This is a genomic window from Streptomyces sp. NPDC051315 (assembly GCF_044455165.1).
Lineage (GTDB): Bacteria > Actinomycetota > Actinomycetes > Streptomycetales > Streptomycetaceae > Streptomyces.
In genome coordinates, this window is sequence record NZ_JBITEN010000034.1 from 1 (window position 1) to 43738 (window position 43738).

General features: G+C 71.9%; 41 protein-coding genes. 16 read left to right on the forward strand and 25 right to left on the reverse strand.

Translation table 11 applies throughout. From position 1 onward, the window contains the following. Positions 1–273: 273 nt before the first annotated feature. Positions 274–825, forward strand: coding sequence for a VanZ family protein (locus tag ACIBBD_RS38035; protein WP_399424482.1), 552 nt, complete (start codon positions 274–276; stop codon positions 823–825). A 95-nt stretch (positions 826–920) separates the two neighbouring features. Continuing rightward, the gene (locus tag ACIBBD_RS38040; RefSeq protein ID WP_399424484.1) at positions 921–1124 is read left to right on the forward strand and encodes a PspC domain-containing protein; all 204 of its coding nucleotides are present in this window, start codon (positions 921–923) and stop codon (positions 1122–1124) included. Positions 1125–1313: 189 nt separating this feature from the next. Here ACIBBD_RS38040 and ACIBBD_RS38045 read toward each other — a convergent pair whose 3' ends face one another. Both ACIBBD_RS38045 and ACIBBD_RS38050 read right to left on the reverse strand, forming a co-directional pair. After that, the gene (locus tag ACIBBD_RS38045; RefSeq protein ID WP_399424486.1) at positions 1314–1670 is read right to left on the reverse strand and encodes an ATP-binding protein; all 357 of its coding nucleotides are present in this window, start codon (positions 1668–1670) and stop codon (positions 1314–1316) included. A 172-nt stretch (positions 1671–1842) separates the two neighbouring features. Beyond that, positions 1843–2967: an adenosine deaminase gene (locus ACIBBD_RS38050; RefSeq protein ID WP_399424488.1), complete on the reverse strand. Its 1125-nt coding sequence runs from the start codon at positions 2965–2967 to the stop codon at positions 1843–1845. A gap of 113 nt (positions 2968–3080) precedes the next feature. Here ACIBBD_RS38050 and ACIBBD_RS38055 point away from each other — a divergent pair, with 113 nt between their 5' ends. Continuing rightward, positions 3081–3842, forward strand: a complete 762-nt coding sequence (locus ACIBBD_RS38055) for an alpha/beta hydrolase (RefSeq protein WP_399424489.1) — start codon at positions 3081–3083, stop codon at positions 3840–3842. Between the two features lie 130 nt (positions 3843–3972). Here the strand turns inward: ACIBBD_RS38055 and ACIBBD_RS38060 are convergent, their stop codons facing one another. Next, a complete protein-coding gene (locus tag ACIBBD_RS38060; RefSeq protein ID WP_399424491.1) occupies positions 3973–4923 on the reverse strand; it encodes a LysR substrate-binding domain-containing protein in 951 nt (316 codons plus the stop codon). A 63-nt stretch (positions 4924–4986) separates the two neighbouring features. On the opposite strand from ACIBBD_RS38060, the gene ACIBBD_RS38065 reads away from it, so the two are divergent. From ACIBBD_RS38065 to ACIBBD_RS38075, 3 genes are all read left to right on the forward strand, one after another. Then, a complete protein-coding gene (locus tag ACIBBD_RS38065; protein ID WP_399424493.1) occupies positions 4987–6273 on the forward strand; it encodes an MFS transporter in 1287 nt (428 codons plus the stop codon). Positions 6274–6364: 91 nt separating this feature from the next. After that, on the forward strand, positions 6365–7489 hold the full coding sequence (gene dnaN, locus ACIBBD_RS38070) for a DNA polymerase III subunit beta (RefSeq protein WP_399424495.1): 1125 nt from the start codon (positions 6365–6367) through the stop codon (positions 7487–7489). Between the two features lie 108 nt (positions 7490–7597). Continuing rightward, a complete protein-coding gene (locus tag ACIBBD_RS38075) occupies positions 7598–8614 on the forward strand; it encodes a sigma-70 family RNA polymerase sigma factor (RefSeq protein WP_399424497.1) in 1017 nt (338 codons plus the stop codon). Here the strand turns inward: ACIBBD_RS38075 and ACIBBD_RS38080 are convergent. Further along, the gene (locus ACIBBD_RS38080) at positions 8498–8884 is read right to left on the reverse strand and encodes an STAS domain-containing protein (RefSeq protein WP_399424499.1); all 387 of its coding nucleotides are present in this window, start codon (positions 8882–8884) and stop codon (positions 8498–8500) included. The two genes, ACIBBD_RS38075 and ACIBBD_RS38080, sit on opposite strands and share 117 nt — an antisense overlap. A gap of 98 nt (positions 8885–8982) precedes the next feature. On the opposite strand from ACIBBD_RS38080, the gene ACIBBD_RS38085 reads away from it, so the two are divergent. Both ACIBBD_RS38085 and ACIBBD_RS38090 read left to right on the forward strand, forming a co-directional pair. Then, positions 8983–9564, forward strand: coding sequence for a TetR/AcrR family transcriptional regulator (locus ACIBBD_RS38085; protein ID WP_399424501.1), 582 nt, complete (start codon positions 8983–8985; stop codon positions 9562–9564). 42 nt (positions 9565–9606) lie between these two features. Further along, positions 9607–10782: a GDSL-type esterase/lipase family protein gene (locus ACIBBD_RS38090; RefSeq protein ID WP_399424502.1), complete on the forward strand. Its 1176-nt coding sequence runs from the start codon at positions 9607–9609 to the stop codon at positions 10780–10782. Positions 10783–11008: 226 nt separating this feature from the next. Here the strand turns inward: ACIBBD_RS38090 and ACIBBD_RS38095 are convergent, their stop codons facing one another. From ACIBBD_RS38095 to ACIBBD_RS38135, 9 genes are all read right to left on the reverse strand, one after another. Continuing rightward, positions 11009–11296 (reverse strand): hypothetical protein, encoded by a 288-nt coding sequence (locus ACIBBD_RS38095; RefSeq protein ID WP_399424504.1) that lies wholly within the window; start codon positions 11294–11296, stop codon positions 11009–11011. Positions 11297–11592: 296 nt separating this feature from the next. Beyond that, the gene (locus tag ACIBBD_RS38100) at positions 11593–12876 is read right to left on the reverse strand and encodes a thymidine phosphorylase (protein ID WP_399424506.1); all 1284 of its coding nucleotides are present in this window, start codon (positions 12874–12876) and stop codon (positions 11593–11595) included. A gap of 86 nt (positions 12877–12962) precedes the next feature. Then, a complete protein-coding gene (locus tag ACIBBD_RS38105; RefSeq protein WP_399424508.1) occupies positions 12963–13352 on the reverse strand; it encodes a cytidine deaminase in 390 nt (129 codons plus the stop codon). Further along, positions 13349–14611: an ABC transporter permease gene (locus ACIBBD_RS38110; protein WP_399424510.1), complete on the reverse strand. Its 1263-nt coding sequence runs from the start codon at positions 14609–14611 to the stop codon at positions 13349–13351. The genes ACIBBD_RS38105 and ACIBBD_RS38110 overlap by 4 nt, the downstream gene beginning before the upstream one ends. Continuing rightward, positions 14611–15735, reverse strand: a complete 1125-nt coding sequence (locus tag ACIBBD_RS38115) for an ABC transporter permease (protein WP_399424512.1) — start codon at positions 15733–15735, stop codon at positions 14611–14613. Before ACIBBD_RS38115 ends, ACIBBD_RS38110 begins: the two co-directional genes overlap by 1 nt. Beyond that, positions 15732–17387 (reverse strand): ABC transporter ATP-binding protein, encoded by a 1656-nt coding sequence (locus tag ACIBBD_RS38120; protein WP_399424553.1) that lies wholly within the window; start codon positions 17385–17387, stop codon positions 15732–15734. Before ACIBBD_RS38120 ends, ACIBBD_RS38115 begins: the two co-directional genes overlap by 4 nt. A 391-nt stretch (positions 17388–17778) precedes the next feature. Further along, positions 17779–18825: a BMP family protein gene (locus ACIBBD_RS38125; protein WP_399424513.1), complete on the reverse strand. Its 1047-nt coding sequence runs from the start codon at positions 18823–18825 to the stop codon at positions 17779–17781. Positions 18826–19065: 240 nt separating this feature from the next. Next, positions 19066–20136, reverse strand: coding sequence for a BMP family protein (locus tag ACIBBD_RS38130; RefSeq protein ID WP_399424515.1), 1071 nt, complete (start codon positions 20134–20136; stop codon positions 19066–19068). Positions 20137–20406: 270 nt separating this feature from the next. Further along, positions 20407–21636: an amidohydrolase gene (locus ACIBBD_RS38135; protein WP_399424517.1), complete on the reverse strand. Its 1230-nt coding sequence runs from the start codon at positions 21634–21636 to the stop codon at positions 20407–20409. A gap of 334 nt (positions 21637–21970) precedes the next feature. Between ACIBBD_RS38135 and ACIBBD_RS38140 the strand changes: the two genes are divergently transcribed. Next, complete coding sequence (locus ACIBBD_RS38140; protein WP_399424519.1) at positions 21971–22444, forward strand: hypothetical protein; 474 nt, start codon at positions 21971–21973, stop codon at positions 22442–22444. A gap of 221 nt (positions 22445–22665) precedes the next feature. On the opposite strand, the gene ACIBBD_RS38145 is transcribed toward ACIBBD_RS38140, so the two are convergent. The 4 genes from ACIBBD_RS38145 to ACIBBD_RS38160 are packed head-to-tail and all read right to left on the reverse strand — an operon-like array spanning position 22666 to position 27401. Then, positions 22666–23754 (reverse strand): hypothetical protein, encoded by a 1089-nt coding sequence (locus ACIBBD_RS38145; protein ID WP_399424521.1) that lies wholly within the window; start codon positions 23752–23754, stop codon positions 22666–22668. 52 nt (positions 23755–23806) lie between these two features. Beyond that, positions 23807–24745 (reverse strand): N-acetylneuraminate synthase family protein, encoded by a 939-nt coding sequence (locus tag ACIBBD_RS38150; RefSeq protein ID WP_399424523.1) that lies wholly within the window; start codon positions 24743–24745, stop codon positions 23807–23809. Further along, the gene (locus ACIBBD_RS38155) at positions 24742–26007 is read right to left on the reverse strand and encodes a cytidylyltransferase domain-containing protein (protein ID WP_399424524.1); all 1266 of its coding nucleotides are present in this window, start codon (positions 26005–26007) and stop codon (positions 24742–24744) included. Before ACIBBD_RS38155 ends, ACIBBD_RS38150 begins: the two co-directional genes overlap by 4 nt. Positions 26008–26039: 32 nt before the next feature. Next, positions 26040–27401: a DUF6716 putative glycosyltransferase gene (locus ACIBBD_RS38160; protein ID WP_399424526.1), complete on the reverse strand. Its 1362-nt coding sequence runs from the start codon at positions 27399–27401 to the stop codon at positions 26040–26042. Between the two features lie 198 nt (positions 27402–27599). Here ACIBBD_RS38160 and ACIBBD_RS38165 point away from each other — a divergent pair, with 198 nt between their 5' ends. The 3 genes from ACIBBD_RS38165 (at position 27600) to ACIBBD_RS38175 (ending at position 31303) form a co-directional block, all read left to right on the forward strand. Beyond that, entirely contained in the window at positions 27600–28580 is a 981-nt protein-coding gene (locus ACIBBD_RS38165) for a glycosyltransferase family 2 protein (protein ID WP_399424528.1), read from the forward strand. Further along, positions 28580–29932 carry a polysialyltransferase family glycosyltransferase gene (locus ACIBBD_RS38170; protein ID WP_399424530.1) on the forward strand — a complete coding sequence of 451 codons (1353 nt, stop codon included), beginning with the start codon at positions 28580–28582 and terminating at the stop codon, positions 29930–29932. The genes ACIBBD_RS38165 and ACIBBD_RS38170 overlap by 1 nt, the downstream gene beginning before the upstream one ends. Before the next feature lie 225 nt (positions 29933–30157). After that, complete coding sequence (locus ACIBBD_RS38175; RefSeq protein ID WP_399424531.1) at positions 30158–31303, forward strand: acyltransferase family protein; 1146 nt, start codon at positions 30158–30160, stop codon at positions 31301–31303. A gap of 202 nt (positions 31304–31505) precedes the next feature. Here the strand turns inward: ACIBBD_RS38175 and ACIBBD_RS38180 are convergent, their stop codons facing one another. Both ACIBBD_RS38180 and ACIBBD_RS38185 read right to left on the reverse strand, forming a co-directional pair. Further along, entirely contained in the window at positions 31506–32837 is a 1332-nt protein-coding gene (locus tag ACIBBD_RS38180) for a polysialyltransferase family glycosyltransferase (protein ID WP_399424555.1), read from the reverse strand. Positions 32838–32842: 5 nt separating this feature from the next. Continuing rightward, positions 32843–33826 (reverse strand): glycosyltransferase family 2 protein, encoded by a 984-nt coding sequence (locus ACIBBD_RS38185; RefSeq protein ID WP_399424533.1) that lies wholly within the window; start codon positions 33824–33826, stop codon positions 32843–32845. Positions 33827–34037: 211 nt separating this feature from the next. Between ACIBBD_RS38185 and ACIBBD_RS38190 the strand changes: the two genes are divergently transcribed. Continuing rightward, positions 34038–35783: a hypothetical protein gene (locus ACIBBD_RS38190; protein ID WP_399424535.1), complete on the forward strand. Its 1746-nt coding sequence runs from the start codon at positions 34038–34040 to the stop codon at positions 35781–35783. Between the two features lie 67 nt (positions 35784–35850). Here the strand turns inward: ACIBBD_RS38190 and ACIBBD_RS38195 are convergent, their stop codons facing one another. The 4 genes from ACIBBD_RS38195 to ACIBBD_RS38210 all read right to left on the reverse strand — a co-directional run bounded on the left by ACIBBD_RS38195 (position 35851) and on the right by ACIBBD_RS38210 (position 39499). Further along, positions 35851–37119 (reverse strand): NAD(P)/FAD-dependent oxidoreductase, encoded by a 1269-nt coding sequence (locus tag ACIBBD_RS38195; protein ID WP_399424537.1) that lies wholly within the window; start codon positions 37117–37119, stop codon positions 35851–35853. Then, complete coding sequence (locus ACIBBD_RS38200; RefSeq protein WP_399424539.1) at positions 37116–37646, reverse strand: GtrA family protein; 531 nt, start codon at positions 37644–37646, stop codon at positions 37116–37118. Before ACIBBD_RS38200 ends, ACIBBD_RS38195 begins: the two co-directional genes overlap by 4 nt. After that, complete coding sequence (locus tag ACIBBD_RS38205) at positions 37636–38625, reverse strand: glycosyltransferase family 2 protein (RefSeq protein WP_399424541.1); 990 nt, start codon at positions 38623–38625, stop codon at positions 37636–37638. The genes ACIBBD_RS38200 and ACIBBD_RS38205 overlap by 11 nt, the downstream gene beginning before the upstream one ends. A gap of 223 nt (positions 38626–38848) precedes the next feature. Beyond that, positions 38849–39499: a TetR/AcrR family transcriptional regulator C-terminal domain-containing protein gene (locus ACIBBD_RS38210; protein ID WP_399424543.1), complete on the reverse strand. Its 651-nt coding sequence runs from the start codon at positions 39497–39499 to the stop codon at positions 38849–38851. Positions 39500–39572: 73 nt separating this feature from the next. Between ACIBBD_RS38210 and ACIBBD_RS38215 the strand changes: the two genes are divergently transcribed. Beyond that, positions 39573–40991 (forward strand): FAD-dependent oxidoreductase, encoded by a 1419-nt coding sequence (locus tag ACIBBD_RS38215; RefSeq protein ID WP_399424545.1) that lies wholly within the window; start codon positions 39573–39575, stop codon positions 40989–40991. Here the strand turns inward: ACIBBD_RS38215 and leuE are convergent. Further along, positions 40988–41635 (reverse strand): leucine efflux protein LeuE, encoded by a 648-nt coding sequence (leuE, locus tag ACIBBD_RS38220; protein ID WP_399424547.1) that lies wholly within the window; start codon positions 41633–41635, stop codon positions 40988–40990. The two genes, ACIBBD_RS38215 and leuE, sit on opposite strands and share 4 nt — an antisense overlap. Before the next feature lie 68 nt (positions 41636–41703). Then, positions 41704–42438 carry a helix-turn-helix domain-containing protein gene (locus ACIBBD_RS38225; RefSeq protein WP_399424548.1) on the reverse strand — a complete coding sequence of 245 codons (735 nt, stop codon included), beginning with the start codon at positions 42436–42438 and terminating at the stop codon, positions 41704–41706. A gap of 225 nt (positions 42439–42663) precedes the next feature. On the opposite strand from ACIBBD_RS38225, the gene ACIBBD_RS38230 reads away from it, so the two are divergent. Together ACIBBD_RS38230 and ACIBBD_RS38235 are read left to right on the forward strand one after the other, a co-directional pair. Then, positions 42664–43338: a DUF4097 family beta strand repeat-containing protein gene (locus tag ACIBBD_RS38230; protein ID WP_399424549.1), complete on the forward strand. Its 675-nt coding sequence runs from the start codon at positions 42664–42666 to the stop codon at positions 43336–43338. Between the two features lie 26 nt (positions 43339–43364). Then, the coding region (locus tag ACIBBD_RS38235) for an ATP-binding cassette domain-containing protein (protein WP_399424551.1) at positions 43365–43738 on the forward strand (374 nt) is incomplete at its 3' end.

Here is a 43738-nt window from a genome sequence, read left to right on the forward strand (position 1 = left end):
CGCAGCCCGTCGCTCAGCGCTGCACAGCCACGTTCCACTGCTACCGACAGGCAGCCGTACGCCCAACGCGCGACGGGCTCGCCGCACCGCCACGACCCCGACCCACCCATCGACCGCCAGGCGCCCCACCCACCACCGCCACCAGGCGCCCCGTTCACCACCGCCCGGCGCCCCGCCCAACACCACCCGGCACCACCAGCCCACCGCGGGTGTGTCGCACGCCTCCCCCCACCCGCCGGAACCGATCGCGCCGCACCCCGCGTCTAGGGGGACGTGCAGCGTCAAGGCTCCATCGGCGGCAGCGCCGCGATCCGCATCCGTGCGACCGGGAGTGTCCTCCTGGTCGCACACCTGGTATTCGTCGCCTGGTTCACGCTGCGCCCCCTGCACGTCCCCTGGGTGATGCCCCCCAACCTGCAGCCCCTCGCCGGCATCCGCGCCGACCTGGAGCTGGGCTGGGCGCAGGGGGCCCGCCGCATCGGCGAGGGCCTCGCGCTCCTGGCCCCCCTGGGCGTCCTCCTCCCCCTGGCGCACGGCAGGCTCCACGTCTCCCCGCTCGCCTCCCTGCTCCGCACGGTCACGGCGGGCGCCCTGCTGTCCCTGGCCATCGAACTGCTCCAGACGGGAGTGCCCGGCCAGGTGGTCGACGTCGACTCGCTCCTCCTGAACACCACGGGCGTGGCCCTGGCCCACACCGCGGTGGTCCCGGTGACCCGCGCCCACCTCCGCCACCGCAGCGAGCGCCGCAGGGCCCGCGCGGTCCGCCCGGAGGAACCGGCTCAGGGTAGGACCCCGACGATTCCCAGGGTCGGGATCGCCCCGTAGAGCGACGTTTCATCCCCTTCGTCTCCGTAGTGTGGAAGACAGACGGGGCAGCCATCGAAGGCCGCCTCGGACCGACGCCCACGAAGGAGCCGCAGATGTCCAGCAGCCTCGTCCGCCCCACCCACGACCGCATGATCGCCGGAGTCTGCGCCGCGCTGGCCCGCCGCTTCGGCACCTCCGCGACGACGATGCGCGTGATCTTCCTGCTGTCCTGCCTGCTGCCGGGCCCGCAGTTCCTGCTCTACATAGCGCTGTGGATCTTCCTGCCGTCCGAGAACAAGGCCCGCACGGCCTGGTGACGACCACACCGCACCGGTAACCGCTCCCCCAGCCCACCGACACCCACGCCCACACCATCCAACCGCCTACGCCGGACCCCCCACGCCGAACCGGACGCACCGAACCGCACGCACCGAACCGCACGCACAAAAGCCGTCAGGCGCACCCGGATGAACCGAATGCGCCCGACGGCGTACAGCGGCGCGGACTCAGCCGAGCGGGACCCCGTTCACCGGCAGCCCGTGCGTGGGCAGGCCCTGACCGGCCGGCAGTCCACCGATCAGACCGGCGACCGGCTTGGTCGGCCCCTCGGCGAGCGCCTGCTCGACGGCCGGCTGCAGGGCGGCCAGGCCGGCGGCGAGGGCCGGCTGAGCCTGCTCCACCGCCTGGTCGGCACCCGGCAGCGCCTTGGCGACGTTCTCCGCGGGCAGCGCCTGGGTGACACCGCCCAGCGCCTGGGTGGCGTCGGGGACGGCCGGGGCGGCTTGGGCGGCGCCCGCACCGGCGGCGGCGAAGGCGACGCCGAGGGCGGCGACGCCGAGGGTCTTGGCAGCAGACTGCTTCATGATGAATGCGTCCTCGAATACGGGGAACTGAGCGGTCCACGACCGTAAACACGGAAAGGCACCCACCGCAAACATCGATGTGCGGACAGACAGTGAAGGCCCCGCCGTATTCAGCGTCCGGAATTACCGCGCCTCACTCTTCCGCAGTCACGGAACCGCTGGTCGACGCGGCCTACTGGAACAGCCATTCGGACTTCAGCTCGGCATAACCGGGCTTGATCACGTCATTGATCATGGCCAGTCGTTCATCGAAAGGAATGAATGCTGACTTCATAGCATTGACGGAGAACCACTGGAGATCGTCGAGCGTGTAACCGAACGCGTCGACAAGGTGCTCGAATTCCCGGCTCATGCTGGTGCCGGACATCAACCGGTTGTCGGTGTTGACCGTGGCCCGGAAGTGCAGCCGGCGCAGCAGCCCGATCGGGTGCTCGGCGTAGGAGGCGGCCGCCCCGGTCTGGAGGTTGGAGCTGGGGCACAGCTCCAGCGGGATGCGCTTGTCCCGGACGTACGAGGCGAGCCGCCCGAGCTTCACCGAGCCGTCCTCGGCGACCTCGATGTCGTCGATGATGCGCACCCCGTGCCCGAGCCGGTCGGCGCCGCACCACTGCAGGGCCTGCCAGATGGACGGCAGCCCGAAGGCCTCGCCGGCGTGGATGGTGAAGTGGTTGTTCTCCCGCTTGAGGTACTCGAAGGCGTCGAGGTGCCGGGTGGGCGGGTATCCCGCCTCGGCGCCGGCGATGTCGAAGCCGACCACGCCCAGGTCGCGGTAGCGGTTGGCGAGTTCGGCGATCTCCAGGGCGCGGGCGGCGTGCCGCATGGCGGTCAGGAGAGCGCCCACCCGGATGCGGTGACCGCCCGCCCGGGCGAGCCGCTCGCCCTGCCGGAAGCCCTCGTCGACGGCTTCGACGACCTCCTCGAGGCTCAGCCCGCCCTCCAGATGCTGCTCGGGCGCGTAGCGCACCTCGGCGTAGACGACGCCGTCCTCGGCGAGGTCCTCGGCGCACTCACGGGCCACCCGCACCAGGGCGTCCCGGGTCTGCATGACGCCGACGGTGTGCGAGAAGGTTTCCAGGTACCGCTCCAGGGACCCGGAGTCGGCGGCCTCCCGGAACCAGACGCCCAGCTTGCCGGGGTCGGTCTCGGGGAGGCGGGAGTACCCCGCGTCCCGGGCGAGGTCGACGACGGTGCCGGGGCGCAGCCCGCCGTCGAGGTGGTCGTGCAGCAGAACCTTGGGCGCCCGGCGGATCTGGTCCGGGTCCGGGGTGACGCCCTGTTGGATGCTCTGGCTCGTCATTTCCGCACTCTAACTCCTACGCGCGTAGACCGCGCGCTGTACAACTCCGTCGATATGTAACGGTGACCGCACGGACGGGTGGAGTACACCGCCCCTTCTGACACTGTTCTGTCATGGGACAGCAAGCTACGCCGGTGCGGACGGCCAGGCTGGGGAAGGCGATCGGCCCGGAGCCGGAGACGGTGGGCGGGGTCGTGCTGCTCCTCCCGGGCGGCGACGAGGTCTCCGACCGCAGACCCTCGACCCTGTGGGCGGGCGGCCCGGTCCGGGCCCTGGGACGCAGACTCGCGCGCGCCGGGCGGCAGGAGGGCCTGGCCGTCCACGTCGTGCACTACCGCTACCGCGGCTGGAACGGCAGTGAGGCTCATCTCGCCGCCGACGCCTCCTGGGCCGCCGACGAGGCCGTACGGCGCTACGGGGACGTCTCCGTGTGCCTGGCCGGCGTCGACATGGGCGGGCGGGCCGCGCTGCGCGCGGGCGGCCACGAGGCCGTCAACTCGGTGGTGGCGATCGCCCCTTGGCTGCCGGAGGAGGACGTGGCGGTGCCACCCGAACCGGTGAAGCAGTTGGTGGGGCGGCGGGTGCTGATCGTGCACGGCACGAACGACGAACGCACCGATCCGGAGCTGTCGTTCCGGCTGGCGACGAGGGCGAAGAAGGTGAACCGGGAGGTGTGCCGGTTCGAAGTGCACTCGGACGGGCACGGGTTGCACCAGCACCGGGCGGAAGTCCTGTGCCTGGTGGAGGACTTCGCGATGGGGGTGTTGTTCGGGAGGGCGCTGTCGCGACCGGTGGAGGACGCGTTGGCGGCTCCGCCGCCCCTGGGGTTGAGGATGCCGTTGGCCGCGGGGTTCGGTAAGTCGTTGCGGCGGTAGCGCCGTCGGGAGATCTGCCGGCGTCGGGGTGCGGGTCGACCGTGGCCGGTCGCGCCCACGCGGCGGAGCCGCATCCCGATACGGCCCCGCCCCCCGGGCCTGCTGCCTCGCGCGGCAGCGGGCCCCCTCGTCACGCCAGCAGGTTCCCCCTCCTCGACAACAGGAACTTCTTGAAGGCCGCCACCGGGGGCGTGTCCGGGTGGCCGTCCAGCCAGGCCACGCCGATCTCGCGTACCGCCCGCGGAGCCGTCACCGTCAGTTCCACCACGCCCGGGCGGGGCACGGCGGGCGGCGGCAGCAGGGCGACCCCCAGTCCCGCCGCGACCAGGCCCCGCAGGGTCTCCGCCTCCTCGCCCTCGAAGGCGACCCGGGGGCGGAAGCCGGCCTCCTGGCAGAGGTCGTCGGTGATGCGGCGCAGGCCGTAACCGGGTTCGAGGGTGACGAAGGCCTCGTCGGCGGCCTCGGCGAGGCGGACGCGTCTGCGGGCGGCAAGACGGTGGTCGGAGGGGACGACCAGGCGGAGTTTCTGCTCGTCGAGACGGCGGGCGACGAGGTCGGGGGCGTCCGGGACCGGTGAGGTCAGGCACAGGTCGAGCTCGCCCGCCCGCAGGCGCTCCAGCATGGCCTCGCCGTAGTTCTGGACGAGGCTGAAGCGGACGCGGGGATGGTCGGCGCGGAAGGCGTGGATCAGGCCGGGTACGGTCTCCGCGCCCATGGTGTGCAGGAAGCCGAAGGCGACCTTGCCGGTGGCCGCGTCGGCGTCGGCGCGCACCTCGTCGGCGGCCTTCTCGATCTCGGCGAGGGCGCGTTCGACGGAGGTGAGGAAGGTGCGTCCGGCGGGGGTGAGGGAGACGGTCCGGCCGCGGCGGGCGAACAGGTCGACGCCGAGGTCCTGCTCCAGGCGGACCATGGCCCGCGAGAGGGTCGACTGCGGGACCTGCATCTCCTGAGCGGCCCGCGTGACGTGCTCGGTACGGGCGACGCCCGCGAAGTACGCGAGCCGTGGGGCGAGCAGTGTGACGATGTCTTCTGTGTCACTGAACTGTGACAGCTGACCCTGTGACCTCTGCTGATGCGGCATGGGAACGATTATGACGATTCCGTGCATTGGACGGATGAGTTGGGTCGTCCGTAGGTTCGAGGCATGTCTCCCGCCAGTACCGGGGCGTCCACCAGCGTGGGCGCCGTCACGACCGTTCCCTCGTCCCCCTCCGCCGACTCCCGTATGGCCCCGGGCGGCCCCGGCTACCGCCGGATGAGCCTCGCCCTCTTCCTGGCCGGCGTGGCGACCTTCGCCCTCCTGTACTCCACGCAGGCGCTGCTCCCGCTGATCTCCGGCGAGTTCGGGGTCGCGGCGAGCGAGGCGAGCTGGACGGTGGCGGCGGCGACCGGCGGGCTGGCGCTGTTCGTCCTGCCGATGAGCGCCCTGTCGGAGCGCTACGGCCGCCGTGCGGTGATGACGGTCTCGCTGGCGGTCGCGGTGGGTGTCGGTCTGCTGGTGCCCTTCGCGCCGTCGCTGGGCGCGCTGGTGGTGCTGCGCGGGGTGCAGGGCGCGGCCCTGGCCGGACTGCCCGCCTCCGCCACCGCCTACCTCGCGGAGGAGGTCCGCCCCAAGGCCCTGATCACGGCGATCGGCCTGTTCGTCGCGGGCAACAGCGTCGGCGGGATGAGCGGCCGGGTCATCACCGGCTGGGTCGCCCAGGAGTGGGGCTGGCGGATCGCCGTCGGTGTGATCGGCGCGGTCGCGGTGGCCTGCGCGGTGGCCTTCCGTCTGCTGCTGCCGGCCCCGAAGCACTTCACGCCGGGCTCGCTGCGCCCGCGCGTCCTGGTCCGCACGGTCCGCGACCACCTCGCCGACCCGCTGCTGCGCCGGCTGTACGCGATCGGCGCGCTGTTCATGACGGTCTTCGGCGGCGTGTACACGGTGATCGGCTACCGCCTGACGCAGGAGCCGTTCTCGCTCCCCCAGGGCGTCGTCGGCTCGATCTTCCTGGTGTACCTGGTGGGCACGGTGTCGGCGTCGACGGCGGGCCGGCTGGTCGGCCGGCTGGGCCGGCGCGGGGCGCTCTACCTGGCCGGCGGCACCACGGCGACGGGTCTGCTGCTCTCCCTGGCCGACTCCCTGCCGCTGGTCCTGCTGGGCCTGGTCCTGATCACGTCGGGCTTCTTCGCGGGTCACGCGGTGGCGTCCTCGGCGGTCAGCAAGACGGCGACCACCGGCCGCGCGCAGGCCTCCGCCCTCTACCAGTCCGCGTACTACTTCGGCTCCAGCGCGGGCAGCACGGTCGGCGCGATGGCGTTCCACGCGGGCGGCTGGGCCGGCACGGTCGGCGTGGGTGTCCTGGCGGTGCTCGGGGTCGTGACGATCACGGTGTTCGGCACGCGGGCGGCGCGCCTCGAGGCCCGGCGGGGCCCGCTGGCCGCCCACTGAGGCCCCCTCGCGTTCCCCCTGCTCGGAACCGGTTGTCAGTGGCCGCCGCTAGCTTCGGCGGCGACAACCGGTCCGAGCAGGGGGTTCGTGCATGGAGTTCAGGGTCGACCGCGGGGACCTCGTGGAGGCGGTGGCGTGGGCGGCCCGCGTCCTGCCCGCGCGGACGCCGGTCCCGGTGCTGGGCGGACTGCTGCTGGAGGTGTCGGCGGGGCGGCTGAGCGTGTCGGGGTTCGACTTCGAGACGGCGGCGCGGATCGAGACGGACGTCGAGGGGACGGCGGACGGGCCGGTGCTCGTCCTCGGGCGCCGGTTGCTGGACATCTGCAAGGTCCTGCCGGACGGCCCGGTGAGCTGTGCCCTGGACGGGTCCCGGTTCACGGTGGAGGCGGGCGGCACGAGCTTCGGCCTGTCGACCCTGCCGCGCGAGGAGTACCCCACCCCGCCCACGCCGCCGGAGGCGTACGGCACCGTGGACGCGGCCGAGTTCGCCACGGCGGTCGCCCAGGTCGCGGTGGCGGCGGGCCGGGACGACACCCTGCCGGTTCTGACGGGCGTCCAGTTCCGGCTGCGCGGCGACGAGATGACCCTGTCGGCGTCCGACCGGTACCGGTTCGCGGTGCGGCGGCTGGAGTGGAAGCCGGAGGCCACGACGGAGGCCGGCGCGGAGGTGGAGGCCCTGCTGCCCGCGCGCCGTCTGCTCGACGTGACGCGTTCGCTGGCGCGGTGCGGCACCGTACGGATCGGGCTGGACCGAGGGCCCGGCGCCGGCGGCCCCGTCGGCTTCGAGGGAGGCCGGATGCGGTCGGTCGTACGGCAGCTGGACGGGCGGCTGCCGGGGTACGGGAAGCTGTTCGACATGGCGGGGGCCTCCGTCGCCGAGGTGGACCGGGAGGCGCTGACGGAGGCCGTGCGGCGGGTCGCGGTGGTGGCGGAGGCGAACAGCCCGGTGCGGATGGACTTCTCGGCGGACTCCGTCCTGCTGCGGGCCGGGTTCGGCGACGACGTGGCGACCCAGCGGCTGCCGGCCGTGCTGAGCGGCGCCGAGGAGGTCACGGTGGCCTTCAACCCGGCGTACCTGCTGGACGCGCTGACCTCCTTCGAGCGGCCGGGACTGCGGCTGGAGCTGCTCGGGACGGGCCAGCGGGCGCTACTGGGCGCGGCGGCGGGGCCGATGGCCCACAGGCATCTGCTGATGTCCGTGAAACAGCTGGTCTGACCTGGGGTTCCGGCGACTCGGCGGGCCATTGTCAGTGGGCTGCGGTAGCTTCCGAAGTACTGGCGCACAGGCGCGTGACAGAACGGCCACAGGGGTGGGTGGACGACGATGACCGACGGTACGGCGACGATGGACGGCCTGGACGTCAGGCTGGAGAAACACCGGGTGGAGCTGACGGGGTACTGCTACCGGATGCTCGGCTCCTCCTTCGAGGCCGAGGACGCGGTGCAGGACACGCTGGTGCGCGCCTGGCGGAGCTACGACAAGTTCGAGGGCCGCTCCAGCCTGCGTTCGTGGCTGTACCGCATCGCGACGAACGTGTGCCTGGACATGCTGACGGCCGGCAACAAGCGTGCCCGCCCGGTGGACCTCTCGGACTCCACCCCGCTCGCGCAGGCCGCCCTCGCCCCCCGCCCGGACAACACCTGGCTGGAGCCGATGCCGGACGCGCGTGTGCTGCCCACCGTCGAGGACCCGGCGGAGGCGGCCGTCGCCAAGGAGTCGGTGCGCCTCGCCTTCATGGCCGCGCTCCAGCAGCTCCCGCCCAAGCAGCGGGCGGTGCTGATCCTGCGCGAGGTGCTGGCGTGGCGGGCGAGCGAGGTCGCCGAGCTGCTCGGCACCTCGGTCGCCTCGGTGAACAGCGCGCTCCAGCGGGCCCGCGCGACCCTCGCCGAGCAGCAGGACAAGGCGGCCGACGCGGCGGTGTCGGACCCTCTGGACGAGGAGCAGCAGAAGCTCCTGGAGCGCTATGTGGCCGCCTTCGAGGGCTACGACATGACGGCGCTGACGGCGTTGCTGCACGAGGACGCGGTCATGACGATGCCGCCGTTCGACCTGTGGCTGACGGGCCATGACGACATCGCGGGCTTCATGACCACGGTCGGATCCGCCTGCGAGGGCTCCCGTCTGCTGCCGGTGCAGGTCAACGGCCTGCCGGGGTTCGCCCAGTACAAGCCGGACCCGGAGTCGGGCGGCTTCGCGCCGTGGGCGATCCAGGTCCTGGAGATCTCAGACGGGCGCCTCACCGGGTTCCACTTCTTCCTCGACACCCAGCGCTGGTTCCCCCTGTTCGGCCTGCCCCTCCACCTCGAAGCGGAGCCCGACGAGGTCGAGCAGCGCGCATAGCGCCGGGTCGGGGTCCCGCAGCCGGACGCGTCCCCCGGCCCGCCGGGCGGTCAGCTGGAGCCGGGCCAGCAGGTCGACGGCCAGGAGCCCCGGCGGCCCGAGCCCGGCGACATCGCAGACCACCACCCGGGCCCCGCTGCCCTCCAGCAGCATCCTCAGGTCGTCGCAGTGGCCCGCCACCCGGCTCCGGGTGACGGGTCCGGCCAGGGCCAGTACAGGCGGTGTCGTCGCATCCACGAGCGGTAGACCGCCCCCGCCTGCGTAACTCATCGCGACCGGTTGACCGACACACGCGTCCTCTTGCCTAAAGGCTTTAGGCAAATACACACTGGTCTCCAACATCTGCCGAAGGCATACAGGAGGCGGTCATGGCACGCGTGGGGCTGACCCCTCATCTCCTCGCCCGGGCCGGTGCCGACCTGGCCGACGAGGTCGGCTTCGACCACGTCACCGTCTCGGCGCTCGCCCGGCACTTCGACGTCAAGGTCGCGAGCCTGTACTCGCACGTGAAGAACTCCCAGGACCTGAAGACCCGGATCGCCCTGCTCGCCCTGGAGGAGCTCGCCGACCGGGGAGCGGCCGCACTGGCCGGCCGCGCGGGCAAGGACGCCCTGACCGCCCTGGCGAACGTGTACCGCGACTACGCCCGCGAACACCCCGGCCGCTATGCCGCGGCCCGGTTCCCGCTCGACCCGACGGCCGCCGCGGCCGGCGCGGGCGTCCGCCACTCCCGGATGACCCGGGCGATCCTGCGCGGCTACGACCTCACCGAACCGGACCAGACCCACGCGGTCCGCCTCCTGGGCAGCGTCTTCCACGGATACGTCAGCCTGGAACTGGCCGGCGGCTTCAGCCACAGCGCCCCCGACTCCGAGGAGTCCTGGTCCCGCATCCTGGACGCCCTCGACAGCCTCCTGCGCACCTGGCCCACGGCGGACCCGACCCCCTGACAGCGCTGAGCCCCCACCCGGCCGATCGAACGAGACGAGGCCATGCCTTCCGAAGCCACCTGGATCACCACTCCCCTCACCGCCGGCCTGCTGCGCGGCGCCCTGGAGATCGAACGCACCGAGCACGGCATCCTGCCGCACCGCCTGCCCGCCGCCGCGCGCGCCCAGTGCGCCGACGAACAACTCGCGATGGCCGAGTCCCAGCCCTCCGGCGTCCGTCTCGCCTTCCGCACCCGGGCCACCGCCGTGGAGCTGGACACGCTCCCCACCAAGCGGCACTACGTGGGCGCCCCGCCCCGCCCGGACGGCGTGTACGACCTGCTCGTCGACGGGCGCCTGACCGGCCGGGGCAGCGTGACCGGCGGCCACAGCCTCACCATCGACATGACCACCGGCACCTTCGAGCACCGGCCCGGCACCCCCGGCACCGTCCGCTTCACCGACCTGCCCGAGGGCGCCAAGGAGATCGAGATCTGGCTGCCGCACAACGAGACGACCGAGCTCGTCGCCCTGCGCACCGACGCCCCCGTCGAACCCGCGCCGGCCGATCCGGACCGCAGGGTGTGGCTGCACCACGGCAGCTCGATCAGCCACGGCTCCGACGCCGCCCGCCCCACCGGCATCTGGCCCGCACTCGCCGCCTCACTCGGCGGCGTGGAGCTGATCAACCTCGGTCTGGCCGGCAGCGCCCTGCTCGACCCGTTCACCGCGCGCGTCCTGCGGGACACCCCCGCCGACCTGATCAGCGTCAAGATCGGCATCAACCTGGTCAACGCCGACCTGATGAGGCTGCGTGCCTTCACCCCGGCCGTCCACGGCTTCCTCGACACCATCCGGGACGGCCACCCCACCACGCCCCTGCTGGTCGTCTCGCCGATCCTCTGCCCCATGCACGAGGAGACGCCCGGGCCCAGCGTCCCCGACTTCAGCGATCTCGGGAGCGGGCGGCTGCGGTTCGTCCCCATGGGCGACCGGGCGGAGGTCGCGGGCGGGAAGCTGACCCTGCGGGTCATCCGCGAGGAGCTGGCCCGGATCGTGGCGCAGCGGGCGGCCGACGATCCGCACCTGCACTACCTCGACGGGCGGGCGCTCTACGGCGAGGGCGACGCGGGGGAGCTGCCGCTGCCGGACCAGTTGCATCCGGACGCCGCGACCCACCGCCGTATGGGCGAGCGGTTCGCCGCGCTCGCCTTCGCGGAGGGCGGCGCCTTCGGGTGACGGACGGCGGGGCGGGGCCGCTTCCGTTTCCTCGCCCCCGCCGATCCGACACGGCCCGGCCCGACGCGGCCCGGCCCCAAAAGGCCGGCGCCCCCGTTGGGCCTCCGGGCCCGGCATGTCTTCCGCTGTAGAACGAATGACCATGCCGCGCGACGGCACCGTCCACGAACCCCTGGTCCCCCAGGCAACGGCTGCGTGAACCAACCCGCAGGGAAGGCGGTGCAGATCAACGGCTTGGGTCGTCCACCCATGCCGCGATGTCCGCGGCGCCCCGACGGACAGCTTCTTCCGGGTCCCGGGCGAGCATTCCGCAGGCCGCTGCGACGCCCGGCGCACCACCCGGTCCCACGAGCGCGTCATGCACCCCGGTCCGCAGCCAGTCGGCCCGGTTGTCGTCAGCCTCGGCGACCGCGAGAGCGATGAGCCTTATCGCGGCCACCGTCCCCACCCGGGTCAAAGCCTCCGCCGTCTGCCGCGTCACCGCCGTGTCCTCGACGTCCAGCAGCAGACCCACCAACGCTTCCGCAGCCTCAGGGACATCGGCGCAGGAAGCAAGGTCACGCCCGGCACGAACACGTCGCGTCCACGCAGGAGACGACGCCTCGGCCAGGACCTCCTCCAACCCCCTCGTCATCTCTCGCACGACCAGACAGTCTCATGCCCCACGGAGAAGATCGAGTCCCGCGCAGAAGCCGACCGCACGCCTGACGAAGAACACGAAGGCACCCCCGGACCGCCGCCTCGGCCCTGAACGGCCTCGTCCCAGCCCGCCGCAGGGGCCGGATCAGGGCCGGTCAGGGCCGTATCCGCTCAGGCGATGCGCTCCAGCACCACCGGCGACGCCGTGTACGCCGTGCCCGGGGCGGCGATGTCGTACGAGCCGTCGACCGCCTCGAGCGCGTACGCGAACCGCTCCGGGGTGTCGGTGTGCAGCGTCAGCAGGGGCTGGCCCTCGGTCACCGCGTCGCCCGGCTTGGCGTGGAGTTCGACGCCGGCGGCGGCCTGCACCGGGTCCTCCTTGCGGGCGCGGCCGGCGCCCAGACGCCAGGCGGCGATACCGATGTCGTAGGCGTCCAGGCGGGTCAGGACGCCCGACGCGGGGGCCTTGACGACGTGCTGCTCGCGGGAGGTGGGCAGGGGCGCGTCGGGGTCGCCGCCCTGGGCCGCGATCATGCGGCGCCAGACGTCCATCGCGGAGCCGTCGGCGAGGGCCTTCGCCGGGTCGGCGTCCCGCACGCCGGCCGCGTCGAGCATCTCGCGGGCCAGGGCGATCGTCAGTTCCACCACGTCCGACGGGCCGCCGCCCGCCAGGACCTCCACCGACTCGCGCACCTCGAGGGCGTTGCCCGCGGTCAGGCCCAGCGGGGTCGACATGTCCGTGAGCAGGGCGACGGTCCTCACGCCGTGGTCGGTGCCGAGGCCCACCATCGTCGAGGCCAGCTCGCGGGCGTCCTCGACGGTCTTCATGAAGGCGCCGGTGCCGACCTTGACGTCCAGGACCAGGGAGCCGGTGCCCTCGGCGATCTTCTTGGACATGATGGAGGAGGCGATCAGGGGGATCGCCTCGACCGTGCCGGTCACGTCGCGCAGGGCGTACAGCTTCTTGTCGGCGGGAGCGAGACCGTCGCCCGCCGCGCAGATCACCGCGCCCGTCCCGTCCAGTACGGACAGCATCTCCTCGTTGGAGAGCAGGGCGCGCCAGCCGGGGATGGACTCCAGCTTGTCCAGGGTGCCGCCGGTGTGGCCGAGGCCCCGGCCGGACAGCTGGGGGACGGCCGCGCCGCAGGCGGCGACCAGCGGGGCCAGCGGGAGGGTGATCTTGTCGCCGACACCGCCCGTGGAGTGCTTGTCGGCGGTCGGGCGGGACAGCGACGAGAAGTCCATGCGCTCGCCGGAGGCGATCATCGCGGCCGTCCAGCGGGCGATCTCACGGCGGTTCATGCCGTTGAGCAGGATCGCCATGGCGAGCGCGGACATCTGCTCGTCGGCGACCTCGCCGCGGGTGTACGCGTCGATGACCCAGTCGATCTGATCGTCGCTGAGTTCACCGCGGTCCCGCTTGGTGCGGATGACGGAGATGGCGTCCATGGCCATGACTTTCCTTCCGAGGTGCAGAAGTTTTCCGGAATGTGCGCGGCCCCCCTGCCCGGACTCAGCGGGACAGAGGGGCCGCACGGGAGTTATTTGAGGTGGTCCGGGCCGAAGGCCTGCGGGAGCATCTCCGCCAGCGGCAGGATCCCGGCCGGCGTCTCCAGCAGCAGACCGGGCCCGCCGAACTCGTACAGCAGCTGACGGCAGCGGCCGCACGGGACGAGGATCTCGCCCCGGCCGTCGACGCACGTGAAGTGGGTGAGACGGCCGCCGCCGGTGTTCTGCAGCTCCGAGACCAGTCCGCACTCGGCGCACAGGCCGAGCCCGTACGAGGCGTTCTCGACGTTGCAGCCCGACACGATCCGCCCGTCGTCGACGAGGGCCGCCACGCCGACCGGGTAGCCGGAGTACGGGGCGTACGCCCGGGACATGGCGTCCTGGGCCACCGCACGCAGCTTCTCCCAGTCGACGGCGGTCACTTGCCCTGTCCCTTCCGGTAGGGCAGGCCGTCCGCCTTGGGCATGCGCAGGCGTTGGGCGGACAGCGAGAGCACCAGCAGGGTGACGAGGTACGGGGCCGCGGAGACGACCTGGCGCGGGACCTCGTCCACGCTGGTGTACCAGACGAACATCAGGGCCGAGACCGCCAGCGTGACGACGGCGGAGACGTACTTCTTCTTCCAGGCCAGGTAGGCCGCGCCGAACACCAGCAGGATCGCGAGCAGCAGGATCAGCGCGTGGACGTTGGTGGTGCCGCCGCGCAGGTTGAGGCTGTCGGTGTAGCCGAACAGGCCGGCGCCCAGGGCGAGGCCGCCCGGCATCCAGTTGCCGAAGATCATCGCGGCGAGGCCGATGTAGCCGCGGCCAGCGGTCTGGCCGTCCAGGTACACGTTGGACGCCACGATCGACAGGAAGGCGCCGCCGAGGCCGGCGAAACCACCGGAGATGATCACGGCGATGTACTTGTACTTGTAGACGTTGACGCCGAGGGACTCGGCGGCGACCGGGTTCTCGCCGCAGGAGCGCAGGCGCAGGCCGAAGGCGGTGCGCCACAGCACGTACCAGCTGGCCGGGACGAGGGCGACCGCGACGACGGTGAGCGGCGAGAGGTTGGTGACCAGGCCGCCGACCAGGCCGGCGATGTCGGAGACCAGGAACCAGTGCTTGCCGTTCAGGGTCTCCAGCCAGCCGGACAGGCCGGGGATGTCGAAGGTGCCCAGCGACTCGATCGGCGGGGACTGCTTGGAGGAGCCCTGCGGGGCGTCCTCGAAGGTGAACTTCGACAGGTAGCGGGTGGTGCCCAGCGCCAGGATGTTCAGCGCCACACCGGAGACGATGTGGTTGACGTTGAAGGTGACGGTGGCGATGGCGTGCAGGACGGCGCCGAGCGCGCCGCCGATGATGCCGAAGGCGACACCGGTCCACGGGCCCCACTGGTAGCCGGCCCAGGCGCCGAACCAGGTGCCGAGGATCATCATGCCCTCGAGGCCGATGTTGACGACGCCCGCGCGCTCGGCCCACAGTCCGCCGAGGCCGGCGAGGCCGATGGGGACGGCCAGGCGCAGGGCGGTGGACATCTGGCCGGTCGAGGTGATGCCGTCCGCGCCGCTGATCAGGCGGACGACCGAAGTGAGGACCAGCACGCCCGCGATGATCAGCAGGAGTACCGGGAGAGACATGCGGCGGCCGCCCTTGCCGGGCTGCTTGGCCTGCGGCTTGGCGATGGTCGCGGTGGACATCAGGCCGCCACCTCCTTGTTGGCGTTGTTCTGGGCGGCCTCCGCGGCGAGCTCGGCGCCGACCCGCTTCTGCTGGCGGCGCAGGCCCCACTGGCGGACGGCCTCGTAGGAGATGACGACCGCGAAGACGATCAGGCCCTGCATGATCGTGGCGATCTCCTTCTCGTACGCCACCGGGGTGGCGTAGTCGAGGGCCGGGGACGTCTTCTCCAGGAAGGCCCACAGCAGGGCGGCGAGGGCGATGCCGCCGGGGTTGTTGCGGCCGAGCAGGGCGATGCCGATGGCGGTGAAGCCGAGACCGGCCGGGAAGCTGAGGCTGTAGGTGTGGGCGTCGCCGAGCAGCAGCGGCAGGCCGGACAGGCCGGCGACTCCGCCGGAGATCAGCATCGCGGTGAGGACCATGCGCTTGGCGTTGACGCCGGAGGCGGCGGCGGCCGTCTCGGACTCGCCGGTGGCCCGCAGGTCGAAGCCGAAGCGGGTGCGGTTGAGGACGACCCAGTAGCCGATGCCGAGGGCGGCGGCGAGGAAGACCAGGCCGTAGATCTCGCCGACGTCCTCGCCCAGGTCGATGCCGGGGACCCAGCCGGACTCCTTCATCTCGCCGGTCGTGACGTTGTCGCCGACCAGGACGCCGAAGTTCTCCCGGAGGGTGAGGTAGCCGATGAGGCTGGTGGCGATCGCGTTCAGCATGATCGTCGCGACGACCTCGCTGACGCCGCGGGTGACCTTCAGGACGCCCGCGATGCCCGCCCAGAACGCGCCGGTGAGCGCGCCGACCAGCAGCAGCAGCGGGATCTGCAGGAAGGACGGGAGCGCCACGTGCGCGCCGACCACCGCGGTCATCATGGCGGCGAGGCGGTACTGGCCGTCGACGCCGATGTTGAACAGGTTCATGCGGAAGCCGAGGGCGACCGCGAGGGCGGCGATGTAGTACAGCGAGGCCTGGTTGATGATCAGGACCTGGACGTCGGAGTAGGGGATCTGCTCCAGCATCAGGCCGTACGGCTCGAACGGGTTCTTGCCGGAGGCGATCAGCACGACCGAGGTCAGCAGGATCGCCGAGACCAGCGCGATGACCGGACCGGCCACCGCGAGGAGCAGGCGCTCCTTGTCGAACTTCTTCATCGGGCCTCGTCCTCCGGGGCGGCTTCTTCTTCGACGTGCTCGAGGTGCCCGGACGCGGCACCGGTCATGGCCGACCCCAGCTCCTCCGGGGTGATGGTCGCCGGGTCGGCATCGGCGACCAGCCTGCCGTCGTAGATCACCCGGAGGGTGTCCGACAGACCGATGAGCTCGTCCAGGTCGGCGGAGATCAGCAGCACCGCCAGGCCCTCGCGGCGGGCCTCGCGGATGCGGTCCCAGATCTGGGCCTGCGCGCCGACGTCCACACCGCGGGTGGGGTGGGCGGCGATCAGGAACTTCGGGTTGTGGCTCATCTCACGGCCGACGATCAGCTTCTGCTGGTTGCCGCCGGAGAGGGAGGCGGCCGTCACGTCGATGCCGGGGGTGCGGACGTCGTACTCCTCGACGATCCGGCGGGTGTCGGCCTGGGCTCCCTTGGGGTTGAGCCAGAAGCCCTTGGCGTTGGGGGTCTCGGTGACGTGGCCGAGGATGCGGTTCTCCCAGAGGGGGGCCTCCAGGAGCAGGCCCTGGCGGTGGCGGTCCTCGGGGATGTAGCCGACGCCGGACTCGCGGCGCCTGCGGGTGGGCCAGGGGGTGATGTCCTGGCCGAGGAAGGCGATGGTGCCGGAGTCGGCGTGCCGGGTGCCGATCAGCGCGTCGATCAGCTCGGTCTGGCCGTTGCCCTCGACACCGGCGATGCCCATGACCTCACCGGCGTGGATGGTGAAGGTGACGTCGTCCAGGACGCGCTTGACGTCGCCGCCGCCCGCGAACTCGGTGAGGCCCTCGCCCGCGGGCTCGTCCTCCCAGCCGAGGGAGGCGCCGCCGCTGGCGTGGACGGTGAGGCCCTTGACCTCGATGACGGGCTGGTCGGTGACCGTGGACTCGGCCGTCTCCGGGGTGGGCAGCTCGCTGCCGACCATCATCTCGGCGAGCTGGCGCGGGGTGGTCTCGGTGGGGACGGCCGTGCCGACCGTCGTCCCGCGCCGGATGACGGTGATGTCGTCGGCGACGGAGAGGACCTCGCCCAGCTTGTGGGAGATGAAGATGACGGAGAGGCCCTCGGACTTCAGCTCGCGCAGGTTGTCGAAGAGCGCGTCGACCTCCTGCGGGACGAGCACGGCGGTCGGCTCGTCGAGGATGAGGGTCCGGGCGCCGCGGTAGAGGACCTTGAGGATCTCCACGCGCTGGCGGTCGGCGACACCGAGGTCCTCGATCAGGGCGTCGGGGCGGACGCCGAGGCCGTAACGGTCGGAGATCTCCTTGATCTTCCTGCGGGCGCCGCCGCCGATGCCGAACAGCTTCTCGCTGCCGAGCACCACGTTCTCCAGGACGGTCAGGTTGTCCGCGAGCATGAAGTGCTGGTGGACCATGCCGATGCCGCGTGCGATGGCGTCGGCGGGGCTGGAGAAGCTCACCTGCTCGCCGTCGACCGCGATGGTGCCCTCGTCCGGCTTCTGCATGCCGTAGAGGATCTTCATCAGGGTCGACTTGCCGGCGCCGTTCTCGCCGACGAGGGCGTGCACGGTGCCCTTGCGGACGGTCAGGTGGATGTCGTGGTTGGCGACGACACCGGGGAATCGCTTGGTGATGCCCGCGAGCTCTACCGCGACTGTCGACTGAGCGGTGAGCGGAGGGCTGCTGGACGCGTCGATGGCGCACTCTCCTCGGGAAAGGGGTCGCTCTACGCGCGTAGCGCCCCTGCTTTAAATAGTGCCCGGACCTGATCGATCGTGCTTTGGTGTCGATCCGTTCCGAGCATTCTGCCGCGCGAACGGGGCGTGGGCGGCCCCGGCGCCGATCTCGCGTCGTCCGCCCGCAGGACGGGCCGGGCGGCGTGCGGTGGTGCGCCCGCGAGGCGCCGGAAGGTCCGTGCAGCGGAGCTGCCAGGGCCCTCCGGTGATGCCGCGGGCGTGCCCGCCGGGCGTCACCCGGCAGGCGAGACCGGTGCCGGGGACGATCCTTCCCGTGCCCCGTTCCGTGGCCGTAACGCTGTCATTACAGCGCTCTTTTGGCCATGCCTTCGACAGGCCTACGACACTCCGGTCAGGAGGTCTTCACCTTGATGGTGCCGTTCTTGATGGCTTCCTCGGCCTTCTTGACGGCGTCCTGGATGTCCTTGTTGTTGGCGAAGGACGGGTTGGAGGCCGCCAGGCTCACGCCGCCGTTCTCCAGGCTGCCGCGGATCACGCCGGTCGCGGGCTTGCCGTCCTCGACCGACTTGGCCAGCTCGAAGACAGCGCCCTCGACGTTCTTCATGGCCGAGGTGAGGATCGAGTCCTTGTACGCCTTCAGCGCGTCCTGCTTGTACTGGTCGGAGTCGACGCCGATCGCCCAGATCTTGTTGGCGCTGGCGGCCTTGATGACGCCCTGGCCGGACAGGCCGGCGGCGGCGTAGACGACGTCCGCGCCGGCGTCGATCTGGCCCTCGGCGGCGCTCTCACCCTTGTCCGGGCTGGAGAAGCCACCCTCGGCGGCGGTCTCGGTCAGGTACTGCTCCTTGACCGTGACGCCCTTCTTGGTGTCCTGGACGCCCTGCTTGAAGCCGGCCCCGAACTTGTGGATCAGCGGAATGTCCACACCGCCGATGAAGCCGACCACGTTGGACTTGGTGGCCTTGGCGGCGGCGACACCGGCCAGGTAGGACGCCTGCTCCTCGTGGAAGACCAGGTCGGCGACGTTGTCGGCCTTGATGGTCTCGTCGTCGACGATGCCGAAGGTGGTGTCCGGGAACTTGGCCGCGGCCTCCTTGACGGCCGGCGCGTAGGCGAAGCCGACGCCGATCACCGGGTTGTAGCCCTGCTTGGCCAGGCTCTCCAGGCGCTGCACCTTGTCCGCCTCGGCCTCGCCGTCCTGCGGCTCGACCGCGGTCGACTTGTAGCCGAACTCCTTGTCGGCCTTCTCCATGCCCGCGGTGGCGGCGTCGTTGAAGGACTGGTCGCCCTTGCCGCCGATGTCGTACGCGAGGGCGAGGCCCAGGTTCTTGTCGTCGCCGTTGGAGGACGACTTGGACGAGCTTCCGCAGGCGGAAACGGTGACGGCGAGGGCTGCGGTAGCAACACCCGCAACGGCGATACGGGACACCCGGCGCATGGAACGTGACTCCTTTGTGCAAGCGCCCATACCAGGCGCTGGTTCCGCCGCAGCGTAACGCGCGTAGACCTGACGGAAAAACCCTTCTGTCCGGTCCGTTATCGAGCTGTGGCCACAGTTACTGTCCAGACTACGGACAGCGCAGCGCCCCTCGCGGAAGGCAAGGGGCGCTGGTCTGCAAGGACGCCCGTAAGGGCGCAGAAGGGGCCGCAGCGGGCCGTCCGGGGCCGGGCGAAAGTGTTACTTGGTGTTGACCCTGACCTTGCCGTCGATGATGTCCTGCTTGGCCGCGTTCACGGCGGCGACGACGTCGGTCATGGCCTTGTACTTCGGGTTGGAGTCGGCGAAGCCGACACCGTCGTTGGAGAGGCTGCCGCGGACCACGCCGGACAGGGGCTTGCCCTCGTGGACGGACTTCGCCAGGTCGTAGACCGCGCCGCCGACGTTCTTCAGCGCGGAGCCGAGGATGTAGTCCTTGTACGCGGCCAGCGAGCTCTGGTGGTACTGGTCGGAGTCGACGCCGATGGCCCACACCTTCTTGGAGGCGGCCTCGGAGATCACGCCCTGGCCGGAGAGGCCGGCCGCGTGGTAGATGACGTCGGCGCCGGCCTCGATCTGGCCCTCGGCTCCCGCCTTGCCCTTGTCGGGGCTGGAGAAGCCGCCCTCCTGGGGCGTCTCCGTCAGGTACTGCGACTCGATCTTGATGTTCGGGTTGACCGACTTGGCGCCCTGGACGTAGCCGGCCTCGAACTTGTGGATCAGCGGGATGTCCACGCCGCCGATGAAGCCGATGTGGGCCTTCTTGGAGGCCTTGGCGGCGGCCACACCGGCCAGGTAGGACGCCTGCTCCTCGTGGAAGACCATGTCGGCGACGTTCTTGGCCTGGACGGTCTCGTCGTCGATGATCCCGAAGGTGGTGTCCGGGAACTTCGCGGCGACCTCCTTGACGGCGGGCGCGTAGATGTAGCCCACGCCGATGACCGGGTTGTAGCCGGCCTGGGCGAGCTGGGTCAGGCGCTGCACCTTGTCGGCGCTCGACTCGCCGTCCTGCGGCTCGACGTCCCGGCCGCCCATGCCGAACTCCTTGTCGGCCTTCTGGAAACCGGCGTAGGCGGCGTCGTTGAACGACTGGTCGCCCCTGCCGCCGATGTCGTACGCCAGGCCGATGCCCTTGCCCGAGTACGTGCCGGACTCCTTGTCACCGGCCTTCGAGCCGGTGCTGGACTCGCCGCAGCCGGCGGCCGCGAGCGCGACGACCGCGACGGTCACCACTGCCTGGGAGAGTCCGGCCCTCCGAGATGTCAGACGCACAGCAAGCACCCCTTCATCCCCGCGGCGCCGTCGACCGGCCCGCGAGTCCCCATTCGGCGCCTCCGGTGCGGTTCCCCAACAGGCCGTCCGGGTGGCGGGTTTCGCGCACAGTAACGCGCGTAGAAGGGGAGGGGAACGGGGTTTCTCCGGGCCGTTACCGATTCGTGCCGCCCCCGCGTCACAACGGGGTTTCCCCGGTTACGCCCGCATGACCCCGGCGGACGAAGGGTCACCTTTCGGTCATCCCTTCGTCCGCCGGCGAGGTCCTTCTCAGGCCACTCGGGTCGCCGCGTCCAACAGTGCGGCGGCGGTGAACAGCTCCACGCCGACCTTGATCGCCGACTCGTCGGCGTCGAAGTCGCCCTGGTGCAGATCACGGACGGTGCGCTCGCCCGGGTGGCGCACGCCGAGGCGGGCCATGGCGCCGGGCACGCGCTCCAGGTACCAGGAGAAGTCCTCGCCGCCGAGGCTCTGCTCGGTGCTCTCGACGGACGTCTCGCCGTGCCGGGCGACCATCGCTTCGCGCAGCAGGCCGGTGACGTCGGCGTCGTTGACGACCGGCGGGACGCCGCGGACGTAGTTGATCTCGGACTTGGCGCGGTGCAGGTTGGCGACCTCGTCGATCGCGGCGACCACGAGGTCGGGCGCCTGCCGCCAGGCCTCGATGTCCAGGCAGCGCACGGTGCCCGCCAGCTCGGCGTGCTGCGGGATGACGTTCGGGGCGTGACCGCAGTCGATCCGGCCCCAGGTCACCGCGAGTCCGGCGCGCGTGTCGACGCGGCGGCCGACGAGCGCGGGGACGTCGGTGACGACCCGGGCGGCGGCGGTGACGAGGTCGGTGGTCAGGTGGGGGCGGGCGGTGTGGCCGCCGGGCCCGTCGAGGGCGATCTCCAGGCGGTCGCAGGCGGAGGTGATGGCACCCGCCCGCAGCCCGATCATGCCGGCGTCGACCCGGGGGTCGCAGTGCACGGCGATGATCCGGCCGACGCCGTCCAGCGCGCCGTCCTCGATCGCCTCGGCGGCGCCGCCCGGCAGCACCTCCTCGGCGGGCTGGAAGATCAGCCTGACCGGTCGCGGGAGCAGGCCCTGGCGGTGCAGGTCGGCGAGGACGAGGCCGGCGCCGAGGACGACGGTGGTGTGCACGTCGTGGCCGCAGGCGTGGGCGCGGTCGGGCACGGTCGAGCGGTAGGCGCACTCGGTCTTGGTGTCCGGGATGGGCAGCGCGTCGATGTCGGCACGCATCGCGAGGACGGGGACGCCGTCCGCCCAGTCGCCGATGTCACAGATGAGTCCGGTCCCGCCGGAGAGTACGCGCGGCTTCAGGCCCGCCTTCTCCAGGCGCTCCTTGATCGCTGCGGTCGTACGGAACTCCTGGTTGCCCAGCTCGGGGTGCATGTGCAGGTCGCGGCGGAAGGCGACGAGCTCGGCGCGCAGGGGCTCGGGAAGGGTGCCGGGGAGCACGGCTTCCCCGGCGGAATCGGCCTCGGACTCTCGGGACATCAGTTGCTTCACCCTCTGAAGGGTAGGACGCCGGGGCGGTCAACTGACCCGATCAACAAAACTTCAACCCGTTCGGGGAAAGAAAAGTTGGCCGCGCGGCGCATGGCTGTCGTTCGGGACGGGTAAACTCGGCCGACTTTGCCCGAGTGGATCATGACAATCTGACCCGTCCCACTTTTTTCCTCTCTCCACGGATACCACGGCCCACGGCAACCACGCCGGGAATGTCCACGGAGCGGGACCGTTACGGGGCCCGGTCCCGGAAGCATCACCTCCACGTCCCGTTTCCGCCACGCTGCGCGACCGCCGGGGGCGGGCGGGGCACAGTCTCCCCATGACGACACTGACGCGGACCCTGGCGGCGGCCGAGCCCGTGTGGGCGTGCGGCTGCGGCCCGGATCCGGGGGCCCTGGCGAGGTTCGGTCTGTTCGGGACGGCGTTCCTGGTCCTGGGCGGCCTGACGGCGATGATCCTGGCGGGGTGGCTGCTGGGAGGCCTGGTGTGGGCGGTCGGACGGGCGTGGCGGGCGTGGCGGGGCGACGGGACGGTGGCGGGGGCCGGGGGGCTGGACGGCCGGGTGCGGGAGGTCGGGGCGTGGGGCGGCGAGGTGTGGGAGGGCGCGGAGGTGCCGGACGCGGTCGAGGTTCCTGGCGGCGTTCCGGCGCCGGAGGGGGCCGCGGTGCCGGAGTTCGCCGAGGTACATGAGCGAGCGGAGGTGCTGCCGGAGGAGGCCGAGGCAAGCTTCTTCGGCGGGTTGGGCCGTTGGGAGGAGGAGCGGCCGCGGAGAGGTGGGGGCGCGGGGAGGTGAGGGCGCGCGGGGAGGTGAGGGCGCGGGAAGGTGGCTGCGCGGGGAGGTGAGGGCGCGGGGAGGGTTTCTGGCGGGCCCCGGAGACGGTCGCCGCCCTCTCGTCGGCACCGGGTTCGCCGTGCCGGCCCGGATCGTGCTGGAGTCCGACGAGGGATCGGAGCGGTCCCGGGCCTTCCTCCCGGCGCGTGGGCCGAGCAGGTCCCCGCTCATGGCCCCTTCGCTCAGACCACGCTCACCGCCGCCAGCCGGTCCACCCCCCGGGCCGTGTCCGTCACGCCGGACAGGAAGCCCTGGGCGCGGGGGGAGGCGTGTGCGGTGAGCCAGGTCGGGTCGATGTCGCAGACGGCGACGCGGACGTCGGTGCCGGCCAGGGCCAGGGGGAGGGTGTGGACGACGGTGGAGGGGAAGCTGAGGACGGTGCGGCCGATCGGACCCCGGCGGGCGATGAGTTCGAGGGGGAGGTCGGGGCGGACGACCTCCAGGCCGGTCTCCACGGCCAACCGGTGGAGCTTGTCGGCGCTCTCGCGGCGGTGGGCGAAGTAGCGGGAGGCGCCGTGGGCCTTGGCGAGGACGCCGACGGCGTGCAGATAGCGGTCGCCGTCCACGACGCCCGTCTCGACGAGGGAGGTGCCGACCACGTCGGCGCCCTTCGTCACGCGCGGCGGGCCGAAGCGGTCCCGGGTCCAGGCGAAGGTGTTGGAGGTGACCGTGACGTCGGCGGGGGTGTCCCCCACCGGCATGGAGGAGAAGACCTGCACCCGCCGGTCGGCACCCGGGGTCAGGCGGCGGCGGGCGGCGGCGGAGACGGGGGCGAAGAGCAGGTCGCGGGGGCCGGGGCGGGCGCCCTTGCGGTGCCAGCGCACCAGCCGTTCGCCGCGGGCGAGCTGGCCGACGAACTCCATGGTGGCCGTGCCGTCGTCGACGACGACCAGGTCGGCGGCCCGGGTGATCGTCAGCAGGAGCTGGACGTAGCGGGAGAAGGGGTCTCCCATGACGACCCGGTCCGCCCTGCGCAGCAGGGGGGCGAGGCCGCCGATGGTGCGGAAGGGGGCCGTGGTGCCGCCGCGGGCCTCCTCCCAGCGGACTTCGTGGCCCTCGTCCCGGGCCAGTTCCGCCATGCGGCGCAGCTGGCCGCGGGTCATCGGGTCGGTCGGGGACAGGACGACGACGGTGAGCCCCGCGCCGGGCTGCTCCTGGGCGTGGAGTTCCTGGGCGTGCGCCCACTCCAGGACGTTCAGGAGCTGCACCGGGCTCTCGACGAACGCGAGGGTGTGGGGGGTGGTGCCGGGGTTCCCGGCGCGAGGGCTCATCGTCGTACGACCGTCCCGTGAGGCACTCGTAGCGGTGGAGAGGGGGCCGGGGTCAGACCGCGACGGGCTCGCCGGCGGCCGCGGCGATCTCCGCCTCGGCGACGACGCCGGCCACGCGGCGCAGCTTCTTCATGGGGCCGAGTTCGGAGTCGTAGACCTTCTTGACGCCGTCACCGAGGGAGGCCTCGATGGTGCGGATGTCGCGGACGAGACGCTGCAGGCCCTGCGGCTCGACGGAGGCGGCCTGGTCGGAGCCCCACATGGCGCGGTCGAGGGTGATGTGGCGCTCGACGAAGGTGGCGCCGAGGGCGACGGCGGCGAGGGTGGTCTGCAGGCCGGTCTCGTGGCCGGAGTAGCCGATCGGGACGTTCGGGTACTCCTTCTCCAGCGTGTTGATCACCCGCAGGTTGAGCTCCTCGGCCTTCGCCGGGTAGGTCGACGTGGCGTGGCAGAGCAGGATGTTGTCGCTGCCGAGGACCTCGACGGCGTGCCGGATCTGCTTCGGGGTGGACATGCCGGTGGAGAGGATGACCGTACGGCCGGTGGAGCGCAGGGCGCGCAGCAGTTCGTCGTCGGTGAGGGAGGCGGAGGCGACCTTGTGGGCCGGCACGTCGAACTTCTCCAGGAAGGCGACGGCCTCGGTGTCCCACGGGGAGGCGAACCAGGCGATCCCCTTCTCCTTGCAGTACTCGTCGATCCGGCGGTACTCGTCCTCGCCGAACTCGACCCGGTGGCGGTAGTCGATGTACGTCATCCGGCCCCAGGGAGTGTCGCGCTCGATGTCCCACTGGTCGCGCGGGGTGCAGATCTCCGGGGTGCGCTTCTGGAACTTCACGGCGTCGCAGCCGGCCTCGGCGGCCACGTCGATGAGCTTGAAGGCGTTCTCCAGCTCGCCGTTGTGGTTGATGCCGATCTCACCGCAGATGTAGACGGGCTGACCGGGACCGGCGGTACGCGAACCGAACTGGCGCAGGCGGGAGTTGGTGCTCATGTCTGGGAGTTCCTTACGTGGTGAGGGGAGAGGGAGTCGAGCGAGGGTCCGAGGATCCAGCCGGCGATCTCCCGGATCGCGCCGTCGCCACCGGGGAGGCTGGTGACCGCGCGTGCGGCGCCGCGTACGACGTCGTGGGCGCTCGCGACCGCCACGGGCCAGCCGACGAGGGCGAAGCACGGGAGGTCGTTGACGTCGTTGCCGACGTAGAGCACGCGCTCCGGCGCGATGCCCTGTTCCTCGCACCACTGCTTGAGTGCGAGGTCCTTGCGGTCGATGCCGTGCAGCACGGGCAGCTGGAGCTTGCGGGCGCGGGCGGCGACGACCGGGTTCTGTTCCGTGGACAGGATGAGCATCCGCAGCCCGCTTCTGCGCAGGGCGGCGATGCCGAGTCCGTCGCCGCGGTGCACGGAGACGAACTCCCGTCCCTCTGAGTCGATCAGCACCCGGTCGTCGGTCTGGGTGCCGTCGAAGTCGAGGACGACCGCGTCGATGTCGGCGGCCGTGGGCAGCGAACCGGGGCGGTCCGCGTCGAAGAGGGGGGCGAGGGCGCGTGCCCGTGCCAGGTCGTGCGGGTCGTCGATCTCCAGCACGCGGGCGGGGTCGGTGCGGACGAGGTCGGTGCGGCCGAAGAAGCGGTGGCCGTGCTCGCGGAAGCCGGCCGCGTCCATGGCGTAGGCGGCGCCGGTCTCCAGGAAGTCCTGGGGCCGGTCCTGGCGGCGGGGGCGGTAGGACTTGTCGTGGTTGACGCCGCGGCCGCCGCCTCCGTGTCCGCCGTCGTCGTCCGCCGCGTCCTCGTCGGCGTCCCGCCAGACGAACCCGTGGAACGGGGCGACGGTCACCGCGGTGTCCGCGCCGTGCTCGGCCACGGCGGCGGCCACCCCGTCGATGTCCTCGCGGACGAGGAACGGGCTGGTGCACTGCACGAGCAGCACCACGTCGGCGGCCGTGCCGTGCAGGGCCTCGTGGGTGTCCAGGGCGTGCAGGACGGCGGCCTCGGAGGTGGCGGTGTCCCCGGCGATGGCGGCCGGCCGCAGCACGACCTCGGCTCCGGCCTCCCGGGCCGCCGCCGCGATGGCCTGGTCGTCGGTGGAGACCACGACGTCGGTGACCAGCCGGGTGGCCCGGCACTCCCGCACGGCCCGCGCCACCAACGGCACGCCACCGACGGACGCGAGGTTCTTCGCGGGGACGCCCTTGGAGCCGCCGCGCGCGGGGATCACGGCGAGCACGCGGCGCACGCCCGCCTGGGGGTTGGACATGGGGTGGACTCCTTGGGGGGACGTCGGGGAGGTCACAGCTCCCCCATCCGGCGGATGACGGGCGCCACGCGCTGCACTCCGTGCCGGTAGGCGCCGCGGGCGGCGCGGCGCACGATCTGGCGAACCGGCCCGGGTTCCCGGTCGGCGGCGGGGGCGCCGGGCAGCGGGCTGCCGTCGGGGCCGAGGTGGTGGCGGGCGAGGAGGCCGGGGAGGTAGCCGGGCGCGGTGGCCGGTGTGTAGTAGGGGGTGAGCGGGGGCAGGCCGCCGGGCCGGTCGAGCAGCTCGGCGATGCGTGCGCGGGCCTCGTCGAAGGCCTTGTCGTACGAGCCGTCCGCGGCGACGCCCTGCCGGGCCACCCACTCCTCGTCGGGGCGGGGCCGGTGCCCGGCGTCGAGCTGGTCCCAGGAGGCGAGGCAGCCGGAGCCGACGAAGTGGTGGTTGCCGAGTGCCTCGCGCACGCCGAGGTCGGTGAGGACCACGGTGGGGATGCGGCGGTGCAGGGATTCGAGGGCGGCGGTGGAGCTGACCGTGACCATGAGGTCGGTGCGGTCGAGCACCTCGCCCATGTGGCCGTACACCAGGCGGACGTTGGGCGGCAGGTCGAGCTTCTGCGCCAGCTTCTGGTACGGCAGCTCCTCGATGTGGGTGGTGTGTTCGCCCGGCCTGGAACGGAGCTTGAGCAGCACCTCGCGCTCGGGGTGGAGCCGGGCGTGCCGGACCAGCCGGTCCAGCAGGTACGCGCGGTCCCCGCGGCTCTCCGGTACGGAGGGCTGCGCGGCGAAGACCACCGTGTACGGGTCGCGTTCGCCCGCGTAGGCGGCTCCCCCGAGGAACGGCAGGGCCACCTCGGTCACCGAGGAGGCGTCCGCGCCCACTCCCTCGTACACCGCGCGGAAACGCTCGGCGTCCTGGCGGGAGTTGGCGAGGACGAGGTCCGCGCCGTGCCGCAGCAGCAGACCGTCGGCGAGCTTCTCGTAGACGACACCGACGTAGCCGGTGACCACGACGGGCCGCTCCCCCGTGCCCCGCGCCCAGGTCCGGCTCAGCCCGTGCAGGATCGCCTGGACGCCGCCCCCGACCAGCGCGAGGACGAGGACGTCGTAGGACTCGCGTGCCATGACGCGCAGGAACTCGACGGCGGTGACCTCGCGCAGGGAGTCGGCGCGCACGCCGACCTCGGCCAGCTGGCGGGGGGTGGGGGTCGCGCGTCCGCGCAGCAGGTACCCGTCGAGGACGGGGGCGGTTTGCGCGCCGTCGTGGGAGCCCGCTTCCCCGGACGGGCCCGACCGCCCGTCCGGGGCGATCCGGCCCGCGGTCGACGCACCCCATTTCCAGCGGGTGTCGGAGTCCGCGAGCACGGCGATCCGCAGGGGCTTCGAAGTACGTGGTGGCACGGCCAAGACGCTAGGAAGCAAAACCCGAGTCCGGCCCAACCGCGACTCAACAAAAAGTTAACAGCGCGCCACCGGTGCCCGAACTGGCCCGTCGATACGGGGGAAATACGCTGGAGGCACCGATCCGACACATCGAGTTCACGCCCCGTACCCGCGTCGGAAATTTCCGCTCCCGGGCACGCTCCTAGGCTTTCGCGAGTGCCGAAGCTCTCCGTGATCGTGCCCTTCTACAACGTGCAGCAATACGCGTCCGACACTCTTGTGAGTCTGCGTGCGAACACGCGCGACGATGTCGAGTTCATTCTGGTCGACGACTGCTCGACCGACGCGACCTCGGACATTCTCGCGCGCGCGGAACGCCAACTGCCGGGGGCGGTACTGGTCAGACACGAAAAGAACGGAGGGCTGGCGACCGCGAGAAACACCGGCATCGACACCGCCCGGGGCGAATATCTGACGTTCCTGGACGGCGACGACTGGCTGGCGCCCGGATACCTGCCCCGGCTGCTCGCCGCCGCCGAGGAGCTGGGCTGCGACTTCGTCCGCACCGATCACGTGCAGTGCACCGGGCGGGCGCGGAGCATTCACCGCGTCCCGCACGGCCGCCGCGCGACGGTGATGAACCCGCGGGAGGCGATCCTGCCCGCCGACCGGTCCACCTCGGTGGACTACGCCTACGCCTGGGCCGGCATCTACCACCGCCGCCTGGTCGACCGCGGACTGCTGCACTTCACCGACGGGCTGCGGACGGCCGAGGACCGGCCGTGGATCTGGAACCTCCACCTCAGGGCGGACACCTTCGCCGTGGTGGGGCTGCTGGGGGTCTACTACCGGCGCGGCGTGGCCTCCTCCCTCACCCAGATCGGCGACGTACGGCAACTGGACTTCATTCGCGCGTTCGACCAGGTGCTCGAGGAGACGGCGCGCGACCCCGAGGCCGACCGGCTGCTGCCCAAAGCGGTACGCACCTACTGCGCGGTCATGACGCATCACCTCGGCTCGATCGAGAGGTTCGAACCCGCCGTGGCCCGGAAACTGCGCTCCCTGTGCGCCGCCGCCCTGCGGAGAATGCCGCAGGACGTGCTCGCGGAGGTCATGGACTCGATGGACGTGCGGCGGGCGAGTGTGCTGCGGCGCGCGCGGCGCAGGCCGGTGGCGGCGTGGACGGTGGCCGCCTGATGCCTCGCACCACCCGCATCTTCTGCGTCTCGACCCTGTACGGCGCCGCGACCCTGGCCGCCGCCCTCGACGCCGGGCTCTTCGCACCGACCGACCGCCGGCTCCTGGTGGTCACCAACAACGCGACCAATCCGGAGATCACGCCGTCCGTCGACACGATGCCGGGCTTCGCCCGGATCCGTGAGCGCTTCGACGAGGTGCTGTCCTGGAACGAGACCATCTCCCCCTTCCACCCCGGCGGCTGGGGTCCGCGCGGGGACGACATCCCCCTGTGGGAGCGGTACGTACGGCTGCTGTGGGACCTCGGCGACGACGAGGTCCACCTGGCCGTGGAGTCGGTGCAGGTGAATCCGGCGCTGGCGCTGTGCCAGCTGTTCACCGGTGCCCCCGTCGACGTCTACGCCGACGGACTCATGAGCTACGGCCCCACCCGCGACAAGATCGATCCGCTGGTGGGCACCCGGGTCGGCCGGCTGCTCCACCTCGATCTGGTGCCCGGCCTCACCCCGCTGCTGCTCACCGAGTTCGGCGTACCGCCGGTGGTGGTGCCGTCCGAGGCGTTCCTGAAGGTGCTGGGCGAACTCGCCGAGGCCGAGGACGACCTGGGCGCTCCCGAGGAGCCACCGGCTCTGCTGCTGGGGCAGTACCTCTGCGCGCTCGGCATCCTCGGCGACGCCGAGGAGGAGGAGCTGCACCTGGCCATGGTGCGCGGCGCCGTGGCGCTCGGGCACCGCAGGCTCGTGTTCAAACCGCACCCCGTGGCACCCGCCCGCTGGTCCGGGCTGCTGGAGGACGAGGCGAGGAGGCTCGGGGCGGACCTCGTCCTCCTCGACCGGCCCGTCCTCGCGGAGGTGGCCTACCAGCGGCTGCGGCCCGCCCTCGTCGTCGGCTGCTTCTCCACCGCGCTGCTCACCGCCGCCGGCCTGTACGGCCTCCCGGTCGCCCGGGCCGGCACCGACACCGTGCTGGCCGGGCTGGCGCCCTACCAGAACAGCAACCGGGTGCCGCTCACCATCGTCGACGCGCTGCTGCCGGACCTGGCGGACAGGCCGGCCGTGGAGGCGTGGACCATGCCGTCGCCGGAGCGGGTGGACGAGCTGGCCGCGCTGCTCGGGGCCGTCGGCTTCGCGATGCAGCCCAAGATCCACCCGGGGCTCCGGGGTGAGGCGGAGCGCTACCTCTCCACGCGCCTGGACGCGCACACCTGGCGCTACTTCAGGCGCCGGCGCCTGGCGGCGCTGGCCCTGCCCGGTGCCGTACCGGGCCGGCTCGCCTTCATCCCCCGCAACACGACCGTCCGCCGCCTCGCGCGCCGGGCGCGGACCCTGAAGCGGGTGGCCGGCAAGCGGTAGCCGGGGACCCTGAAGCCGGCGGCCGGCACACGGTGGACGCGGCCCCTCAAGCCGGCGGCCGGCGAACGGCCGACGCGGTCGCCCGGCCGGCGGACCCGGCCGGGCAGCTGTTCATCCGATCACCACCTTCACGCCGCCCGTGAGTCAGCCGCTCCTCATCCCGCACACGTCGGAGGTGCATAGCGTGCGAGCCCGACTCCTGACTCCCATGGAAGGTCCCCCAGGATGAGCGCGACTGACCAGGCTCCGCCGCCGGCGTCGAAACCGGTGCCCCGGCCGGCCCTCTCCCTTCCCGACCGGCCGGTCCGGCCCCGGGCGGAGAGCCGGCTGCGCGCCCTGGACGGGCTGCGCCTGCTGGCCGCCCTGATGGTCTGCTTCTACCACTACGCCGGCAAGAACGGCGAGGTCGCGCAGTCCTGGCAGCAGTCCCCCGGCGTGAAGTTCCCGACGCTGTCGCAGTTCGCGACCTACGGCAGCCTGGGGGTGCAGTTCTTCTTCCTCATCAGCGGGTTCGTGATCTGCATGAGCAGCTGGGGACGGAGCCTGGGCGACTTCTTCCGCTCCCGGGTCGCCCGTCTGTACCCGGCGTACTGGGCGGCGATCGTGCTGGTCACCGCCGCCGCCTTCCTCCTGCCGGTGGTGTCGCAGCCGCTCCGCTCGGACGAGCTCCTCGTCAACCTCACCATGCTCCAGCAGCCGATGGGCGTGCCCCGGGTGCTGGGGGTGGACTGGACGCTCTGGGTGGAGGTGCGCTTCTACGCCCTGTTCGCGCTGTTCGTGGTGTGGCGGGGCGTCACCTACCGGCGGGTGGTGCTGTTCTGCTGCCTGTGGACGCTGGCCGGCGTCTTCGCCCGGGTCGCCGACCACCCGCTGACCGACCAGCTGGTGATGCGCGACCACGCCCCGTACTTCATCGGCGGCCTCGCCCTGTACCTGATCCACCGCTTCGGCAACGACCTGCTGCTGTGGGGCATCGTGGGCGTCAGCTTCCTGCTCGGCCAGCGCTACTCGGTCACGGCCCTGTGGCACCCCGGCCCGCAGGGCGACTTCCACCGCAGCCCGTACGTCATCCAGCTGATCGTCCTCGTCGCCTTCGTCGCGGTCGCCGCGGTGGCCCTCGGCTGGACGAGCCGGGCCAACTGGCGCTGGCTGACGGTGGCCGGGGCGCTGACGTACCCCTTCTATCTGATCCACGAGCACCTGGGCTGGTTCTTCATCCGGGTGCTGTACCGCGAGTTCGGGCTGAGCCCGTACGTCACGTTCACCGCGACCGTGCTGGCCATGCTGGGCATCGCCTGGCTGTTGCACCGGTTCGTGGAGAAGCCGTTCGGGCCGCGGCTGAAGAAGGCGCTGGTGGTACGGCGGGGGTAGGCGGGGCGCGGGGCGCCCGGAAAGGGGGGCCGGGCCGTCACCGGCCCGCCGAAGCCGCCGGGCGGGCGCGCCCGGCCCCCCCGCGGGCCCGGGGGGGGGGGGGGGCGGGGGGGGGGCGGGCGCCCCGCGCCCGGCGCCCCCCCCCCCCCCCCCCCCCCCCCCCCCCCCCCCCCCCCCCCCCCCCCCCCCCCCCGGCACTGTCTCAACGCGCTGCCGACCGCAACCGCCGGACGGCCCGCCGCACCGCCGGATGGCGGCGCAGCGCCTCGGCCCGGACCGGGTCGCCGCCGGGCAGGCGCAGGCTCGTCAGGCGGCGGCGCTTGAAGTAGCGCTGGTACTCGGCCAGGTGGGTGGCGAGCCAGACGGCCGTCTCCTCGCGCAGGGCGTGGTGCTTGCGGGACTGCATGCAGTACCCCACGGCCCGTACCAGGGGCGTCAGCCTCTCGGCCGCACCCGCGAGTTCGAGGGGGGCACCGAGCTCGTCGTGCTCCGCGTCGGGCAGCGCCGCGTCGATGACGGTGAGCGGGATGCGGTTGCTGTTCTCGTACGGCGTGATGCGCTCCAGGAGCAGCTCCGTGCCGACGCGGGCGACGGGAATGCCGTAGAAGGCGGCGGCGGTCATCAGTGCCGTGGAGAAACAGCCGATGACGAGCTTCGGCCTCAGGTACGCGTACACGGTCTCGGCGAGGACGGGTTCGTTCAGCACCGTGAGCCGCACGCCGAGTTCCCCGGCGGCCGCCTCCAGCGACTCGCCGTACACGGCGGGCGCGCTCGGGTGCGGCTTGAACAGCACGTCCCGGTGGCCCGCGCGGGCGGCGGCCCGCAGCATGCGGATGTGCAGCTGCTCCTCCTCGTCCTGGGTGATCAGGTCGATCGCGGAGAGGTACTGGCCGAGGAGCACGGCGGTGGCGGGGCGGTCGGCCGGGAGCCGCTCGGCGAGGACGCCGGCGCCGGACGCGCCGATCTGCGCGAGGACGTCCACGATCGCCTCGTTCGGGACGGCCTCGGGCTCGACGCCGTACTCGGACAGCAGCATCGGCCGCAGGCCGGGCACCAGGTCGAGGTGGAGGACGCGCACGATGCGGCTGCTCATGCCGTGCGGGATGCGGTTGCGGGTGGGGCCGTAGCTCATCAGGCCGTCCGCGTACACGTGGATCGGGCTGTCGGCGAAGATGTCGGCGACCGCGCGGGAGGGGTTGGCCTGGATGGACTCGCAGGCGATCTCGACCGGTTCGTCACCGAGGTCCCAGGCCAGGCGTACGGCCTTCTCCCACAGCAGGGTGTCCTGGGCGCGCGGCGACCAGCCGGCCGGGTGGTGCGGGGAGATGAACTCGTTCCAGGACCGCACCTCGTCGAACTCGGGGCGCAGCTTCTCGAAGCCGGCCATCCGGTCGAGCGGGGTGCCGACCTCCGGCGCGGCGGCGGTGTTGCTGACGACGAGGATGCGGCGGACGCCCCCGCGCGGGCCGAACCGGCCGGCGCGGATCGCGGCGGTGACGGTCGCCGCCGCGTACTGGGTGGCCGAGAAGAACATCTGGATCACGCCGCCACTCCCTTCATGCCGCCCCGGACGCGGCGCAGCACGTGGACGCGTTCCTCGCCCATCCCCACCACGGCCTCGCTCAGTTCGTCCTCGCTCATCCTGCCCAGCGCCTCGGCGGCCAGCCGTTTCAGCCGTGCGGCCACGCCGCGCTCGAACCGGCGCCGGTCGAGCAGCTGGTGGGCGATGACGACGCAGTAGTTGCGCAGCGCCTTCGCGCGCAGCCGGCCGGCCTCGGGATCGTCGGCGAGCTCGGCGAGGACGAGGTCGAAGGAGCGGAAGAAGTCCAGCTGGCGCACGTCGCCGATCTGGGTGAGCGAACTGGCGACGCCCCGGCGGTAGAAGACCCCGCGCAGGCTGGCGACGACGTAGGAGTCCGCCCTGCGGTGCAGGTCCCATATCCACGGCCGGTCCTCGGCGGTGCGCAGCCCGTCGTGGAAGCGGAGCATTCCCCGGTCGAGGAGGCGGCGGTGGTAGATGCCGGCCCAGGCGTAGGGATAGTCGACCATCGTGGTGTCGTCGACGGGGAGGATGGAGCCGCGCGGGTCGAGCGGGGTGTGGCGGCGGCCCTCGGGCGCCCGGTGGACGGCCCGTTCGACGCCGGTGACCTGTACGTGGTCGGTGCGTACGAAGTCGACGTCGTACCGCTCGATCACGTCCACCAGCCGGGCCAGGTAGCCCGGCGCCAGCCAGTCGTCGCCGTCGAGGAAGGTGAGGTAGCGGCCCTCCGCGACGTCGATGCCGGTGTTGCGCGCGGTGGCCAGTCCGCCGTTGCGCTCGTGCCGGATCACCCGGCTGTTGTCGAGTCTCACCGTCAGGGCGAGGAGCGCCTCGTAGGTCCTGTCCTTGGTGGACCTGTCCTCGACGAAGATGAACTCGAAGTCGTCCCGCGCGTTGTTGACCAGGCTAGTCACGGTCTCGGGGAGATACCGCTCGATGTTGTAGCAGGGGACGACGACGGACAGGGTCGGTGTGTTGGCCACGTGTGCGCACCTGGATTCTCAGCGGAAAGTCAAGTGATCCTAAGAAAGGTGGATCCGCATCCGCGTGTCCCGACACCGAAATTCCGGTGAACTCGGCGTGACATCCGATGCGGGTCGCGCGGGAGAATTCCAGATGAAGACCCGGTGACTCGTCTCCGCCCCGTTTCCACCGCCCCCAATTCCCGCGGAATACGGTGCTAGGTTCGCGCACGTGACCGAGATATCCACCTCACCTCCGCCCGTCGCACGGCGCGGGCGGAGTTCGCATGGACCGGCTTTCGGCCGGCTGCGCCTCACCTCTCCCGCGGGGTGGACCACCGCCATCACCACCGCCGCGCTGCTGGTCCACACGACCCTCACCGCCGGTGTCTTCCTCGACATCCGTTATGTGCTCGCCGCCCTGCGGACGACGGGGGCGAGCGGTCTGTCCCCATCCGAGATATTCGCCCACCGGCCCTTCTTCTACCGCTGGACGCTCGCCGGCCTGGACTCCGTCACCGGCGGGTCGAACGCGGTGCGCGAGGCCCTCATGCGGCTCGTCGGTCTCGCCCTGTGCGCGGCCGCCGGGCTTCTTCTGCACCGGGCTCTGCGCCGCCGTGTGCCCGAGCGGGACGCGGTGCTCGTCGCGGGCCTGACCGCCCTCACCCTGGCCTTCGCGCCCGTCATCGACTACCTGCAGCCGGAGTGGTTCGCGATCGTCTTCGCGACGGTCGCCGTCGCCGCCGCGCTCGGCGTGCGCGGCCGCCCGCAGGCCGTCGCGCTCGCCGCACTGCCGCTCGCCCTCGCCGTCCTGATGAAGTACTCGACCGCGGGCACCGCCGCGATGGCGCTGCTCGTGGTCTTCGCCGTGGACCGCGTACGGGCCCTGCTGCTCGCCGCGGCGACCGCCGTCGCCACCGGTGTGCTGTTCGCGCTCAGCGCCTGGTCGGGCTCGCGCGAACTGCAGTGGCTGCGCGACATGCCGCACATCAACGCGCACGCGCTGGGCAGCGAGCCGGTCGTCGTCGCCGACCTGCTGCTGCGGACCGCCGACTACCTGGGCGACCGGATCGCGCTCACCCCGGTGCTCGCGCTGCTGCCCGGCGCGCTGCTGCTGTTCGCCGCCACCCTCTCCTCGCGCCGGCAGCGCGTCGAGGCCGTGCTCGTCACGCTGCTGCTGCTCGTGGTGGGCCTGGCCGTCGTGGTCTACCAGGGCAACTGGTTCGCCTACCACGGCGAGAGCCTGCCGGTGGTGGCCGCGGCCCTGACCGGTCTGGCGATCGGCCGCTGGTACGGACGGTACGGCCGCCCCCCGCTGTGCCTCACCGTGCTCGCCCTGCTGTTGGGGGCGCTGGCCCCGCTGCTCGCCCCGGTCCGCGCGGACGTCGACGCTGCGGTGCTCGCGTGGCTCGCCTCGGCTGCGGCCCTCCTCGCCGGCGCGGTGGACCTGCTGCGGGTGCGGGCGCCGCGTCCGCGTGTCCGCCGTGTTCCGGTCGCCCTGCCCGTCCTCGCGCTCGTCGTGTGCCTGGCCGCGACCGTGTGGCCCACGTCCGGGGTCCGGGTGGTCGAGGGGAACATCGTCACGACCAACGCGGAGCTGAAGGAGCAGGCGCGGTCGGCGGAGGCCGCCGCGGAGCGGGTGAACGCCGAACTCCCGGCCGGGGTGGAGGTCCAGTACCTCTCCTTCGGGCAGCAGGCGTACTACGTCGGCCACCCGACCCCGTGCCGCTACCCCTTCCCCACGTTCTTCAACGTGCCCAAGCAGCTCACCGAGGTCCCCTCGCTGACGTCGACCCGGGAGAACGTGCGCTGCGTCACGCAGGAGCACCCGCCCGCCTACGCCGTCTACCAGCCCAGCTGGTTGTCGCTCGGTGTGATCGACCCGCGGATCGCCGCCGACATCCGCACCACCTACCGGTGCCCGAAGCCGACGGAGGGTCAGCAGCTCGTGGTGTGCACCCTGCGCCACCCGCAGTGACCCGCACCCGATGACGAGGGCCCCGGCGGAGCCGCTCCGCCGGGGCCCTCGTCGCTCGGCCGACGGGTCAGGTCGCGCCCGCGATGCGCGCCGCCTTGTGGCCCAGCTCCACCGAGTAGCTCTGCCCCCGGTCCTGCGGGTAGATCTGTGCCATCGTCGCGAGCGTGACGCGGCTGAGATGGGTCCGGTGGCCCGGGATCAGCGCCTTGTACCGGGGCGTGACCACGGGCTGGGCGAAGGGCGCCCGCGAGAAGTGCCAGTCCTGGATCCAGGAGCGGTCGAACTGAGGGTTCAGCCGCCTGAGCCAGGGCAGATACCGCTCCAGCAGCTCGGCCGGCTCGGTGGTGAAGCGCCAGTCGTCCCGCTCGACGTAGTTGCCCACGTAGAGGATGTGGCGGCCCCCGTACTGCGCCGGGTCGATCATCTGCGTGTGCTCGACGACCGCCAGGAACGGGAAGTCGGGCTCGTTGATGTTCAGCCAGTAGTACGGGATGGCGCTGCGGTCCAGCTCCAGGACGAAGCAGGTAGCGCCCAGGTACTGGTTGCGCCAGACGGCGTCGTCGGCCGGCGCGTCGGCGGCCTTGGCGAAGGCGGGCTGCGGAGTGGTGACGATGAGGTGGTCGAAGGCGTACGAGGCGCCGTCGGCCGTGCGCACGGTGACCGGCCCGTCCTCGCCGTCCTGACGGATCGTCTCCATCCGCTTGCCGAACTCGACCTTGCCACCGTGCTCGGCGATCCGGTCGCGCATCGTCGCGTACACGCGCTCGAACCCGCCGTCCAGATAGCCGAGTTCGAAGGTGCGGCAGTGGACGCGCGCCCACAGCCAGGCCATGGACACCTGGTCGGCGCGGTCGCCGAACTTCCCGCGCAGCAGCGGCTCCCAGACGGCCTCGGTGGCCCGCCGCCCGGCCCACTTGTTGAGCCAGCTCAGGGCGGTGCGGTCGGTGAACCGCTCCCCGTCGCGCACCAGCTTCAGCCACGCCGACGACAGACCGAAGCGGATCCCGGCGGGCAGGCCGTACAGCGGGGAGTTCAGCATCTCCAGCGGCGTGCTGAAGGGGTGCATCCGCCCGTCGCGGAACACCCCGGTGGTGGTCTTGTGGAAGCGCAGGTCGCCGCCCAGGCCCAGCTCCTCGATGAGCTCGATCATCTGGCGGTCGCTGCGGAAGATGTGGTGGTAGTAGCGCTCCAGCGGCACTCCCCCGACGGGGATCGACGCGGCGAGCCCGCCCAGTTCGTCGGCGGCCTCCAGGACGGTGACCGCGTGGCCCTGCCGGACCGCGTCGTACGCGGCGGTGAGGCCGGTCGCTCCCGCGCCGATGACGCCGAGATTCATGCGAAACTCCACTTTCTGTTGAGCGCGAACTGGAAGACCAGCACCACCGGCAGCGAGCCGGCCTTCACGAGGTTCGGGTCGATGCCGAGCCCCCGGGAGAACACCGCGAGCAGCACGAACGTCAGGGCGATACCGGTCAGGCCGACGGCGTAGAAGCGCAGGAAGCGCGTCAGCAGACGGTCGCGCTTGCCGAAGGTGAACAGGGCGTTCAGGACGAAGTTGTTGGTGATGCCGAGGCTGGTGGAGAGCACGTTGGCCACCTGCTCGTGCAGCCCGGCGACGTTGTAGAGCAGCAGGAACGCGCCCAGGTCCAGCAGGACGCCACTGCCGCCGACCAGCGCGTACGTGACCAGCTGCCGGAGGTCGCGGGTGCGGGTGCCGCGCGGGGTGCGGGGGCTCTGCGAGGTGTCGGTGCCCGCCGGGACGTCGGGGCTCGCCGAAGAGTCGGTGCCTGCCGGAGAGCCCGTGCCGGCGGGGTCGTCCGTGCCCGTCCGGGAGCCGGTGTGCACCACGTCCTCAGTGGCCATGGCCGATGCCGTCACCGCCGGCCTCCGGGTCCTGCGCGATGACCTGCCGCACGGTGTACAGGGGCCGGCCCTGCACCTCGTTGTACGTACGCCCGATGTAGCTGCCCAGCACGCCGAGCGACAGCATCTGCACGCCACCGAGGAACAGGACGACGACCATCAGCATCGTCCAGCCGGAGACCGTGATCTCCGGCCGCAGCACCTTCATGGCGAGCGCGTAGCAGATGCCGAGGAACGACAGCGCGAGCACCGCGAAGCCCAGCTTGGTGATCATCCGCAGGGGCGCGGTGGAGAAACCGGTCAGCCCGTCGATGGCGAGGCGCGCCATCTTGCGCAGCGGGTACTTGGTCTCCCCGGCGAACCGCTCGTCGCGGTCGAAGTGCACCTCGCTCTGCCGGAAGCCCATCGAGGCGACCATGCCGCGCACGAACCGGCTGCGCTCCCGGAAGCGCCGCAGCTCGTCGGCGGCGCGTCGGTCCATGAGCCGGAAGTCGCCGGTGTCCAGCGGGATGTCCACGTCGGTGGAGGACCGCAGCAGACGGTAGTAGGCGTGCGCGGTGGCCCGCTTGAAGAGCGTGTCCTGCCGGCTGCGCCGACGGGCGTGCACGATCTCCGCGCCGTCCCGCCAGGCGTCGATCAGCTGGAGGCTGACCTTCGGCGGGTCCTGGAGGTCGGTGTCCATGACGATCACGGCGTCGCCGCGCGCCTCGTCGATTCCGGCGGTGATGGCCATCTGGTGCCCGAAGTTGCGCGCGAAGTCGACGACCCGGACGCGCCGGTCGTTCTTGGCGACGTCTTCCAGGATGGCCAGCGTGCCGTCGACGGAGCCGTCGTTGACGTACACCAACTCATAGGTGAACTCGGGGCGTTCGCCCAGTGCCGCCACGAGCTCCTCGTGGAAGTGGCGGATCCCGTCCTGTTCGTTGAAGACGGGCAATACATAGGAGACGAGCGCGGCGCCACCACGCTGACGAGGCATGGGGGTTGCCTGCACCCGGCTGGGTATGTCTGGCATTCGGCGAACGTAGGGGCGCGACGTGAACGCGGCTCGAACGCGTGATGAGTGGCGGGATGCGGTGAAGCGACATGCGCCGCCCGCCCGGGCCCTGGTGGACGGTCAGGTCACGGGAGCGGAAAAGCCCCGTCGCCCGAGGGCTGAACAGGGGGTGAAGCGGGCGCTGTCGCCCGGTGAACCAGACCGTTCACCGCACCCCGTAGCGCGCGGCGATTCCGTCGATGACGATCTCGAGGCCCTCCTCGAAATGCCGGCCGTAATCGCTGAAGATCTCCGCGCCGGCCTGCGCGGCCAGCGGGAAGTCGGCCATCCGGCGGGCGCGTTCCTCGACGTCGAAGCCCTCGCGCCGTTCGCCCCGCAGCGGCTGGACGCCCTGCTCCTCGGTGACGAACCCGATCGTGTACGCGTACGTCGTCGAGGTCGCGCGGACCGCCCGGGCGAGGGTGAAGCCGGCGGCGGTGAACAGGCGCAGGTCGTCCTCCATCCGACCGGCGTGCTCCATCCCCGTGAAGCGTGAGCCGCTGAAGACCTTGGCGCCGTCGCGGTAGCCGAGCAGCGCCTCGCGCAGGCCGTGGTTGGACCTGCGCAGCCGCTCCCGCCAGGTGTCCGCGGACTCGGGGGGCGTGCCCGCGACCATCCGGCGGTACATCTCCGTCGCCATCTCGTCGAGCAGCGCCTGCTTGTCCTTGAAGTGCCAGTACAGGGCGGGTGCCTTGACGTCGAGCTCGCGGGCGATGGCCCGCAGGGTCAGGCCCTCGAGACCGACCTCGTTGAGGAGCCGCAGAGCGGTGTCGGCCACTCGCTTGCGGTCGAGGGGGGCCCGCCTTTCCGTGTTCACGCTTGACAGCTTAACGCCGTTAAGTCCACGCTGGCGAACGACGGCACTTAACAACGTTAAGGAGACTGGGCGTATGGCACCGCAGGTGCAGGAAACGGACGTACTGATCGTGGGCGCGGGCCCGAGCGGACTGGCCCTCGGCATCGATCTGGCCCGGCGCGGTGTGGAGGCGCTGCTGGTGGAGCGGGCCGAGGGGCTCTTCCCCGGCTCGCGCGGCAAGGGGATCCAGCCCCGCACGATGGAGGTCTTCGACGACCTCGGCGTGCTGGAGGCGATCCGTGCGGCCGGGGGCGCCTACCCGGTGGGAATGCTCTGGCGGGACGGCCGGCGGATGGGCGAGCACCACATGTCCGACCCGGCGGAGGCGACGGCGGACTCCCCCTACGCCGAAGGGTTGATGGTGCCGCAGTGGCGCACCCAGGAGATCCTGATGGCCCGGCTGGAGGAACTGGGCGGGACGGTCGCCTTCGGGAGGGAGGTGACCGGTGTCGCCCAGGACGAGGACGGGGTCACGGCGCAGTTCGCGTCCGGCGCCCGCGTTCGTGCCCGGTACGTCGTCGCCGCCGACGGGGGCCGTTCGACCGTGCGCCGGGCGCTCGGCGTCGGCATGACGGGCGAGACGGTCGACCCGAGCCCGATGCTGGTCGCGGACGTGCGGGTGAGGGGCCTGGACCGCGACAACTGGCACCTCTTCCCGCCGCGCGGGGAGGGCGACGGCTTCCTCGCGATCTGCCCGCTGGCCGGCACGGACGACTTCCAGGTCTCCGCCCGGCTCCCGGAGGGGGCCTCGGTCGACCTCTCCCCCGACGGCGTCCGCAAGGTCGTCGCCGCCCACTCGCACCTCGCCCCCGAGGACGTGACCGAGGTCCGCTGGGCCTCCGACTTCCGCCCCCGGGCGGCCCTGGCCGACCGCTTCCGGGACGGCCGGGTGTTCCTCGCCGGTGACGCCGCGCACGTCCACTCACCGGCCGGGGGCCAGGGCCTCAACACCAGCGTCCAGGACGCCTACAACCTGGGCTGGAAGCTGGGGGCGGTGCTGAGCGGCAGCGCCCCGGTGTCGCTGCTGGACACCTACGAGGAGGAACGCCGCCCGATCGCCGCCGGCATGCTCGACCTGTCGACGAGCGTGCACCGCGGCGAGACCCGTCGCGGTGAGGCGACACGTCAGCTCGGGCTCGGGTACCGGGAGTCGTCGCTCACGGAGGAGACCCGCGCGGCGCCGGGCCCGGTGCGGGCCGGCGACCGGGCACCGGACGGGGCCGTGGACGGCGTACGGCTCTTCGACGCGTTCCGGGGGCCGGGCTGGACGCTGCTGACGGTGGGCCGGCCGGCCGCGTCGCCCTTGCCCACCGTCCGCATCCCGTCCTACGAGGTGTACGGCGACGGCGTCTTCCTGATCCGGCCGGACGGCTACGTCGGCTGGGCCGGCGAGTCGACGACCGGCCTCCCCGAGTACCTGACCCGCGTCGGCCTCCGCCAGGACCTCGCCTAGGCGCTCGCCAGCGACAGCTTCACCGCGAACCCGAGGAACAGCGCCCCGGCCGCCGACGTCGCCCCCGCCGCGAGCCGCCTGCGCCGGCGGAAGGAGGCAGCGAGCTTCGTCCCGCCGAAGATCAGCGCGCTGAGATAGAGGAAGCTCGCGAGCTGCGCGAACGCGCCGAGGACGACGAACGACAGGGCGGGATGGGCGTACCCCGGGTCGACGAACTGCACGAAGAAGGCGACGAAGAAGAGGATCGCCTTGGGGTTGAAGAGGCTGATGACGAGCGCGCGGCGGAAGGGCCGCTCGTCGGGGACCGCGGCCTCGGCGACCGCCGGCTCGGCACTCCGCCGCTCCCGCCACATCCCCCACGCGGCCCGCAGCATCCCGACCGCCAGCCAGGTCAGGTACCCGGCCCCGGCGTACTGCACGATCCCGAACAGCACGGCGTTGCCCTGGAGGAGGGAGGCGACGCCGGCGGCGGAGAGCGTCATCAGCACGGTGTCCCCGCACCAGACCCCGGCCGCGGCGGTGTACCCGGCCCGCACCCCGCGCCGGGCGGCGACGGAGAGGACGTACAGGGAGTTGGGCCCGGGGAGCAGGACGATCAGAACGAGGCCTGCCAGATAGGTGGGAAGGTCGATGACGCCGAACATGCGAAGGAGTGTCGCACGGGGGTGCGGCACTCCTCTTCGGTACTCCGGCCGGCCGGTTCCCCCTCCGGTCAGTCGGCGGCGCCCGCGGGCGCCCCGGGTTTCGTGTGGAGGATCTCGCGGGCCTGCTCCGCGGCGCGGGCGGTGCTCTCGCTGACGAAGTCGAGGAAGCGGGCGACGTTCTCCAGGCGGGCGCCGGCCGGAGTGCCGGGGCCGAGGACGCCGACGCCCTTCCGTGCGGTCTCGACGACCTGGGCGATGGCCCGGGCGCTGGCCATCATCGACTGGTACCAGATGTCGTCGTCGACGACGTAGCGCTCGCGGCGGCGTTCGCCTTGTTCCCGGCGGACGAAAGCCTGACTCTCCAGGAACGCGATCGCTTTGGAGACGGACGCCGGGCTGACCTGGAGGCGCTGGACGAGTTCGGACGCGGTGAGGCTGCCGGAGTCGGCGAGGGTGAGGCAGGCCATCACCCGGGCCGCCATCGTGGGCATGCCCGAAGCCATCATGACGGTCGTGAACAGCTCCTCGTACTCGCGCACGGCCTCGGCGTCGCGTCCGTAGGCCTGCTCGGGCGCCTCCGCCCCCCGGGGCGCGGCCTGCCTGCGCCGGCGGGTGCGGCGTTCGGTGGCGCGGTGGGCGAGGTCGGCGCGGTAGGCGGTGGGGCCGCCGTTGCGCATGACCTCGCGCGTGACGGTCGAGGTGGGGCGGTCGAGACGCCTGGCGATCTCCGCGTAGGCGAGGCCGTCGGCCAGTCCCAGCGCGATCTGCTGACGTTCCTGCTGGGTGAGCCTGCCTCCGGGCATCGCGGTCTCCTTCGTTCTCCCCCACGTCCGCCCAGCATAGCGTTCACTCCCACGTCATTGCAACGAACCGACATGCGATGTTGCGTTAGATTCAGGACCATTGCAACGATTTTATAGCTGTGAGCTGCGAAGATTCAGTTCCTAAGCAACGAAGTCATTGAAGGATCGTCGAATGCAACGTAGCTTTTCCGTTGTCGGAAACAACAGCGAGTCAAGGAGCACACGATGCAGAAGTTCGACACCCCCGCCCCGATCTCCGCCGTCCTCGACATCCAGGCCGGGCGGGTGCAGGTCATCGCCGCCGACCGGGCCGACACCGCGGTCGAGGTCCGGCCCGCGGACCCCGCCAAGGGCCGGGATGTGAAGCTGGCCGAGCAGACCACGGTCGAGTACGCCGACGGCACCCTGCGGATCACGGCCGCGGCGGCGACGAAGAACCGGATCCTGGGCCCGTCCGGCTCGGTCGAGGTGACCGTCCAGCTGCCCGCCGGCTCCCGCGTCGAGGTGACGTCGGCCGGCGCCGAGTTCCGGGGGGTCGGGCGGCTCGGCGACGTCGCCGTCGACGGCGCCCACGGCCAGGTCAAGCTCGACGAGACCGCGGGCGCCCGCTTGGCCGTCCTGGCCGGCGACGTCTCGGTCGGCCGCCTGGGCGGACCCGCGGAGATCAGCACCCAGCAGGGCGACATCCGCATCCACGAGGCCGTGCGCGGCACGGTCACGCTGCGCACCCAGCAGGGCCAGATCTCGGTCGGCGCCGCCCGCGGAGTCTCCGCCTCCCTGGACGCCGGCACCTCCTACGGCCGGATCCACAACGCGCTCAAGAACACCGAGGGCGCCGACGCCGACCTGACCATCCACGCCACCACCGCCCACGGCGACATCACCGCCCGCGCGCTCTGACCCGCGGCCTCCGAGGAGCACCCACCATGACGAACCTGGCCATCGCGGCGAACGGGCTGCGCAAGTCCTACGGCGACAAGATCGTGCTCGACGGCGTCGACCTGGCCGTCCCCGAGGGAACGATCTTCTCCCTGCTCGGCCCGAACGGCGCCGGCAAGACCACCGCCGTCAAGATCCTCTCCACCCTCGTCTCCCCCGACCCCGCCTCCGGCGAGATCCGCGTCGGCGGCCACGACCTCGCCACCGACCCGCAGGCCGTGCGCGCCGCGATCGGCGTCACCGGGCAGTTCTCCGCCGTCGACGGCCTGATCACCGGCGAGGAGAACATGCTCCTCATGGCGGACCTGCACCACCTGTCCAAGCGTGAGGGACGGCGCGTCGCCACCGAGCTGCTGGAACG

Coding starts and splice junctions, on each gene's coding strand:
- ACIBBD_RS38150 (WP_399424523.1), bottom strand. CDS start 24,745: ATGAGCACCAACTCCCGCCTGCGCCAGTTCGGTTCGCGTACCGCCGGT.
- ACIBBD_RS38100 (WP_399424506.1), bottom strand. CDS start 12,876: ATGGCCATGGACGCCATCTCCGTCATCCGCACCAAGCGGGACCGCGGT.
- ACIBBD_RS38230 (WP_399424549.1), top strand. CDS start 42,664: ATGCAGAAGTTCGACACCCCCGCCCCGATCTCCGCCGTCCTCGACATC.
- ACIBBD_RS38080 (WP_399424499.1), bottom strand. CDS start 8,884: ATGAGTTACGCAGGCGGGGGCGGTCTACCGCTCGTGGATGCGACGACA.
- ACIBBD_RS38145 (WP_399424521.1), bottom strand. CDS start 23,754: ATGAGCCCTCGCGCCGGGAACCCCGGCACCACCCCCCACACCCTCGCG.
- ACIBBD_RS38205 (WP_399424541.1), bottom strand. CDS start 38,625: ATGCCTCGTCAGCGTGGTGGCGCCGCGCTCGTCTCCTATGTATTGCCC.
- ACIBBD_RS38200 (WP_399424539.1), bottom strand. CDS start 37,646: ATGGCCACTGAGGACGTGGTGCACACCGGCTCCCGGACGGGCACGGAC.
- ACIBBD_RS38135 (WP_399424517.1), bottom strand. CDS start 21,636: ATGTCCCGAGAGTCCGAGGCCGATTCCGCCGGGGAAGCCGTGCTCCCC.
- ACIBBD_RS38060 (WP_399424491.1), bottom strand. CDS start 4,923: ATGCCGCATCAGCAGAGGTCACAGGGTCAGCTGTCACAGTTCAGTGAC.
- ACIBBD_RS38065 (WP_399424493.1), top strand. CDS start 4,987: ATGTCTCCCGCCAGTACCGGGGCGTCCACCAGCGTGGGCGCCGTCACG.
- ACIBBD_RS38170 (WP_399424530.1), top strand. CDS start 28,580: ATGCCTCGCACCACCCGCATCTTCTGCGTCTCGACCCTGTACGGCGCC.
- ACIBBD_RS38125 (WP_399424513.1), bottom strand. CDS start 18,825: ATGCGCCGGGTGTCCCGTATCGCCGTTGCGGGTGTTGCTACCGCAGCC.
- ACIBBD_RS38215 (WP_399424545.1), top strand. CDS start 39,573: ATGGCACCGCAGGTGCAGGAAACGGACGTACTGATCGTGGGCGCGGGC.
- ACIBBD_RS38045 (WP_399424486.1), bottom strand. CDS start 1,670: ATGAAGCAGTCTGCTGCCAAGACCCTCGGCGTCGCCGCCCTCGGCGTC.
- ACIBBD_RS38055 (WP_399424489.1), top strand. CDS start 3,081: ATGGGACAGCAAGCTACGCCGGTGCGGACGGCCAGGCTGGGGAAGGCG.
- ACIBBD_RS38075 (WP_399424497.1), top strand. CDS start 7,598: ATGACCGACGGTACGGCGACGATGGACGGCCTGGACGTCAGGCTGGAG.
- ACIBBD_RS38195 (WP_399424537.1), bottom strand. CDS start 37,119: ATGAATCTCGGCGTCATCGGCGCGGGAGCGACCGGCCTCACCGCCGCG.
- ACIBBD_RS38155 (WP_399424524.1), bottom strand. CDS start 26,007: ATGTCCAACCCCCAGGCGGGCGTGCGCCGCGTGCTCGCCGTGATCCCC.
- ACIBBD_RS38115 (WP_399424512.1), bottom strand. CDS start 15,735: ATGAAGAAGTTCGACAAGGAGCGCCTGCTCCTCGCGGTGGCCGGTCCG.
- dnaN (WP_399424495.1), top strand. CDS start 6,365: ATGGAGTTCAGGGTCGACCGCGGGGACCTCGTGGAGGCGGTGGCGTGG.
- ACIBBD_RS38175 (WP_399424531.1), top strand. CDS start 30,158: ATGAGCGCGACTGACCAGGCTCCGCCGCCGGCGTCGAAACCGGTGCCC.
- ACIBBD_RS38040 (WP_399424484.1), top strand. CDS start 921: ATGTCCAGCAGCCTCGTCCGCCCCACCCACGACCGCATGATCGCCGGA.
- ACIBBD_RS38225 (WP_399424548.1), bottom strand. CDS start 42,438: ATGCCCGGAGGCAGGCTCACCCAGCAGGAACGTCAGCAGATCGCGCTG.
- ACIBBD_RS38140 (WP_399424519.1), top strand. CDS start 21,971: ATGACGACACTGACGCGGACCCTGGCGGCGGCCGAGCCCGTGTGGGCG.
- leuE (WP_399424547.1), bottom strand. CDS start 41,635: ATGTTCGGCGTCATCGACCTTCCCACCTATCTGGCAGGCCTCGTTCTG.
- ACIBBD_RS38090 (WP_399424502.1), top strand. CDS start 9,607: ATGCCTTCCGAAGCCACCTGGATCACCACTCCCCTCACCGCCGGCCTG.
- ACIBBD_RS38180 (WP_399424555.1), bottom strand. CDS start 32,837: ATGTTCTTCTCGGCCACCCAGTACGCGGCGGCGACCGTCACCGCCGCG.
- ACIBBD_RS38110 (WP_399424510.1), bottom strand. CDS start 14,611: ATGTCCACCGCGACCATCGCCAAGCCGCAGGCCAAGCAGCCCGGCAAG.
- ACIBBD_RS38085 (WP_399424501.1), top strand. CDS start 8,983: ATGGCACGCGTGGGGCTGACCCCTCATCTCCTCGCCCGGGCCGGTGCC.
- ACIBBD_RS38050 (WP_399424488.1), bottom strand. CDS start 2,967: ATGACGAGCCAGAGCATCCAACAGGGCGTCACCCCGGACCCGGACCAG.